Source organism: Terrabacter carboxydivorans, assembly GCF_039532035.1.
GTDB classification, from domain to species: domain Bacteria; phylum Actinomycetota; class Actinomycetes; order Actinomycetales; family Dermatophilaceae; genus Terrabacter; species Terrabacter carboxydivorans.
In genome coordinates this window covers 56,541-112,787 of sequence record NZ_BAAARE010000009.1, presented here as the reverse complement: position 1 = coordinate 112,787, position 56,247 = coordinate 56,541, and the positions used below count along the sequence as shown (strand labels likewise).

General features: G+C 71.6%; 53 protein-coding genes (2 of these 53 running past the window's edge). 23 read left to right on the top strand and 30 right to left on the bottom strand.

The genetic code is table 11. From position 1 onward, the window contains the following. Window positions 1-2,528, top strand: partial view of an aminomethyl-transferring glycine dehydrogenase gene (gene gcvP, locus ABD297_RS11420; RefSeq protein ID WP_344255053.1) — the 3' portion only. The gene continues 400 nt to the left of window position 1, outside the view; only the last 2,528 of its 2,928 coding nucleotides appear in the window; its start codon lies off the left edge, out of view; the stop codon is at window positions 2,526-2,528. A 104-nt stretch (window positions 2,529-2,632) separates the two neighbouring features. Continuing rightward, entirely contained in the window at window positions 2,633-4,120 is a 1,488-nt protein-coding gene (locus tag ABD297_RS11415) for a glutamate-cysteine ligase family protein (RefSeq protein ID WP_344255052.1), read from the top strand. A gap of 117 nt (window positions 4,121-4,237) precedes the next feature. Here the strand turns inward: ABD297_RS11415 and ABD297_RS11410 are convergent, their stop codons facing one another. Next, window positions 4,238-4,867 (bottom strand): histidine phosphatase family protein, encoded by a 630-nt coding sequence (locus tag ABD297_RS11410; protein ID WP_344255051.1) that lies wholly within the window; start codon window positions 4,865-4,867, stop codon window positions 4,238-4,240. A gap of 71 nt (window positions 4,868-4,938) precedes the next feature. On the opposite strand from ABD297_RS11410, the gene ABD297_RS11405 reads away from it, so the two are divergent. Together ABD297_RS11405 and ABD297_RS11400 are read left to right on the top strand one after the other, a co-directional pair. After that, entirely contained in the window at window positions 4,939-5,826 is an 888-nt protein-coding gene (locus ABD297_RS11405; RefSeq protein WP_344255050.1) for a PhzF family phenazine biosynthesis protein, read from the top strand. 3 nt (window positions 5,827-5,829) lie between these two features. Beyond that, entirely contained in the window at window positions 5,830-6,369 is a 540-nt protein-coding gene (locus ABD297_RS11400) for a DUF1697 domain-containing protein (RefSeq protein WP_344255049.1), read from the top strand. Between the two features lie 110 nt (window positions 6,370-6,479). On the opposite strand, the gene ABD297_RS11395 is transcribed toward ABD297_RS11400, so the two are convergent. Then, entirely contained in the window at window positions 6,480-7,241 is a 762-nt protein-coding gene (locus tag ABD297_RS11395; RefSeq protein ID WP_344255048.1) for a TrmH family RNA methyltransferase, read from the bottom strand. Between the two features lie 108 nt (window positions 7,242-7,349). On the opposite strand from ABD297_RS11395, the gene ABD297_RS11390 reads away from it, so the two are divergent. The 3 genes from ABD297_RS11390 (at window position 7,350) to ABD297_RS11380 (ending at window position 10,633) form a co-directional block, all read left to right on the top strand. Then, window positions 7,350-8,510, top strand: coding sequence for an LLM class flavin-dependent oxidoreductase (locus tag ABD297_RS11390; RefSeq protein ID WP_344255047.1), 1,161 nt, complete (start codon window positions 7,350-7,352; stop codon window positions 8,508-8,510). Beyond that, window positions 8,507-9,127: a CE1759 family FMN reductase gene (locus ABD297_RS11385; RefSeq protein WP_344255046.1), complete on the top strand. Its 621-nt coding sequence runs from the start codon at window positions 8,507-8,509 to the stop codon at window positions 9,125-9,127. Before ABD297_RS11390 ends, ABD297_RS11385 begins: the two co-directional genes overlap by 4 nt. Window positions 9,128-9,376: 249 nt before the next feature. Then, the gene (locus tag ABD297_RS11380; RefSeq protein WP_344255045.1) at window positions 9,377-10,633 is read left to right on the top strand and encodes a Tle-like phospholipase domain-containing protein; all 1,257 of its coding nucleotides are present in this window, start codon (window positions 9,377-9,379) and stop codon (window positions 10,631-10,633) included. 158 nt (window positions 10,634-10,791) lie between these two features. Here the strand turns inward: ABD297_RS11380 and ABD297_RS11375 are convergent, their stop codons facing one another. After that, on the bottom strand, window positions 10,792-11,178 hold the full coding sequence (locus tag ABD297_RS11375) for a GNAT family N-acetyltransferase (RefSeq protein ID WP_344255044.1): 387 nt from the start codon (window positions 11,176-11,178) through the stop codon (window positions 10,792-10,794). A 122-nt stretch (window positions 11,179-11,300) separates the two neighbouring features. On the opposite strand from ABD297_RS11375, the gene ABD297_RS11370 reads away from it, so the two are divergent. From ABD297_RS11370 to ABD297_RS11360, 3 genes are all read left to right on the top strand, one after another. After that, window positions 11,301-11,921, top strand: coding sequence for an L-threonylcarbamoyladenylate synthase (locus ABD297_RS11370; protein WP_344255043.1), 621 nt, complete (start codon window positions 11,301-11,303; stop codon window positions 11,919-11,921). A gap of 63 nt (window positions 11,922-11,984) precedes the next feature. Beyond that, window positions 11,985-13,946 (top strand): amylosucrase, encoded by a 1,962-nt coding sequence (locus ABD297_RS11365; protein WP_344255042.1) that lies wholly within the window; start codon window positions 11,985-11,987, stop codon window positions 13,944-13,946. Between the two features lie 55 nt (window positions 13,947-14,001). Then, window positions 14,002-15,189 carry a Fic family protein gene (locus ABD297_RS11360; RefSeq protein ID WP_344255041.1) on the top strand — a complete coding sequence of 396 codons (1,188 nt, stop codon included), beginning with the start codon at window positions 14,002-14,004 and terminating at the stop codon, window positions 15,187-15,189. 120 nt (window positions 15,190-15,309) lie between these two features. Here the strand turns inward: ABD297_RS11360 and ABD297_RS11355 are convergent, their stop codons facing one another. Then, window positions 15,310-17,004 (bottom strand): CotH kinase family protein, encoded by a 1,695-nt coding sequence (locus tag ABD297_RS11355; RefSeq protein WP_344255040.1) that lies wholly within the window; start codon window positions 17,002-17,004, stop codon window positions 15,310-15,312. Window positions 17,005-17,331: 327 nt separating this feature from the next. Further along, on the bottom strand, window positions 17,332-18,507 hold the full coding sequence (locus ABD297_RS11350) for a methyltransferase domain-containing protein (RefSeq protein WP_344255039.1): 1,176 nt from the start codon (window positions 18,505-18,507) through the stop codon (window positions 17,332-17,334). A gap of 290 nt (window positions 18,508-18,797) precedes the next feature. Between ABD297_RS11350 and helR the strand changes: the two genes are divergently transcribed. Then, entirely contained in the window at window positions 18,798-20,981 is a 2,184-nt protein-coding gene (helR, locus tag ABD297_RS11345; protein ID WP_344255038.1) for an RNA polymerase recycling motor ATPase HelR, read from the top strand. Here the strand turns inward: helR and ABD297_RS11340 are convergent. Beyond that, complete coding sequence (locus ABD297_RS11340) at window positions 20,968-21,507, bottom strand: MarR family winged helix-turn-helix transcriptional regulator (protein ID WP_344255037.1); 540 nt, start codon at window positions 21,505-21,507, stop codon at window positions 20,968-20,970. The genes helR and ABD297_RS11340 overlap by 14 nt on opposite strands. Before the next feature lie 113 nt (window positions 21,508-21,620). Between ABD297_RS11340 and ABD297_RS11335 the strand changes: the two genes are divergently transcribed. Further along, on the top strand, window positions 21,621-22,997 hold the full coding sequence (locus ABD297_RS11335) for an MFS transporter (protein ID WP_344255036.1): 1,377 nt from the start codon (window positions 21,621-21,623) through the stop codon (window positions 22,995-22,997). A 119-nt stretch (window positions 22,998-23,116) separates the two neighbouring features. Next, window positions 23,117-23,479 (top strand): RNA polymerase-binding protein RbpA, encoded by a 363-nt coding sequence (locus tag ABD297_RS11330; RefSeq protein ID WP_147066601.1) that lies wholly within the window; start codon window positions 23,117-23,119, stop codon window positions 23,477-23,479. Between the two features lie 431 nt (window positions 23,480-23,910). On the opposite strand, the gene ABD297_RS11325 is transcribed toward ABD297_RS11330, so the two are convergent. The 7 genes from ABD297_RS11325 to kdd are packed head-to-tail and all read right to left on the bottom strand — an operon-like array spanning window position 23,911 to window position 30,782. Then, window positions 23,911-24,459, bottom strand: coding sequence for an FxsA family protein (locus ABD297_RS11325; RefSeq protein ID WP_344255035.1), 549 nt, complete (start codon window positions 24,457-24,459; stop codon window positions 23,911-23,913). Continuing rightward, window positions 24,456-25,247 (bottom strand): polyprenol monophosphomannose synthase, encoded by a 792-nt coding sequence (locus tag ABD297_RS11320; protein ID WP_344255034.1) that lies wholly within the window; start codon window positions 25,245-25,247, stop codon window positions 24,456-24,458. The genes ABD297_RS11325 and ABD297_RS11320 overlap by 4 nt, the downstream gene beginning before the upstream one ends. Then, entirely contained in the window at window positions 25,228-26,832 is a 1,605-nt protein-coding gene (gene lnt, locus ABD297_RS11315) for an apolipoprotein N-acyltransferase (protein WP_344255033.1), read from the bottom strand. Before lnt ends, ABD297_RS11320 begins: the two co-directional genes overlap by 20 nt. 38 nt (window positions 26,833-26,870) lie before the next feature. After that, entirely contained in the window at window positions 26,871-27,299 is a 429-nt protein-coding gene (gene kal, locus ABD297_RS11310) for a 3-aminobutyryl-CoA ammonia lyase (RefSeq protein ID WP_344255032.1), read from the bottom strand. Continuing rightward, entirely contained in the window at window positions 27,296-28,042 is a 747-nt protein-coding gene (gene kamE / locus ABD297_RS11305; protein ID WP_344255031.1) for a lysine 5,6-aminomutase subunit beta, read from the bottom strand. Before kamE ends, kal begins: the two co-directional genes overlap by 4 nt. Further along, complete coding sequence (gene kamD, locus ABD297_RS11300) at window positions 28,039-29,673, bottom strand: lysine 5,6-aminomutase subunit alpha (protein ID WP_344255030.1); 1,635 nt, start codon at window positions 29,671-29,673, stop codon at window positions 28,039-28,041. The genes kamE and kamD overlap by 4 nt, the downstream gene beginning before the upstream one ends. Further along, window positions 29,670-30,782 carry an L-erythro-3,5-diaminohexanoate dehydrogenase gene (gene kdd / locus ABD297_RS11295; protein ID WP_344255029.1) on the bottom strand — a complete coding sequence of 371 codons (1,113 nt, stop codon included), beginning with the start codon at window positions 30,780-30,782 and terminating at the stop codon, window positions 29,670-29,672. Before kdd ends, kamD begins: the two co-directional genes overlap by 4 nt. A 91-nt stretch (window positions 30,783-30,873) precedes the next feature. On the opposite strand from kdd, the gene ABD297_RS11290 reads away from it, so the two are divergent. After that, window positions 30,874-32,319 (top strand): KamA family radical SAM protein, encoded by a 1,446-nt coding sequence (locus ABD297_RS11290; protein ID WP_344255028.1) that lies wholly within the window; start codon window positions 30,874-30,876, stop codon window positions 32,317-32,319. Window positions 32,320-32,341: 22 nt separating this feature from the next. On the opposite strand, the gene ABD297_RS11285 is transcribed toward ABD297_RS11290, so the two are convergent. Further along, on the bottom strand, window positions 32,342-32,839 hold the full coding sequence (locus ABD297_RS11285) for an SRPBCC domain-containing protein (protein ID WP_344255027.1): 498 nt from the start codon (window positions 32,837-32,839) through the stop codon (window positions 32,342-32,344). Window positions 32,840-32,862: 23 nt separating this feature from the next. Then, window positions 32,863-33,195 carry an ArsR/SmtB family transcription factor gene (locus ABD297_RS11280; RefSeq protein ID WP_344255026.1) on the bottom strand — a complete coding sequence of 111 codons (333 nt, stop codon included), beginning with the start codon at window positions 33,193-33,195 and terminating at the stop codon, window positions 32,863-32,865. A gap of 168 nt (window positions 33,196-33,363) precedes the next feature. On the opposite strand from ABD297_RS11280, the gene ABD297_RS11275 reads away from it, so the two are divergent. Genes ABD297_RS11275 through ybaK form a run of 3 tightly spaced genes read left to right on the top strand, consistent with a single transcriptional unit; the run spans window position 33,364 to window position 35,221 of the window. Continuing rightward, window positions 33,364-34,101, top strand: a complete 738-nt coding sequence (locus ABD297_RS11275; RefSeq protein ID WP_344255025.1) for a VOC family protein — start codon at window positions 33,364-33,366, stop codon at window positions 34,099-34,101. Next, a complete protein-coding gene (locus ABD297_RS11270; RefSeq protein ID WP_344255024.1) occupies window positions 34,098-34,718 on the top strand; it encodes a TetR/AcrR family transcriptional regulator in 621 nt (206 codons plus the stop codon). The genes ABD297_RS11275 and ABD297_RS11270 overlap by 4 nt, the downstream gene beginning before the upstream one ends. Further along, on the top strand, window positions 34,718-35,221 hold the full coding sequence (gene ybaK / locus ABD297_RS11265) for a Cys-tRNA(Pro) deacylase (RefSeq protein WP_344255023.1): 504 nt from the start codon (window positions 34,718-34,720) through the stop codon (window positions 35,219-35,221). Before ABD297_RS11270 ends, ybaK begins: the two co-directional genes overlap by 1 nt. Here ybaK and ABD297_RS11260 read toward each other — a convergent pair. Continuing rightward, window positions 35,214-35,672 (bottom strand): Lrp/AsnC family transcriptional regulator, encoded by a 459-nt coding sequence (locus ABD297_RS11260; RefSeq protein ID WP_344255022.1) that lies wholly within the window; start codon window positions 35,670-35,672, stop codon window positions 35,214-35,216. The genes ybaK and ABD297_RS11260 overlap by 8 nt on opposite strands. 117 nt (window positions 35,673-35,789) lie before the next feature. On the opposite strand from ABD297_RS11260, the gene ABD297_RS11255 reads away from it, so the two are divergent. Together ABD297_RS11255 and ABD297_RS11250 are read left to right on the top strand one after the other, a co-directional pair. After that, window positions 35,790-36,731, top strand: a complete 942-nt coding sequence (locus ABD297_RS11255; protein ID WP_344255021.1) for a 5'-3' exonuclease — start codon at window positions 35,790-35,792, stop codon at window positions 36,729-36,731. Window positions 36,732-36,860: 129 nt separating this feature from the next. Continuing rightward, the gene (locus ABD297_RS11250) at window positions 36,861-37,085 is read left to right on the top strand and encodes a hypothetical protein (protein ID WP_344255020.1); all 225 of its coding nucleotides are present in this window, start codon (window positions 36,861-36,863) and stop codon (window positions 37,083-37,085) included. A gap of 207 nt (window positions 37,086-37,292) precedes the next feature. On the opposite strand, the gene ABD297_RS11245 is transcribed toward ABD297_RS11250, so the two are convergent. From ABD297_RS11245 to ABD297_RS11215, 7 genes are all read right to left on the bottom strand, one after another. Then, on the bottom strand, window positions 37,293-37,493 hold the full coding sequence (locus tag ABD297_RS11245) for a cold-shock protein (RefSeq protein ID WP_020144233.1): 201 nt from the start codon (window positions 37,491-37,493) through the stop codon (window positions 37,293-37,295). A gap of 221 nt (window positions 37,494-37,714) precedes the next feature. Next, window positions 37,715-40,588 carry a DEAD/DEAH box helicase gene (locus tag ABD297_RS11240; RefSeq protein ID WP_344255019.1) on the bottom strand — a complete coding sequence of 958 codons (2,874 nt, stop codon included), beginning with the start codon at window positions 40,586-40,588 and terminating at the stop codon, window positions 37,715-37,717. Beyond that, entirely contained in the window at window positions 40,585-41,490 is a 906-nt protein-coding gene (locus ABD297_RS11235; protein ID WP_344255018.1) for a diacylglycerol kinase, read from the bottom strand. Before ABD297_RS11235 ends, ABD297_RS11240 begins: the two co-directional genes overlap by 4 nt. Before the next feature lie 9 nt (window positions 41,491-41,499). Further along, complete coding sequence (tatC, locus tag ABD297_RS11230) at window positions 41,500-42,306, bottom strand: twin-arginine translocase subunit TatC (protein ID WP_344255017.1); 807 nt, start codon at window positions 42,304-42,306, stop codon at window positions 41,500-41,502. Window positions 42,307-42,345: 39 nt separating this feature from the next. After that, complete coding sequence (gene tatA / locus ABD297_RS11225; protein WP_344255016.1) at window positions 42,346-42,735, bottom strand: Sec-independent protein translocase subunit TatA; 390 nt, start codon at window positions 42,733-42,735, stop codon at window positions 42,346-42,348. A 176-nt stretch (window positions 42,736-42,911) separates the two neighbouring features. Then, complete coding sequence (locus ABD297_RS11220; RefSeq protein WP_344255015.1) at window positions 42,912-43,931, bottom strand: helix-turn-helix transcriptional regulator; 1,020 nt, start codon at window positions 43,929-43,931, stop codon at window positions 42,912-42,914. Then, window positions 43,928-44,968 (bottom strand): helix-turn-helix transcriptional regulator, encoded by a 1,041-nt coding sequence (locus tag ABD297_RS11215; protein ID WP_344255014.1) that lies wholly within the window; start codon window positions 44,966-44,968, stop codon window positions 43,928-43,930. Before ABD297_RS11215 ends, ABD297_RS11220 begins: the two co-directional genes overlap by 4 nt. A 76-nt stretch (window positions 44,969-45,044) precedes the next feature. On the opposite strand from ABD297_RS11215, the gene ABD297_RS11210 reads away from it, so the two are divergent. Next, on the top strand, window positions 45,045-46,157 hold the full coding sequence (locus tag ABD297_RS11210) for a DUF3866 family protein (RefSeq protein WP_344255013.1): 1,113 nt from the start codon (window positions 45,045-45,047) through the stop codon (window positions 46,155-46,157). A gap of 85 nt (window positions 46,158-46,242) precedes the next feature. On the opposite strand, the gene ABD297_RS11205 is transcribed toward ABD297_RS11210, so the two are convergent. The 3 genes from ABD297_RS11205 to pafA form a co-directional block, all read right to left on the bottom strand. Next, window positions 46,243-46,629, bottom strand: coding sequence for an FKBP-type peptidyl-prolyl cis-trans isomerase (locus ABD297_RS11205; protein ID WP_344255012.1), 387 nt, complete (start codon window positions 46,627-46,629; stop codon window positions 46,243-46,245). Between the two features lie 79 nt (window positions 46,630-46,708). Then, window positions 46,709-47,704 (bottom strand): FKBP-type peptidyl-prolyl cis-trans isomerase, encoded by a 996-nt coding sequence (locus ABD297_RS11200; RefSeq protein ID WP_344255011.1) that lies wholly within the window; start codon window positions 47,702-47,704, stop codon window positions 46,709-46,711. Window positions 47,705-47,888: 184 nt separating this feature from the next. Beyond that, a complete protein-coding gene (gene pafA, locus ABD297_RS11195; protein ID WP_344255010.1) occupies window positions 47,889-49,280 on the bottom strand; it encodes a Pup--protein ligase in 1,392 nt (463 codons plus the stop codon). A gap of 182 nt (window positions 49,281-49,462) precedes the next feature. Here pafA and ABD297_RS11190 point away from each other — a divergent pair, with 182 nt between their 5' ends. Beyond that, window positions 49,463-50,704: a coiled-coil domain-containing protein gene (locus ABD297_RS11190; RefSeq protein ID WP_344255009.1), complete on the top strand. Its 1,242-nt coding sequence runs from the start codon at window positions 49,463-49,465 to the stop codon at window positions 50,702-50,704. Between the two features lie 153 nt (window positions 50,705-50,857). On the opposite strand, the gene prcA is transcribed toward ABD297_RS11190, so the two are convergent. From prcA to ABD297_RS11175, 3 genes are read right to left on the bottom strand one after another with little or no spacing between them, the layout of a single operon-like run. Then, on the bottom strand, window positions 50,858-51,658 hold the full coding sequence (gene prcA, locus ABD297_RS11185; RefSeq protein ID WP_344255008.1) for a proteasome subunit alpha: 801 nt from the start codon (window positions 51,656-51,658) through the stop codon (window positions 50,858-50,860). Further along, window positions 51,655-52,488 carry a proteasome subunit beta gene (gene prcB, locus ABD297_RS11180; RefSeq protein WP_344255007.1) on the bottom strand — a complete coding sequence of 278 codons (834 nt, stop codon included), beginning with the start codon at window positions 52,486-52,488 and terminating at the stop codon, window positions 51,655-51,657. Before prcB ends, prcA begins: the two co-directional genes overlap by 4 nt. After that, window positions 52,485-52,691: a ubiquitin-like protein Pup gene (locus ABD297_RS11175; protein ID WP_030146057.1), complete on the bottom strand. Its 207-nt coding sequence runs from the start codon at window positions 52,689-52,691 to the stop codon at window positions 52,485-52,487. Before ABD297_RS11175 ends, prcB begins: the two co-directional genes overlap by 4 nt. 308 nt (window positions 52,692-52,999) lie before the next feature. Between ABD297_RS11175 and ABD297_RS11170 the strand changes: the two genes are divergently transcribed. Together ABD297_RS11170 and ABD297_RS11165 are read left to right on the top strand one after the other, a co-directional pair. Further along, on the top strand, window positions 53,000-53,764 hold the full coding sequence (locus ABD297_RS11170; protein ID WP_344255006.1) for a hypothetical protein: 765 nt from the start codon (window positions 53,000-53,002) through the stop codon (window positions 53,762-53,764). Beyond that, entirely contained in the window at window positions 53,761-54,918 is a 1,158-nt protein-coding gene (locus tag ABD297_RS11165) for a hypothetical protein (protein ID WP_344255005.1), read from the top strand. Before ABD297_RS11170 ends, ABD297_RS11165 begins: the two co-directional genes overlap by 4 nt. Window positions 54,919-54,924: 6 nt before the next feature. On the opposite strand, the gene dop is transcribed toward ABD297_RS11165, so the two are convergent. Further along, window positions 54,925-56,247 carry the 3' portion of a depupylase/deamidase Dop gene (gene dop, locus ABD297_RS11160; RefSeq protein WP_344255004.1) on the bottom strand. 198 nt of this gene lie beyond the right edge of the window, so only the last 1,323 of its 1,521 coding nucleotides appear in the window; its start codon lies beyond the right edge, outside the window; its stop codon occupies window positions 54,925-54,927.

Here is a 56,247-nt window from a genome sequence, read left to right as displayed (position 1 = left end):
CCCTGCTCAACTTCCAGACGGTCGTCACCGACCTGACGGGGCTCGACGTCGCGGGCTCCTCGCTGCTCGACGAGTCGACCGCCGCGGCCGAGGCCATGTCGCTCATGCGCCGGGCGAGCAAGGCGGCCGCGGACGCCGTCGTCCTCGTCGACGAGCGGCTCTTCCCGCAGACGATCGCCGTCATGCGCACGCGCGCCGAGGCCCTCGGCCTTCCCCTGCTCGTCACGGACCTGCGCGGCGTGACCGACGCCGAGTCGCTGTCCGCCGCCGCGGACGGCAAGGCTGTCGTGGGCGCCATGGTGCAGTACCCCGACGCCACCGGCGAGCTCGTCGACTGGGCGCCGCTCACCGGTGCCGTGCACGAGGCCAAGGGCCTGGTCACGGCCTGCGCCGACCTGCTCGCCCTGACGCTCGCCGCGGCGCCCGGCGAGTGGGGCGCCGACATCGCCGTGGGCAGCGCCCAGCGCTTCGGTGTGCCGATGGGCTTCGGCGGTCCGCACGCCGGCTACATGGCCGTCCACCGCGGGCTCGAGCGCCAGATCCCCGGACGCCTCGTCGGGGTCTCCGTCGACGCCGAGGGACACCAGGCCTACCGCCTCGCCCTGCAGACCCGCGAGCAGCACATCCGTCGCGAGAAGGCGACCTCCAACATCTGCACCGCGCAGGTCCTCCTCGCGGTCATGGCGAGCATGTATGCCGTGTGGCACGGCCCCGCCGGCCTCGTGGCCATCGCCAGGCGCGTCGGTGCGCTCACCGCCGGCCTGCGCGGCGCGCTGGTCGACGGCGGTCTCGACGTGGAGACGACGTCGTACTTCGACACCCTGACCGTCGTGGTGCCCGGTCGCGCCGACGAGGTCGTCGCCTCCTTCTCCGACCGCGGAATCAACGTGTGGCGCGTCGACGGCGACCGCGTCTCCCTGAGCCTCGACGAGACGTCCACGCCCGCAACGGTGCTCGCGGTTCTCGACGGCTTCGGCGGCACCGCGTCAGACGACGTGGCGGCGCGTGCTGTCGAGTCGGGTGCACACGGCATACCCGAGGGTCTGCAGCGCACGACCGAGTTCCTGACGCACCCGGTCTTCCACGCGCACCACTCCGAGACGGCGATGCTGCGCTACCTGCGCCGTCTCTCCGACCGCGACTTCGCGCTCGACCGCGGCATGATCCCGCTCGGCTCGTGCACGATGAAGCTCAACGCGACGACGGAGATGGAGGCCATCACCTGGCCGGAGTTCGCCAACCTCCACCCGTTCGCCCCGGCGGAGCAGACCGAGGGCATCCGCGCCCTCATCGACGACCTGTCGGGGTGGCTGTGCGAGATCACCGGCTACGACGCCGTGTCGCTCCAGCCCAACGCCGGCTCCCAGGGCGAGTTCGCCGGCCTGCTCGCGATCCACGCGTACCACCAGGCGCGCGGCGAGGGCCACCGACGCGTCTGCCTCATCCCCGCCAGCGCCCACGGCACCAACGCCGCCTCGGCCGTCATGGCCGGTCTCAAGGTCGTCGTCGTCAAGACGGCCGCGGGCGGCACCGTCGACATGGACGACCTCCGCGCCAAGGTCGAGGCCCACCGCGACGACCTCGCCGCGATCATGGTGACCTACCCCTCGACGCACGGCGTCTACGAGGACACCATCACCGAGCTGTGCGAGCTCGTCCACGAGGCGGGCGGCCAGGTCTACGTCGACGGGGCCAACCTCAACGCTCTCGTCGGTCTCGCCCAGCCGGGCAAGTTCGGCGCCGACGTCAGCCACCTCAACCTGCACAAGACCTTCTGCATCCCGCACGGCGGCGGTGGTCCCGGTGTCGGCCCGGTGGCGGTCCGGTCGCACCTCGCGCCGCACCTGCCCAACCACCCGCTCGCCGCGGAGGCCGGCCCCGACACCGGGGTCGGGCCCGTGTCGGCGGCTCCCTACGGCTCCGCGAGCATCCTGCCGATCTCGTGGGCCTACGTGCGCCTCATGGGCGGCGAGGGCCTGCGCCACGCCACCCAGATGGCCGTCCTGGGCGCCAACTACATCGCGGCGCGGCTGCGCGAGCACTACCCGGTGCTCTACTCGGGCCACGACGGACTCGTCGCCCACGAGTGCATCCTCGACGTCCGTCAGATCACGGCCGAGACGGGTGTCACGGTCGACGACATCGCCAAGCGCCTCGTCGACTACGGCTTCCACGCGCCGACGATGAGCTTCCCGGTCGCCGGCACGCTCATGGTCGAGCCGACCGAGTCCGAGAACCTCTACGAGCTCGACCGGTTCTGCGACGCGATGATCGCGATCCGCGGCGAGATCGAGGCGATCCGCGGCGGCGAGGTCGCCGTCGGGGACAGCATGCTGCGGCACGCGCCCCACACGGCGCTCAACATCGCGGGGGAGTGGGACCACCCCTACGACCGCACCGCCGCCGCCTTCCCGGTCGGCGTCCACGCCGCCGACAAGTACTGGCCGCCGGTCAGCCGCATCGACGGCGCCTACGGCGACCGCAACCTCGTCTGCTCCTGCCCGCCGCCGGAGGCCTTCGAGGGCTGAGCCGCCACATCGGAGCGGTCACCGCGTGGGGCGAGAACGACCCGCGGGTGACCGCTTCGCGTGCGCCCCTCGCGCCGGGACCCCGAGTGTGGTTGTCTCCTCACGTGGGAGCCGACGTCGAGCAGGCCAGATACACCCGCGAGCAGCGGCAGCAGTACCGCGAGAAGGTGCGCCGCGACCTCGACGTGTTCGAGCGCATGCTCGGCAAGAGCGAGTTCGAGTTCGACCGCCCCATGACGGGTCTCGAGATCGAGCTCAACCTCGTCAACGAGGACCTCGGTCCCAAGCTCGACAACAAGAGCGTGCTCGAGCAGATCGCCGACGAGGACTACCAGACCGAGCTCGCGCGCTACAACATCGAGCTCAACGTCCACCCGCGCCCGCTGCCGGGTGACTCCGCCATCGAGCTCGAGCAGCTGCTGCGCGAGTCGCTGAACCGGGCCTCGGCCAAGGCCGCCGAGGCCCATGCCGGCATCGTGGCCATCGGCATCCTGCCGACCGTCATGCCCGAGCACTTCGAGGGCGACTGGATCAGCGAGAACATCCGCTACGCCGCCCTCAACAACGCCGTCCTCGACGCCCGTGGCGAGGACGTCTGGCTCGAGCTCGAGGGCCCGACGGGGGAGCGCATCGCGCGCTACTCCGACAGCCTCGCCCCCGAGTCGGCGTGCACCTCGATCCAGCTGCACCTGCAGGTGCAGCCCGAGCGCTTCGCCGACCACTGGAACGCCGCCCAGGTGCTCGCCGGCCCCCAGCTCGCGCTCGGCGCCAACTCTCCCTTCTTCCTCGGGCAGCGCCTGTGGGCCGAGACGCGCATCCCGCTGTTCACCCAGGCCACCGACACGCGCTCGGTCGAGCTGAAGAACCAGGGCGTGCGTCCTCGGGTCTGGTTCGGCGAGCGGTGGATCACCTCGATCTTCGACCTCTTCGAGGAGAACGTCCGCTACTTCCCGGCCCTGCTGCCCGAGCTCTACGACGAGGAGCCGGAGGAGGTCTTCGAGCGGGGCGAGGTCCCGGAGCTCAAGGAGCTGCGGCTGCACAACGGCACCGTCTACCGCTGGAACCGCCCCATCTACGACATCGTCGGCGGTCGCCCGCACCTGCGCGTCGAGAACCGTGTGCTCCCGGCGGGCCCGAGCATCGCCGACGTCATGGCCAACGCCGCCTTCTACTACGGCACGATGCGCGTGCTCGCCGAGGAGGACCGTCCGGTGTGGACCCGGATGAGCTTCTCGGCCGCCGAGGCCAACTTCGAGGAGGGCGCGCGTCTGGGCATCGACGCCCGCACCTACTGGCCCGGCTTCGGCGACGTGCCGGCCGCCGAGCTCGTGCTGCGGCGCCTGCTGCCCATGGCCCACGAGGGTCTCGAGCGGTGGGGCGTCTCCGCGGCGGTCCGCGACCGCTTCCTGACGATCATCGAGCAGCGGTGCCTGCTCGGGGTCAACGGTGCGTCGTGGCAGACCGAGTGCGTGGCCCGGCTCGAGGCCCGGGGCCTGCCGCGCGACAAGGCCCTTCGAGAGATGCTGCGCCACTACATCGACGGCATGATGGCCAACGAGCCGGTGCACACCTGGGAGCTTCCCCGCGACTGACGGCTCGGTCCGGGAGCGGACGACGCCCCTGACGGGGCGTGGGCAGGCCTGAGCCACGGACCAGCCCGCGTATGCCGTGAGCCCTGGCACCCGGCATACGCGAACGCCCCGTCGTGGTCAGTCCTCGGAGAGCAGGCGCCAGGGCGAGAGGTTGTACATCCCGAGGCAGCGGGTCGAGCGGTGGTGGGTCAGGACGCTCATCGAGCCGGCATCGAGGACGAGCTGCTGGCCGAAGCGCGGGTCCACCCCGAGGAAGGTGGCGGTCAGCACGCGCAGGGCATGGCCGTGGCCGAAGAGGGCGACGTCGCCGTGCTCGAGGTCGGGCCAGACCTTGTCGATGACCTGCTGGGCGCGGGCCGACACCTCCTCGATGGTCTCGCCCGGGGTGACGCCGGGCTGCACGCCGTCGACGAACACCTCCCACGGGTGGCCGATCTCGGCACTGATCTGCTTCGTCGTGACGCCCTCGTAGGCGCCGTAGTCCCACTCGCGCAGGAGCGGCTCGACCTCGAAGTCGCCGAGACCCGCCAGCTCGGCCGTGCGCTTGGCACGCTGCAGCGGGGAGACGAGCACGCGCTCGAACCGGTGCTTGCGCAGCACGTCGGCGAGCTCGCGGGCCGCGGCCTCACCCTCGGGCAGGAGCGGGAGGTCGGTGGTGCCGGTGTGCTGCCCGCTCAGCGACCACTCCGTCTCGCCGTGCCGGAAGAGGTAGATGTTGCCGGGAACGACGCCGTCAGGGGTGGCCATGACCGCCACAGTATCGGCGTGCGTGTCCTCCGGCCCCCGCCGACCACCGACGCTCCGGCAGACTCGGTCCCATGGACCTCGCCTTCGAGCTGCTCAACGTCTTCTCCATCGCCGGCCGGCCCTTCTCGGGCAACCCGCTGTGCGTCTTCCCGGAGTCGGGGGGCCTCACCGACGAGGAGATGCTGGCCTGGGCGCGGCAGTTCAACCTCAGCGAGTCGACCTTCGTCACCTCGTCGGGACAGGGCGCGCCGGGAGAGGCGGACGTGCGCATCTTCACGCCGCAGCACGAGATGCCGTTCGCGGGCCACCCGACGCTCGGCACGGCGGAGGTCGTCGCCGGCCTGGGCGTCACCGGTGGGACCGGCAGCCGCACCGACACCGTGCACCTGTCGATGCCGGCCGGCCGGATCCCCGTCGTCCGGACCGACGCCGGGTGGCGGCTGACCGCACGACCGGCACGGCTTCGGGAGGTGGCCCCGACCGGAGCGGAGCTCGCCCAAGCGCTGGGGGTCGCCCCGGCGGCGCTCGTGCGCTCCGACGCGAGCTGGGTCGACACGGGTGTCGAACAGCTCGTCGTGCGGCTCGACGACGTCGACAGCGTCCGCGCCTGCGACCCTGACGCGCACCTGATGGCGGAGCACATGACCTCGCCGGGTCGGCCACCCCACGTCTACGCGTGGGCCTGGAGCGGGCCCCGGAGCATCGAGGCCCGCCTCTTCTACACGCAGGGGCAGGCCGTCCTCGAGGACCCGGCCACCGGGTCGGCGTGCGCCAACCTCGGCGGCTGGCTCGTCGCACAGGGCACTCGCGAGGTGTCGCTCGAGGTGAGCCAGGGCGCCGCGGTGGGTCGGCCGTCGAGGCTGCTGCTCGAGATCGCCGCACAGGGTGGCATCCACGTCGGAGGGCGTGTCGACCGCGTCGGCCGGGGCACTGTCTCCCTCACCCCCGAGGGGGTCTGAGCCGTGGCCACCTACATCTGCTTCCTCCGGGCCGTCAACGTCGGCCAGCGCTGGGTGAAGATGGAGCGGCTGCGAGCGCACCTGTCCGACAACGGGTTCGGCGACGTGGTCACCCACATCCAGAGCGGCAACGTCCGGGTGAGCTCGTCGATGCGCAGCGGCGCAAAGGTCGAGGCAGCCCTGCGCAGCCTCGTCAGCGACGAGTTCGGGTTCGACGTGCCCGTGGTGGTCCGGACGCCCGCCGAGCTGCGACGCACGGCGGCCGTTGCCGACGCTGCCGACTCACCGCTGGGCGCGGACGCGAGGCGCTACGTCACCTTCACCACCGGTGGCATCGACGCCGAGGGGCGGCGGGCACTCGAGTCGTGGGAGGAGCCCGGAGAGCGCGTCGTCGTCCTCGGCGACGACGTGCTCCTCTTCCTCACCAAGCCCGCCCACCAGGCGAAGCTGACCAACGCGAGGCTCGAGCGCCTCGCGGGAGTGACCGGGACCGCCCGCGACATCAAGGTCGTGCGGGCCCTCGCCGAGAAGTGGGCCGGCTGACCCGGCGACCAGCCGACCGGGTGCGACCCGCGGGGACGGCCGCGTCCAGCGCGTCCGGAAGGGACCACACGGCATACCCGACGGCGGTCGGGCGGGGAGTCCGAACCGCGTCAGAGGCGGGAGCGGCGGACGAGCTCGAAGCAGACGACCGCTGCGGCCGCGGAGACGTTGAGCGACTCGACCCCGGCCGCCATGGGGATCGACACCCACGTGTCGACGAGGTCGGCGACCTCGGGGGTGAGCCCGGCGGTCTCGCTGCCGAGGACGAACGCGACCGGCTCGGGCAGGTGGGCGGCGAAGAGGTCGTCGTCGCCGCCGGCGTCGAGCCCGACGACGTGGAAGCCCTGCCGCTTGAGGGATCCGACAGCCTCCGCGGCCGTGAAGGCCTTGAGGATCGGCGCCCGGAAGGCGACCCCGGCCGACGCCTTGACCACGAGCGGGTCGAGCGACGCGACTCCCTTGCGCGGCACGACGATGCCGTCGACCCCCGCGGCGGTGGCGGAGCGCAGGATCATCCCGACGTTGGCCGGGGTGGTCACCCCGTCGAGCACGAGGACGGCTCGAAGCGACGCCAGGTCCTGCTCGAGCGCGACGTCGAGGGGCCGCATGCGGGGGGCCACGACGTCGGCGAAGACACCTTGGTCCTGGCGGCCGTTGCCCGCGAGCTTCTTGACCCGCTCGGCGCTGGCGTGCTGCACCTCGACGCCCCGTCGGCGGGCGGCCTGCTGGATCTCGCGCAGGCCGCTGCCCCGCGCCCCGTCGGCGATGACGACCTTGTCGACGTGGACCGAGTCGTCGAGGAGGACCTCGTGCACGGGGTTGCGCCCGTAGACCGTGATGAAGCGGTCCTTGGGGGAGATCTCTGCGCTCACCGCGACAGGATGCCACAGGGCCCGACGGGCGGTGCGCCGCGCGGGAATGGGCGAGGGGCGTGCGACGTTCGGTATGATTGAATCGTCAATCAAAAGGAGCTGGGACACATGCAGTTCGGGATCTTCACCGTCGGCGACGTCACGACCGACCCGACGACGGGGCGCACGCCGACCGAGCACGAGCGCATCAAGGCCACCGTCGCCATCGCCCGCAAGGCGGAGGAGGTCGGTCTCGACGTGTTCGCGACGGGGGAGCACCACAACCCGCCGTTCGCCGCTCCGGCCAACCCGCCCGTGCTGCTCTCCGCGGTCGCGGCACAGACCGAGCGCCTCGTGCTGTCCACCTCGACGACCCTCATCACGACCAACGACCCCGTCCGGATCGCCCAGGACTACGCCTACCTCCAGCACCTCAGCGACGGCCGCATGGACCTCATGCTCGGGCGCGGGAACACCGGCCCGGTCTACCCGTGGTTCGGCAAGGACATCCGCGACGGCATCCCGCTCGCGATCGAGAACTACGCGCTGCTGCACCGCCTGTGGCGCGAGGACGTCGTGGACTGGCAGGGGAAGTACCGCACGCCCCTGCAGGGCTTCACCTCCACGCCGCGCCCGCTCGACGGCATGCCGCCGTTCGTGTGGCACGGCTCGATCCGCAGCCCCGAGATCGCCGAGCAGGCCGCCTACTACGGCGACGGCTTCTTCTCCAACCACATCTTCTGGCCGGCCAGCCACACCAAGCAGATGGTCCAGCTCTACCGTCGCCGCTTCGAGCACTACGGTCACGGCAGTGCCGACCAGGCCATCGTCGGCCTCGGCGGCCAGGTCTTCATGCGCAAGAACAGCCAGGACGCCGTCCGCGAGTTCCGTCCCTACTTCGACAACGCGCCCGTCTACGGGCACGGCCCGTCGCTGGAGGAGTTCACCAGCCAGACGCCGCTGACCGTCGGCAGCCCGCAGGAGGTCATCGAGCGCACCCTGTCCTTCCGTGACTACGCCGGCGACTACCAGCGCCAGCTGTGGCTCGTCGACCACGCCGGGCTCCCGCTCAAGACCGTCCTCGAGCAGCTCGACATCCTCGGCGAGGAGGTCGTGCCGGTGCTCCGCAAGGAGTTCGCAGCCCTCAAGCCCGCGCACGTGCCGGACGCCCCGACCCACGCCGCCCGGGTCGCCGCCGCCGGTGGCGGCCACGACACCACCGTCTACGCCGCCGGCGACGACGTCACCGGCGCCTCGCCCGAGCCGACCACCCTGGAGGTGACCAAGTGACCACGCAGACCCCCTTCCACCTCGCCGTCGTCACGGCCGGCGTGACCCAGCCGTCCTCGACGCGGCTGCTCGCCGACCGCCTCACCGAGGCGACGGTCCGTGCCCTCGCACCCAGCGAGGTCGTCGTCGAGGTCGTCGACGTGCGCGACGTGGCCCACGACCTGACCAACAACGTGCTCACGGGCTTCGCCTCGCCCGACCTGCAGGTGCGCCTCGACGCCATCGTCGAGGCCGACGCCGTCGTCGTCGCTACCCCCGTGTATGCCGCGTCGTACAGCGGGCTGTTCAAGATGCTCGTCGACGTGTTGCCGAAGGACGCGCTGCGCGACACCCCGGTGCTGCTCGGCGCGACCGGAGGCACGGCCCGCCACTCGCTCGCCATCGACCACGCGCTGCGGCCGCTCTTCGCCCACCTCGGAGCGCTCGTCGCGCCGGTCGCGGTGTTCGCGGCCAGCGAGGACTGGGGCAGTGTCGACGCAGGCCGTCTCGGGGAGCGCATCGAGCGGTCGGGCGCGGCCTTCGCCGCGCTCGTGCAGGGCTCGCCGCGCGCCGCCCGCGTCGACCCCTTCGCCCAGGTGACGCCCTTCGAGTCGATGCTGACCGACCTGCGGCGCTGATCCTCGGCCCTGGCGTTCGGCGCCTGGCGGCCCCGGTCGGACCACGTGGTCCGACCGGGGCCGTCCGGCTGTCCATGTCGCTGGTCGGCGGGCTCGCACGCGGGGTGGGGGAGTGCGGGCGGCCAGCGGCGGACTCGCCCCGTGAGCTCGCCGTCGCCCGGACGCGGTGCGACACGCGGGGAGTCCTCCCCATGGACCCGCCCGGCGGGGCCACCTACCGTGGGGCCCACCATCGACAGGAGGCCAGACGTGCTCTACCGCAAGGGTGCCGATCCCGAGTCCCTCGAGCGCACCGCGCGTGAGCTCACCGCGTGCGCCGCCGAGGTCGACGGCATCCGGTCGACCGGGACGCGGGCGCTCGCCGTCATCGGTCGCTCGTGGGGCGGCGACGACGCCCAGTCGGCGCAGGACCGTTGGCGCACCACCTCGGCCTCGCTCGGTGCCCTCGGCTCCACGCTCGACGCCATGTCACGCCGGCTGACCGACAACGCCCGGGCGCAGCGCGGGACGAGCCAGTCAGCCGGCGGGTCCGTCAGCCCCCTCGGCCCCCTCGGTCCGCTCGGGCCGCTCGGTCCGCTCGGGCCGCTCGGCTCGTCCGGTCCGTCCGGACCCTTTCCGGGGCTGTTCCCGGGCCTCGGGGGGAGCGCCACCGTCGGCGCGGCGGCGTGGCCGACGTCCTTCGCCGACCAGGCACGCGGCACGTCGCCCCAGCCCATCGACCTGAAACTGGCCGACATCGCCGACAACGTCTACGCGCCCCGCCCCGTCGACGGCTGGACGCCGCTCGACGGCGACGCGCTGCGCCGGCTCGGGATCGATCCGGCCGGACTGCACACCTCGGGCGGGTTCGACGCCGCCGTCTACCGCAACGACGCCGGCCAGTACGTCCTGGCCTACGCCGGCACCACCTCGATGAGCGACTGGGGCACCAACCTCCAGCAGGGCATCGGCCTTCAGAGTGCCCCGCACGAGCAGGCCATCCGCCTGGCACAGACGCTCGAGCGGTCCGTCGGCAGCGAGAACATGGTCCTCACCGGCCACTCCCTCGGCGGCGGCCTGGCGAGCACCGCCTCGGTGGCGACCGAGATCCCGGCGGTCACCTTCAACGCCGCCGGAGTCCACCCCAACACGGTAGAGACCGCGATGCACATGGGTGCGGGGGAGTCGGGCTACTCACCGGACCAGATCCGCAACTACCACGTGCGTGGGGAGATCCTGACGACCCTGCAGAACCCGCTCGGCTCGTTCGTCGACCACGCGCCGCCGGTCGGTGACACCCCGCTCCCCAACGCGCTCGGCACGCAGATCGCCATCAACCCGGCCCACGGTCCCGAGGTCAAGATCTCGAAGTGGTCCGCGATGGTCTCGGCCGCGGTCCCCACCATCGCCCCAGCGGTCATCGGTGCCGACGCGGGTCTCGACCTGCTCGGCTGGTCCACGAACGCCCACGGCGGGCAGTCCGTCGTCGACGCCATGCAGGCGAGCGCCTACTTCGGCAAGCAGTGACCCCGGACTGACCCCGGAGTGACCCACGACCGGCCCACGACCGGCCCACGACTGACCCACGTCAGGCAGGAGAGATGCACGACTGGTCACTCCTGCCTGACCGGGAGGGACAAGCTCGGTCAGCACCCCCCGGAACCTGGCGGGACGGCCCTGGCGCCTCAGCCCGCCACGCGGGAGGCCCGGTCGGCCGCCTCGAGGTCGGCCGGCGTCGGCGCGAGGACGTGGCCGGCATACGGCTCGGGGTGACGGCCCAGGTAGGCCTTGACGTAGGGACACAGCGCGACGATCGACCGCCCGGAGGCCACCGTCGCGTCGAGGGCCGTCGAGGCGAGGCGCGCAGCCAGCCCCTGACCCTCGTGGTCGGGGCGCACCTCGGTGTGGAAGAACACGACGCGGTCCGCACCGTCGGAGGCGTCGCCCGCGACGACCGCGTAGCTCGCGATGCCGATGACCTCACCCCGCTCACGCAGCTCGAACCGACCGTGCCCGCCGTCGACGGGGTGGTCGACGACCTCGATGCCGTCGGCTCCGTCGACAGTGCTCACGCCGCTCCCGTCCGTCCCGCCGGTCCTGTCCGGGGACGTGCCCGCCGTCCCCGGTGCGTCCGACACGACCCGGTCCTCACCCGCATGCTCAGTCATGCCGGCCAGCATGGCAGGCTGGGCCCATGGCGAAGTACTTCGACGTCCACCCGGTGGACCCGCAGCCCCGGGCCATCGGCCAGGCGGTCGAGATCCTGCGGTCGGGCGGCCTCATCGCCTACCCCACCGACTCCTGCTTCGCCCTCGGGTGCTCCCTCGACAACCCCGAGGGCAAGGAACGCATCCTGCGCATCCGACACCTGGACGACAAGCACCACTTCACGCTCGTCTGTGCGGACTTCGCCCAGCTGGGCCAGTTCGTCCACCTCGACAACTCGGTGTTCCGCGCCATCAAGGCGGTGACACCGGGTCCCTACACCTTCATCCTCCCGGCGACGAAGGAGGTGCCGCGACGACTCCTGCACGCCAAGAAGAAGACGGTGGGCGTGCGCATCCCCGAGCACCCCGTCGTGCGCGAGCTGCTCCGCGAGCTGGGCGAGCCCATCCTGTCGAGCACGCTCCTGCTCCCGGGCGACGACGAGCCGATGACCGAGGGCTGGGAGATCAAGGACCGGCTCGACCACGTCATCGACGCCGTCATCGACTCGGGGGAGTGCGGTCTCGAGCCGACGACCGTCGTCGACTACTCCGACGGCCACCCGGTCGTGACCCGGGTCGGGGCAGGGGACCCCAGCCCCTTCGAGTGACACGCGGCGCGTGACGGCGGTCGGCACCTGTCGCCGGAGCGCGTAGTGCTGTTCAATCGGGCCATGAGCGAAGGCGCCCAGGGCGTGGGACCGACCACCGAGTCCGTCACCTCCGTGCTGGAGGGCCTCGACGAGGCCGACCGCGAGACGATCACGCTGCGTCTGGAGCGTTGGTCCGACGACCTCGTGGCGGCGCTCGCGGTGCTCTACCCCGACCGGGACGTCTCGGCCCTCGCCGTGCGACTCATCGAGAGCGCGGTCGCGGCCTACAGTGACCGGTCCCCGGAGCTCCGTCGTCTCGACCAGCGACGCCTGCTCCGTCCCGACTGGCTCCAGCAGCCGAGCATGTTCGGCTACGCGTGCTACACCGACCGCTTCGCCGGCGACCTCGAGGGGCTGCGCGGTCGCATCGACTACCTGCGTGACCTCGGGGTCAGCTACCTGCACCTCATGCCGCTGCTCCAGCCGCGTGAGGGCGACAACGACGGCGGCTACGCGGTGCAGGACTACCGCAGTGTCAGGGCCGACCTCGGAGACATCGACGACCTGAAGCGCCTCGCGAGCGACCTTCGGGGACAGGGCATCTCGCTTGTGCTCGACCTCGTGCTCAACCACGTGGCGCGCGAGCACGAGTGGGCTCGACGGGCCAGGGCGGGGGAGTCGCACTACCGCGACTACTTCCACGTCTACCCGGACCGCGTGATGCCGGACGCCTACGAGCGGACCCTCCCGGAGGTCTTCCCCGACTTCGCGCCGGGCAACTTCACGTGGGACGACGCGCTCGAGGGGTGGGTCTGGACGACGTTCAACGAGTGGCAGTGGGACGTCAACTGGGCCAATCCCGACGTGCTCGTCGAGTACGCCGACATCGTGCTCCACCTCGCCAACCTCGGGGTCGAGGTGCTGCGCCTCGATGCCATCGCCTTCACCTGGAAGCGGCTCGGGACCAACTGCCAGAACCAGCCCGAGGTCCATGCCGTCACCCAGGCCCTGCGCACAGTGGCCCGAATCGCCTGCCCCGCGCTCGCGTTCAAGGCCGAGGCGATCGTGGGACCCCGCGACCTCGTGCAGTATCTCGGCCAGGGCGAGCACGCCGGCCGGGTCAGCGACCTCGCCTACCACAACAGCCTCATGGTCCAGGTGTGGTCGATGCTGGCCACCGGCAGCACGGGCCTGACGAAGCAGGCCCTGTCGGCCCTGCCGACGACGCCGCCCAGCGGTACCTGGATCTGCTACGTGAGCTGCCACGACGACATCGGGTGGGCGATCGACGACGGCGATGCGGCGGCTGCCGGCCTCGACGGCCATGCCCACCGTCGGTTCCTGTCGAACTGGTATGCCGGTGAGCATCCCGGCACGTGGGCCGACGGCCTCGTCTTCCAGCACAACCCGGCCACCGGGGACAAGCGCATCAGCGGGACGGCCGCCTCGCTCACCGGGCTCGCCGCGGCCGAGGCGCGTGGTGACGCGTCGGCCACCGGGCTCGCCCTGGCGCGGCTCTTCCTGGCCCATGCGGTCGTGGCGGGGTGGGGTGGCATCCCGGTCGTCTGGAGCGGGGACGAGCTCGGCATGCCGAACGACCCGTTCTGGGCCCTCGAGCGCGGCCACGAGGACGACAACCGCTGGGCCCACCGGGGCCGGCTGGACTGGGGTCTGGCCGCTCGCCGGCACGACCTCGAGACCGTGCCGGCCAAGGTCTTCCTCGGCCTGCGTCACCTGGCCGCGGTGCGGGCGGGCCTGCCGCAGCTGCATGCTGCCGGGCCCACCCGTGTCCTGCTCGACACCGACGACGGCGTCCTGGCGGTGGTCCGCACGCACCCCAGCGGACCGATGGTGTGCGTCTACAACGTGACCGACACGTGGCGGACCGTCGACCTGCGTCACTTCACCGACGCCGGGATCACGGCTCCCTTCGACGCGCTCGGGGGCTACCCGGTGTTCGGTGGTGCGGACGGGCGGGCGTCGTTGAGCCCGTATGCCGCGTGGTGGGTCGTCGACGCGCCGGCAGAGGTGCCCCACGCCTGAGACCTCGCTTGGTAAAGGTTATGATGTAACCCTTACCAAGGGAGGCGTCAACTATATGGGTACACCTTGGCCGGCGCTCGGCCGCGCCACCGTGCCGTGGCAGCCCGTCGAGGGCCTCCTGGAGGTGTCCCGGCGGTCCCGCCGGTCCATCCCGACCTCGTTCGAGGCCGCGACCGTTCCTCTCATCGCCAACGCCCCGCTCCAGCTCTCCGGCGACCTCGCGGCCGACCTGGACGAGGCCACGCGACTGCTCGCCGCCTTCGACGCCGGGGGAGCGGGGGAGATCGCACCGTTCGCCTCGGTCCTCCTGCGCTCCGAGAGTGCGGCGAGCTCGCAGATCGAGAACCTCACGTCGTCCTCCCGCGCCCTGGCCGAGGCCGAGATCGGTGAGGGCAACCGCGCGAACGCCGGGGTGATCCTGGCCAACGTGCGCACCATGCAGGCGGCCCTCGACCTGGCCGGCCGGCTCGACGAGGAGGCCGTGCTCGCCATGCACCGCGCGCTGATGTCCCAGCAGGTGCTCCACGCGCCCGGTCGGTGGCGCGACCAGCAGGTGTGGGTCGGCGGCTCGGCCCTGCACCCCGGTGACGCCGACTACGTGCCACCGGTCGCGCCCGACGTCCCGCCCCTCATGGCCGACCTCGTGACCTTCATGGACCGTGACGACCTTCCCCCGCTCGCCCTCGCCGCGCTCGCCCACGCCCAGTTCGAGACCATCCACCCGTTCACCGACGGCAACGGGCGCACGGGGCGCGCCCTGCTGCACTCGGTGCTGCTCCACACTGGCGCCATCCACCGGGTGACGGTGCCGATCTCCGCCGGCCTGCTCGCCATCCGCGACGACTACTTCAGCGCCCTCACCGCCTACCGGACCGGGGAGGCCGAGCCCATCCTCCGGTGCGTCGCCGAGGCTGCGCGCAACGGGACCCGCATCGGTGAGCGCCTCGTCGGGACCCTGCGCTCGGTGCACGTGGGATGGGCCGGCGTCGTCACGGCCCGGGCCGGATCGGCGCCGTGGGCGATCCTCGACCTGCTGGTCCGCCAGCCGGTCGTCACGGCGCGCGTGGTCATCCGAGAGCTGGGGGTCTCCGCCCCCACCGCACAGGCCGCGCTGGCCCGTCTCGTGGACGACGGAGTGTTGCTGGAGTCGACCGGTCACCGTCGCAACCGCGTCTACCGTGCTCCCGCGGTCCTCCGAGCACTCGACGAGTATGCCGCCGCACTGGGACGTCGGGTAGGGTAGCGAAACCCCTTGTGCCACAACATTATTCGCCGTTAATCGACATTATGAAACTGCCGCCCGAGACGGCAAGCGGCACCCCGAGGACGAGGCCCCGGGGTGCCGATGTCGTGGCGCCGTCGACTACGGCGTCTTGTCGAGCAGGCGGATCTGGATCGCCTCGATGCGAAGCGAGCGCCCGGTCGTGCCCGCGGTCGCCCCGTTCTTGACCCACGGCATCCAACCGATGTTCTGCACGTGCACCCGGTAGGAGAGGTCGAAGTTCGTGGCCAGGGCACCGGTGAGCCTCAGCTGCACCGCCTCGAGCCGGAGCGAGCGGCCCGTCGTGCCGACGACGGCGTTCGTGGCGCCGTAACCGCGCCACCCCAGGCTCTGCACGTACGCGTTGCCCTGCACGCCACCGGTCAGGGTCGTGTTGACGATCTGGAAGCGGAGCGCCTCCATGCGCCTCGACTCGCCCATGGTCCCGGAGATCATCCCTCCGGACACCGCCGGCTGCCACCCGATCGAGGCGAGGTGGGAGGCGAACCTGAAGGTCGGAAGGCTCGATCCGTACGCCTGCGCCAGGTAGCCCGCACGGGCCGTCGCCCACGTCTTGAGGGCGGCCACGCCATTGGTGAACGTCGTGGGACCGTAGCCACGCGAGCCGGCCCAGATCTGGTAGTTGTGCGTGGCCGAGTCGGCCAGCTGGGTCTTCAGCGTGTCGATCTGCGCCTTCAGTGCGCTCACCTTGGGCCGCACCGTGGACGTGTAGAGCGCGTTCGCGCGGGCGACGAACTGCGGGTTGCGCATGAGCTGCTCGAACCAGTTGTGGGTGTTGCTCCGCAGGAAGGTCGTCGTCTTGGCGTAGTCGGACGTCGGCGCTCCGCCCCACCCCTGGGCCGTGAAGTTGCCGAGCGAGAGGTCGAAGTCCCACACCGGGCCGGCGTGCAGCTTGTCACCGGGGCCGTTCTTGTAGAAGTACATGCTCGAACGGTTGAAGTCCCAGTTCTCTGCGACCTCGTGCACGAAGTAGTACTTGACGAACGAGTCGACGTCGATCATCGAGCTGATCCTCGTCCAGTCGGGGGTGGGCGCGTACAGCGCCGACTCGAAGCTGTTGAGGTAGGACTTCGTGCTCGCCCAACCGGCGGCCTGGTCTGGCGTCAGCGTGGCGTTGACGCCGCCGGGTGCGTCCTTGAGCGTGAAGATGCGCTTGCTCGTCGTCGTCGTGAAGTAGAAGGGCTCCGCCGTGCCGTAGAGCTGGTCCAGCTCGACGAGGTTGGCCTGCGGGTCGGTGAGGTTGACCCGGGTCGGACCGACCTCGGTCTTCTCCGTCAGCAGGTAGTTGCCCAGCAGGTGCTCGCCGTCGACGTCGGTGATCTTCACGTCGACGAAGCGGGACTCGGGTGAGTAGGCGAGGCCGACCCCGCGCGCGAGGTCATAGCTCAGCTTGTTGCGCATCAGGGACGGGTCCGTGTGGTCGGCCAGCAGGACCCAGGTACGGGCCGACTCCATGCCCAGCGGCCCGGCAGCCGTCTTGAACTTGATCTGGTACGGCTTCTTGGCCAAGGTCCAGGTCGCATTGCCACGCCCCTTGATCGTGGCCGCCGCGTCGACGATCGCTGCAGCGGGATCCGAGGGGTCCGCGAGGTTGACCGTGGCCCCGACGGAGTTGTCCTTCGAGGCGTTGAGGTAGGCGAGCGAGTTCTTGGTCGTGTCGGCGTCGGTGAGGTCGATCGCGACGATCGGCAGGTTCGTGATGGGCACGGGCGCGGCCGCCACCGCTGCCGGCAGTCCCGCGGACGTCGCGGTCGTGGTCGCTGCGGCCTGTGCCACCGCTGCAGAGCCGGGTACGAGTAGTGCGAGAGTTGCCAGGGACGCATAGAGCCCCCGTCGGCGAGTTGTCATGCTGTGTCCTCCCCAAATCACCCAAACCGGGTGGAATGCGCACATAGCCGGATTTGACTGTGCGACAAGGGAATTCGCTCCCACGAACCCCTGGACGCAGGCTACGACCGGCACGCGAGGTTCGCGGGGGGTTGCCAGATCTGTGGCAGACGGAACAACCGGGGGCGGGTGGTGGGACGCACCGGGGGAGACCCGAGGACCTCGCCCTCGTCACGTCCCGCTCGTCGGCGAGGGCGGCCCGAGGGGCCACGAGGGCTAGGCCGCGGAGGGCCTCGACAGGCGTTCGAGCCGGACGATGACCTCGTGGTGGGAGGTCTGCGGGAACATGTCGAAGAGCCGGGCCTCGCGGGCCACGTAGGACGGGAGCCTCGCGAGGTCGACCGCGAGGCTGTCGACGTTGCAGCTGGAGTAGACGAGGCTGTCGGCGCCCGACCGCTCGACCCAGGCCGCGAGATCGGGGCCGATGCCGCGACGGGGCGGGTTGACGAGCACCATCGAGGAGGTCTCGCTCAGCAGCCGCCGGTCGAGGGTCTGCACGTCGGTGGCGTCACCGACTCGGAACTCGAGGTGGCCCGTCCCGGGATGGTCGGCCCGCAGCCGCTCGGCGCTCGTCTTGGCACTGCGGACCGCCTCCGCAGAGACCTCGACACCCAGGACTCGGCCGACACCGGCCAGCGCACCGTTGAGGGCGAATCCGCCCACGCCGCAGTAGAGGTCGAGCAGGACGTCGGGTGCCACCCGGCGCGCCCACTGCTGCGCCTGGAGGTAGAGCGCCGACGCGACAGCCGTGTTGGTCTGGAAGAAGCTGTTGGGCCGCAGGAACAGGGTGATCTCGCCGAGGGGCATGGCCAGCTCGCCCTGGCGCGTCAGGAGGAGCTCGGTGTCGCCCTCGAGGACGGCCTTGTGCTCGGGTTGCAGGTTGACCGAGACGACGGCGACCTCGGGCAGCTTGGCCTGCACCAGAGGCAGTCGCGACTCCAGCAGTGCCAGGTGCCGGCGTGACCTCAGCACGAAGCGGAGCATGACCTCGCCGGAGGGGGAGAGGGTGAGGATGAGGTGCTTGAGCTCGCCGCGGCGCGCCCGGACGTCATAGGGCTCGAGCCCGATCTCGTCGACGACGTCGGCCAGCCGGGGGATCAGGTCCTGGAGCGGCTGCTCGTGCAGCCCGCAGGCCCGCAGGTCGACGCCGCGGGCGTCGGCGTCGAGGATGCCGACGGTGACGGCACCGGCGTGGCCACCGACGACGAGCTTGGCCTTGTTGCGAAACGCGGACTGGGCGCTGGGGACCGGTTCGAGCCAGGTGAGGTCCGGAGCGACGTCGGCGAGCACCGAGCGACAGCGCGCGTCCTTGTCGGCGAGCTGCACGGCATACGGCACGCCCATCAGGGCACAGGAGCGGCAGCGGCCGGCGTCGAAGTAGTCGCACTGCATCACCGCACAGGTTACGGCTCAGCAGGGCTGACTGCGGACCGCGGGTGCCAGCCCTGAGGGGAGGGTTCTTCCACCGTAAAGTGACATAATGTCGATTATCGGCGTTATGAGGTGAACGGCAGGCCCGGCCCGACAGCTCCGGCACCCGAGCTCCGCACACGAAAAAAGGAAGGACGCGCATCGCGTCCTTCCACTTCCAACGTATAGCGGACCCCGGGTCTTGCAGCAAGACCCCTGAGGTGGCGCACAATCGCTGGCTCGACACCAGAACTCGGGACGGAGCTCAGCCCGTGAACCATCCGACGACCAGCGCCTTCGACCTTCCTGACACCCTGATCTCCAAGTCCGACCCGGCGCTCATCGGCCACGACGACGCCCACTTCGCCGCCATCGCCGAGACGATGGCACGAGACGTCGCCGAGCTGTCCGACCGCCTCGACGCCGTCCGACGCGCACCCGCTCGCACCGGCCAGGCCGCCCTCGACCGCGACCAGGAGGTCCATCGCCTCACGGCCCGCCTGCGCACCCTGCGCCGCTTCGGGCTCGACCTCTGTCTCGGCCACATGCTGTTTGAGAATGATTCCCATCCCATCTACGTCGGACGCCTCGGGCTCACCGACGCCGCCGGAGAGCGCCTGCTCGTGGACTGGCGCTCTCCGGCGGCCGAGCCGTTCTTCGGCGCCACGCACGGCTACCCGATGGGTCTGACGAGCCGGCGCCGCTACCGCTGGACGCGCGACCGGGTCAGCGACTACTGGGACGAGGTGTTCACGCCCGAGGGCCTCGAGGGGCGCGCCGCCCTCGATGACGAGTCGGCCTTCATCGCCTCCCTCGGCGCCAGCCGCTCCCCGCGGATGCGCGACGTCCTCGCCACCATCCAGGCCGACCAGGACGCCATCATCCGCGCCGGGTCCCGTGGCGCGCTCGTCGTGGACGGTGGTCCCGGCACGGGAAAGACGGTCGTGGCACTGCACCGGACGGCATACCTGCTCTACTCCGACCCCCGGCTCGGGCACCGGCGCGGCGGGGTGCTCTTCGTGGGACCGCACGAGCCGTACCTCAGCTACGTCTCCGACGTCCTGCCGAGCCTCGGCGAGGAGGGCGTTCAGACGTGCACCCTGCGCGACCTCGTGCCCGAGGGCTCGACAGCGACGACAGAGCACGAGCCGGAGGTCGCCCGTCTCAAGGCCTCCACGGCGCTCGTCGACGCGATCGAGCCGGCCGTCGGGCTCTACGAGGAGCCTCCGACCCGCGGGACGGAGGTGGTCACCCCGTGGGCGCAGGTGTGGCTCTCCCCCGCCGACTGGCAGGAGGCCTTCGCCGCCGGCGCGCACCTGCCCCACAACGAGGCCCGTGACGACGTGTGGGAGGCGCTCGTCGCCATCGTCCTCGAGCGGCATGACCTCGAGGTGCGTCTCGACGACGACGGGCAGGACGTCGAGCTCGAGGCGACCCCCTCCATGGTTCGCCGGGCCATCGAGCAGGACCGCGACCTCCGCACCCTGTTCGAGCGGTCCTGGCCCCTCCTCGAGGCCGAGGACCTCGTCGGTGACCTGTGGACCGTGCCCGCCTACCTGCGCCGGTGCGCACCCTCGCTGGAGCTCGACGAGGTCCGCCGGCTCCAGCGTGCCGAGCCCGACGCGTGGACCGTATCTGACCTCCCGCTGCTCGACGCGGCCCGACGCCGGCTCGGCGACCCGGAGGCCGCGCGGCGGCGGCGACGCCACGACAGCCAGCTCGCCGCGGAGCGCGAGGAGCGCGCCAAGGTCGTCGAGCACCTCATCGCCTCCGACGACTCCGACATGCACGTGATGTCGATGCTGCGCGGCGACGACCTGCGAGGCGCGCTCGACGACGGCACGGAGGATCTCGGGAGGTCACCGGACCGCTTGGCCGGGCCCTTCGCCCACGTCGTCGTGGACGAGGCCCAAGAGCTCACCGACGCCGAGTGGCGCATGTTGCTCAGCCGGTGCCCGTCACGCAGCCTCACCGTCGTCGGCGACCGGGCGCAGGCTCGCCACGGCTTCACCGAGTCGTGGCACGAGCGCCTCGCCCGCGTCGGTCTCGACCGGGTCACCATCGCCACGTTGGGCGTCAACTACCGCACCCCGGCCGAGGTCATGGCCGAGGCCGAGCCCGTCATCCGGGCGGCGCTCCCGGACGCGAACGTCCCGGTCTCCGTCCGCGAGAGCGGCGTCCCCGTCGAGCACGGCATGACGGCAGAGATCGACGCGGTGCTGGCGACGTGGCTCGCTGCCCATGACGACGGAACCGCCTGTGTCATCGGCGATCCCACGTTCGTGGAGACGCCGCGCGTCCGGTCCCTGACGCCGGTGCTGGCCAAGGGGCTCGAGTTCGACCTCGTCGTGCTCGTCGACCCCGAGCGCTTCGGCGACGGCATCGAGGGCGCCGTCGACCGCTACGTCGCGATGACGCGTGCCACCCGGAAGCTCGTCGTCCTCACGGACCGCTGACGGCGCCCGGGCGTAGCGAGGGGCCACTGTCCTCGAGGCCGTCCAGCCACACGCGGAGCAGGTCCTCCAGGGCCGTGCGCTGAGGTTGTGAGAGTCCCGCGAGAAGCGCCTCGTCACCGGCCATGACCTCGGCGAACACCCCGTCGAGGCGGGCCAGCCCCTGCGGCGTGAGCTGCACGTGCACCGTGCGCCGGTCGGGCTCCTCACGGACCCGCTCGACCCACCCGAGGGTCTCCATCGCCTGGACGCGCTGCGTCGTCGCCCCCGCCGTGACGCGACAGCGCCGGGACAGCTCGCCCGCCGTGAGGCGGTAGGGCTCGCCGCTGCGACGCAGCGTCGCGAGCACGTCGAGGTGGCTCTGCTCGAGCCCGAGCGCCACCAGCACCCGGGCACGGTGGTCCATGACGATCGCGCCGAGGCGCCACACCGGGGTGATGATCCCGATGGACGACACGTCGACGTCGGGCCGCTCCCGCTGCCACGCCTGCATGATCCGTCCGACCTGGTCCCCCGCTGGGCTGCTCACCATCGATACTTTAGGACTAAACCACGCCTGGTCGGGGCGACGGCCGGCGTCGGCGCGGCGTGTTGGCCCCACTCCCCCTGCCCGGCCGCCCGGCCGTGTGGGACAGTCCTCGCATGTCGCACGTCGTCGTGAACGCCGCCCGGCCGGAGACCAGGGAACAGCGCGCCTGGTACTGGTACGACTGGGCCAACTCGGCCTACGTCACGACCACCGCCACGGTGCTCATGAGCCCCTACCTCACGACGGTCGCCGAGCAGGCCGCCTGTCCGGGACTGCCCAGCGGGCAGGACTGCACGACGGACCTCTCGGTGCTCGGCATCCCCGTCGCTCCCGGGTCGCTGTGGTTCTTCACCGTGACCTTCACGACCATCCTCTCCGCGATCGTCCTCATCTTCATCGGCGCCATCGCGGACCGAAGCCCCCGACCGACGCGCCTCTTCGCGACCTTCGCGTGGGTCGGGGCGTTCGCGGCCAGCCTGATGTTCTTCGTCGCCGGCACCAACTGGCAGCTGGGCGCTGCCCTCGTCGTCGTCGCCGGCATCTGCCTCGGTGCCTCGCTCGTCATCTACGACTCGATCCTGTGCCGCATCGCCAACGAGAACGAGCGCGACCGGGTCTCCTCCAAGGGCTGGGCCTTCGGCTACCTCGGGGGCGGCGTCCTGCTGACCCTCAACTTCGCCCTCGACTTCTTCCACGAGAACCTCGGCCTCGACCGCGCCATGAGCACGCGCATCAGCATCCTGTCCGCGGGCCTGTGGTGGGCGGGGTTCACGATCATCCCCTACCTCGGCCTGCGGCACCTGACCGGCACGGTCGAGACCCCGGTCGAGCGCTCGGCCGGCGTCGTGCGCGGCAGCATCGTCCAGCTGCGCAGCACGTTCCGCGACCTCGCCAACTACCCGCAGACCAAGATGTTCCTGCTCGCCTACCTCTTCTTCAACGACGGCATCCAGACCGTCATCGGCAGCTCGAGCGTCTACGGCTCCAAGGAGCTCGGCTTCTCCGAGACGACGGTGCTCGGCGTCTTTCTCTTCGTGCAGTTCGTCGCGTTCTTCGGCGCCCGCCTCTTCGGCCGGGTGGCCGCGACCATCGGCGCGTGGCGCACCGTGCTCTACGGGATCGGCCTCTGGACCGTCGTCGTCGTCTTCGCCTTCCTCGTCCCGTCGAAGTCCCTCGTCATCTTCCTGGCGCTCGCACTGCTCATCGGCATCGTCCTCGGCGGCACCCAGGCCCTGTCGCGCTCGCTCTACAGCCAGCTCATCCCCCGGGGCCGCGAGGCGGAGTACTTCAGCCTCTACCAGGCGATGGAGCGAGGGACGAGCTGGTTCGGCACGCTCATCTTCGGTCTCGTCTACCAGTTCACCCTCAGCTACCGGTGGGCGATCATCGCCCTCATCGTCTTCTTCGCCGTCGGCGGCGTGCTGCTGTCGCGGGTGCGCATGCGCGAAGGCATCGAACAGGCCGGCAACCCGGTCCCCTCCGTCATCTGAGACCGGCCTACAATTCGCGGCCACCCGGGGAACAAGTCAACTGTTTCGCTCGTTCAAGCGTCTGTGAGGGTAAGACACCAGCGAGGTGTCACAAGGGCAGAAGTCTTGGAGGGGTCCACATGGCCGATCGAGCACTACGCGGTTCCAACCTCGGCGCGAGGAGCATGGAATCTGACGAGAACGTCGTCCCGAGTGAGCGTCAGCTCACCGCCTACGTGTGCCCGGAGGGCCACCGTACGGAGCTCCCCTTCTCGATCGAGGCCGACGTGCCGCCGACCTGGGAGTGCCGCTGCGGTCTCGACGCCAAGCTGCAGGGCGGCGGCGCCGAACCCGAGGCCAAGCCGGTCAAGCACCAGCGCACGCACTGGGACATGCTCCTGGAGCGTCGCTCCATCCCCGAGCTCGAGGAGCTCCTCGAGGAGCGCCTGACGCTGCTGCGCGAGTCCCGTGGTGAGAAGCCTCGCCGCAAGAAGACCGCCTGACCCCACCCGACTGCACCACCGGGAAGCCCGCCCCGTTCGTGGGGGCGGGCTTCTCGCACGCCGGCGGGCCCTGAGCCCGACCATCATCTTCGTGGGGGCGGGCTTCTCGCATGCCGGCGGGCCCTGAGCCCGACCACCATCTTCGTGGGGGCGGGCTTCTCGCATGCCGGCGGGCCCTGAGCCCGACCACCATCTTCGTGGGGGCGGGCTTCTCGCATGCCGGCGGGCCCTGAGCCCGACCACCATCCTCGTGGGGGCGGGCTTCTCGCATGCCGGCGGGCCCTGAGCCCGACCACCATCCTCGTGGGGGCGGGCTTCCCGCACGTCAGGTGGCGTATGCCGGGTGCTTCGGTTCGAGGTGATCGTGGCGGTCGGGGGTGTGCCGAGATCACCTCCACCAAGGCCGAACAGGTGAGCCGGGACGAGCCGGCTCAGTCCTCGTCGTCGATGATCTCGCCCTCGACGACCTCGTCGCTCGAGGTCGAGCGCTGGCGGCCCTGGGGAGTCGTCGGCTGCTCCCAGCCGGATCCGTCGGGGGCTCCCGTGACAGCAGGGCCGCCGAAGCGCTCGGTCTGCGCGAGCAGCCGTCGGGAGATCACGGCAGCGAGCAGGCTCCGGGCGACGGGCCTGGTGAATGGCAGCACGAGCACGAGGCCGAGCAGGTCGGTGACGAAGCCGGGCAGGAGCAGCAGGCTCCCACCGACGAGCACGACGACGCCGTCGGCGATCTCGCGTGCCGGCATGCGTCCGTCACGGACGGCCTGCTGCAGCGCGCGCCACGCACGTCCGCCCTCGCGTCGGATGAGCCAGGCGCCCAGGAGCGAGGTGGCGACGAGCAGCAGGAAGGTGGGCCAGCCGCCGATCCACGACCCGACGGCGACGATGACGACGATCTCGATGACGGGCAGGAGCAGCAGCCCGACGACGGCGAGTCGCGTCAGTCGCAGCCGGCGGGCCCGCGACGGCTGGGCGGAGGTCACGAGCGGTCTCCGGCAGGCTCCCGGCCCCGCACGCGGCCGGCGGCGCTGCGCAGCTGTCCCACCCGGTGCTCGATGCCCCAGCGGGTGACGCTCGTCAGGGCCTCGCGCACGATGTCCTGGCCCATCTTGGACACACCCACCTCGCGCTCCACGAACGTGATCGGCACCTCGACGACCGTCAGTCCGGCACGCACGGCACGCAGCGTCAGGTCGATCTGGAAGCAGTAGCCCTGGGACTCGACGCCCTGCAGGCCCATGGTCCGCAGCGCCGTGGAGCGGTAGACGCGGTAGCCGGCCGTCGCGTCGTTGACCGACATGCCGAGCAGCACCTTGGTGTAGATGTTCGCGCCGACCGAGAGCACCTTGCGGCGGCCCGGCCAGTTGCGCACCTCGCCGCCCTTGACCCAGCGGGCCCCGATGACGACGTCGGCCTCGCCGAGCGCGGCGAGCAGCGACGGCAGCTGCTCGGGCAGGTGCGAGCCGTCGGCGTCCATCTCGACGGCGGCGTCGTAGCCGCGGTCGAGGACGATGGCGAAGCCGGCGAGGTAGGCCTTGCCCAGGCCCTCCTTGCCTGCCCGGTGCACGACGTTGACCTGCGGGTCGGACGCCGCGATCTCATCGGCGATCTGCCCGGTGCCGTCGGGCGACCCGTCGTCGAGCACGAAGACGTCGGCGGCGGGCACGCTCGCGCGCACCCGCGCGACGATGCCCGGCAGGTTGTCCCGCTCGTTGTACGTCGGGATGAGCACGGCGACTCGGGTCACCGGCTCACGCTGCATCGTCGTCATCCTCGTCCTTCGTCGTGTCCGGCACTTCCGGACCTCCACCTCGAGCGCCCCGACCGCCGCGGAGGCCCAGGGCGAGCATCGTCAGCAGTGCGGCGGCGGCGACCCACTCGGGGGCCTCGCCCACGCGCGTCGCCAGCGTCGTGGCGTCACGCAAGGGTAGTGCCCCTCGGACCACTGCCTGCGTGAACAACGAGGTGACCTGGTGCGCGGTTCCGTCGGGCGTGATGAGGGCGCTCTGGCCGACCGTCGAGACGTGCACGACGGAGCGTCCGAACTCCATGGCGCGAAGCCGGCTGATGGCCAGCTGCTGGGGCGACTCGGCGGTGTAGCCGAAGGTCGCGTTGTTCGTCTGGACGACGAGCACGTTGGCGCCGGTCTGCACGGCGTCGCGCATGATGTCGTCGTAGGCCACCTCGAAGCAGATCGCGAGGCCTGCCCGGACCTGCTGCCCCGAGGCCGTCGTCACCGTGAACACGCCCGGTCGGGGGCCGGGCACGAAGTCGCGGCGCACGAGGTCGACCTCGGCGCTGAAGTTGCGCCAGAAGGCCCGGTCGGGGATGTACTCGGCGAAGGGGACGGGGTGCCGCTTCACGTAACGGTCGGTGTTGCCCTTGCCGGGCTCGAAGAGCAGGGACACGTTGGAGACGAAGCCCACGGGCTCCTCGAGCAGCCCGCCGACGATGAGCGGCCGCTGCAGGGCCTGGACGGTCGCGAGGATCTCCGCCTTGGCGTCGGCGTTGCGCAAGGGGTCGATGTCCGAGGCGTTCTCGGGCCAGACGACCAGGTCCGGCGCCGGCGCCCGCCCGGCGTCGACGTCCGTCTGGGCCTTGAGCGTTGCTGCGACGTGGTTGTCGAGGACGGCGCGGCGCTCGGAGTTGAAGTCGAGACCGGGGTGGGGCACGTTGCCCTGCACGCCGAGGAACTGCGCCGTGGGGCCGTCTGTCGGCAGCGGCACGGCGAGCCCGGCCAGGCCGAGCACGAGCGCTCCCGCCACGGGCAGCGCCACCCGGCGTGACGGCATACGCGAGGCGGGCGACCCACCTGGCGCTGTCCCCCGCCGCACTGCGACGGCGGCGACGGCGTGCTGGGCGCCGAGGGCGAGCAGGGCGCCGCTCAGGGTGAGGACGAACCCCACGAACGGCGCTCCGCCGAGGGCGACGAGACGTCCGAACGGTGAGTCCGCCTGGCCGAAGGCGAGCTTGAGCCACGGGAAGCCGCCGTACGGCGCGCGTGCCCGGAAGCCCTCGGCCACGACCCACACGAGCGCGAAGGCCAGCGGTCGCACGCTCCCCCGGCGGCTCAGCCAGCCGTAGAGCGCGCCGGCCAGCCCGAGGAAGAGCGCCTCCAGGGTCGCGAGGGCGAGCCAGGGCAGGGAGCCGACGTAGATGCCGGACCAGCTGAGCGAGGGCACGAAGAAGGCCAGTCCGCCGACGAGCCCGGAGAGGAAGCCGCGGCGTGGCCCGACCCCGGTCCACGCCCAGGCCCAGAGGGCGAGGGCGAGCGGGGCCGCCACCCAGACGTCGAACGTCGGGAACGCGAGGCACAACAGCCCGCCGGCGATCAGGGACAGGAGGAGGCGCCGCACGGGGTTCACCGTATGCCGTGCCGCCGGGAGGTCGTCGCTCAGGGCACGACGACGACGCCTCGCGCGGTCGTCGCGACGATCGCCGGGTCGAGAGGGGCGGCCGCCGAGGCCCCGCGCGCCGCGTGGCCACGCGCCACGACGCGCACCTCGAAGTCCATCTCGCGCGAGCGCGTGCCCACCCTGACGATCTCGGCCGAGATCTCGATGACGTCGCCGGCGCGGACCGGAGCCCTGAACTGCACGTCGCTGTAGGACGCGAAGAGACCCTCGTCGCCGTCGGTGACGATGCACATCTCGGTGGCGACGTCGCCGAACGCGGCGAGCGAGTAGGCACCGTCGACGAGGTTGCCGGCGTAGTGGGCATGGCTGTAGGGCACGTAGCGGCGGTGGGTGACCCGCCGGCCGACGCTCGCCGCGGTTGTGCGCCCGGTGGGCTCTGCGGGCTCGACCTGGGTGGGCTCGGTCATGGTCTCGCCTTTCGTCGGGTCATCTCGTGGACGAGGTGGCTCGCGACCTCGCCGGGTGTCGTGCCGCGACCGAAGATGCGGTCCACGCCGAGGGTCGCCTCGGACCCCTCCTCGAAGCGTGGCCCTCCCACGACGAGGATGGGCACCTGCCCGGCCGGGTAGGCCTCGCGGAAGGCCGCCGACATCTGGGTCGTGTTGTGGATGTGCGCGTCCTTCTGGGTGACGACCTGGCTGACGAGGACGGCGTCGGCCTTCTCGGCGCGGGCCCGGGCGACGAGGTCGGGCACGAGCACCTGCGCCCCGAGGTTGACGACCGTGATCTCGCGGTAGTACTCCAGGCCCTTCTCGCCGGCGAAGCCCTTGATGTTGAGGATGGCGTCGATGCCGACGGTGTGGGCGTCGGTGCCGATGCACGCGCCGACGACGACCAGTCGGCGCCGGAGCAGCCTCTTGATCGCCGTGTTGGCGTCCTTGGCCGACAGCAGGGGGTACTCCCGCTCGACGACGTGCACGTCCTCGAGGTCGACCAGGTGCGTCGTGCTGCCGTAGACGACGAAGAAGGTGAAGTCGGGTCCCATCGGCTTGGCGTGCACGAGCAGGGCCGGGTCGAGTCCCATCTTGCGGGCGAGCTGGAGCGCCGCGCCCTCGGCCCGCTTGTCGTGCGGCAGCGGCAGGGTGAACGACATCTGCACCATGCCGTCTCCGGTCGTGTCCCCGTAGGGCCGGACGATGGGGCCGCTCATCGCGTGGGCCTCTCCGTGGAGGTGTGCCGCTGGGTCGCGGGCGGGGTCCACGCGTCGAGGGCGGTGGTCGCCGGGTTGTCGTAGTCGTCGGCGCGCTCGCTGACACCGTCGAGGCCCTTGCCGCCGGTGGCGGGGCGCTTCATGAGGCCGAAGGTCCCGTCGGCGATCGCTGCGAGCAGCGGTGCGTCGCCCGCTGCGTCGGCGTCGTGCACGATCCGGTCGAGCAGGTCGACCGCCTCGGAGAGCACCTGACGGGCGCGGGTCTGGATGAAGCCGTCCCTCGGCGGGTGGAAGTCCTCGGCGAGGCCGCTCGCCGCGTTCATGACGTAGCGGACGTTCTGCAGCGCCAGGTCGCGGTCGGACAGGAACGGGGTGACGACGGCCTCGGTCATCATCCCGACGAGCAGGATGCCCTGGCCCGTCATCGCGCCGACGAGGTTGAAGAAGCCGTCGAGGAGGTAGCCACGGAAGATGTCGCCCGTCATGTGCTTCGTCGGCGGCATCCACTTCAGCGGGGCGTGCGGGAAGAGCTGTCGGGCCAGGAGGGCGTGGGCCAGCTCCATCCGGAAGCTGTCCGGGACCTCGGGGTTGATCTCGAAGGCGTGCCCGAGGCCGAGCTGCCAGTCCTGGAGGCCGGCCTCCTTGGCGAAGCGCTCGTTGAGCAGCTGGCTGACCGTGACGGTGTGGGCTGCCTCGACCGCGTCGGCCGTGGTGAGGTAGTTGTCCTCTCCGGTGTTGATGATGATGCCGGCCCGGGCGTGCACCTGGCGCGAGAAGCGCTGGTCGACGAAGGTCCGGATCGGGTTGATGTCGCGGAAGAGGATGCCGTACATCGAGTCGTTGAGCATCATGTCGAGACGCTCCATGCCGGCGAGCGCCGCGATCTCGGGCATGCAGAGGCCGGAGGCGTAGTTGGTCAGGCGGACGTAGCGCCCGAGCTCCTTGCTGACGTCGTCGAGGGCCGCGCGCATGAGGCGGAAGTTCTCCTGCGTGGCGTAGGTGCCGGCGAAGCCCTCGCGCGTCGCCCCCTCCGGGACGTAGTCGAGCAGCGACTGCCCCGTAGAGCGGATGACGGCGATGATGTCGGCGCCCTCGCGCGCCGCCGCCTGGGCCTGCGGGATGTCCTCGTAGATGTCGCCGGTCGCGACGATGAGGTAGATCCACGGCGTCGTCCTCGGGTCGCCGTGGCGCTTCACCAGGCGTTCACGGGTGGCGCGCGAGCGGTCGATCGTCCGCAGTCCGGCTCCGACGCCCTTGGCTGCAGCACGCCGTGCAGCGGTCGCCTCGCGTCCGGTCGGCAGCCGGAACGAGACGTTGCCGCTCGCTGCCTTCTGCGCGAGGGTCGTCAGGTCCGGCGCCTCGCCCCGCAGCAGGGCGTCGTAGACCGGCGTCGTGACACCGTGCTCGAGGCCCACCTCGTCACGCACCGCCGTCACGAGGTGGTTCACCCACGGCACGCGCTCGTGGTCGGCGCCAGAGAGACCGGCGAGGCGCAGCGTCGCCCGCTCCACCGAGACGGTCGTGTGGGTCCGTGCGATCTTCACGACGGGCTCGGCAGCCTTCTTCGCGAGCGCCCGGGCACGCCGGACGACGGCGGGGTCGAGCTCGAGAAGGGCGTGGGTGCGGCTCATGCCTCAGATCCTGCCGTCTCGGCGGCCAGCCGGCCCTCGAAGAGCGCGCGGACGGCCGGCACCTCGCGCACGAGCCGCAGGGCCTCCTCGGCATGACCGGGGACGTAGCCGTTGCCGACGAGCATCCGCACGTCCGCCGCGAGGCCCTCGGCGCCGAGCGCGGCCGCGGCGAAGCTCGTCGCCATGCTGAAGAAGATGATCGTGCCGCCCTGCGCCGTCGCGAGGATCGCCGGCTGCTCGCAGCCCGGCACGTCGACGCAGACCACCGTGACGTCCGCAGGCCCGCCGGCCGACTCGACGGCCGCGGCGAGTCCCAGGGGTGACCGCGCGTCGGCGAGCACGACCGCGTCGGCGAGGCCGCTCGCCTCGAGCACGGCGCGCTCCCTCTCGACCGGGACGACCCCGATGGTGCGGCCGGCACCGGCCGCACGGGCGGCGGCCAGCGACAGCGAGCCCGACTTGCCGGCCCCGCCGAGGACGGCCACGGTCGGCGCGAGGCCGCGGGCGGCATACTCCCCCACGACCCTCTCGACGAGGGCCGGCGCGCCGCAGACGTCCATCACCATGAGCGCGAGGTGCGGGTCGAGGTCGTCGGGCAGGGTGGCCGCGATGCTGCGCCCGAAGAGGATCGCGTGGCCGGACGCGGGCACCTGCTCGGAGAGGCCGTCCCAGCGCTCGAGGCCGTCGCTGATGGCGAGCGGGGTCAGCGACAGCGACACGAGGGTCGCGACCTTCTCACCGACGACGAGCCCCAGCCGACTGTCCGGACCGACCTCCTCGACGGTGCCGATGAGCATGCCGCCCGAGCCGGTGACGGGGTTCTGCATCTTGCCGCGGGTCGCGACGATGTCGAGCACCTCGGCGCGCACCGCCTCCCCGTCGACCGCTCCCCCGCGCGTGTGCTTTTCGGCCAGCTGCCGGTAGGAGGCGGCGTCGAGGTTGAGGGTCTCGACGGCGATCCGCACCTCGTCGGGCCACAGCTCCGGTCGGGCGTCGAGGCCCTGCGCGGCCTGCGGCAGGGTGACCGCCTCCCCCGTGGGCTCGAGGACGCGATGGAGGCCGACGGGCGAGGACGGGCGCCCCTCGCCGGAGGGAGACGGTGGAGTCACGGAGCAGATCCTTCTGTCGCAGCGGACACGAACGACAAATCCTTTCGCATCATAGGAGGTCAGGCCCCGACCCTTCGGCTATCGTCGGCTCATGACACTGGTGTCACAGCCGTATGTGTACGCCCGTCGCCCGCTCGTCGAGCCGGACTGGACGAGGTTGCCGGGCTGGGCCCACGTCACCCAGGCCGACTGGGACAGCGCCCAGTGGCAGCGCGTCAACTGTGTCAGGAACATCAAGCAGCTGCGCGCCCTCATGGGCGACCTGCTCGACGACCGCTTCTACGACGACCTCGCCCGGGACCAGGCCGAGCGGGCCACCATGTCGATGCTCGTCCCGCCGCAGATGCTCAACACGATGGTGCCCGCCACCGAGTCCGCGATGCCGTCGGCCGGCCACGACTTCACCGAAGCCTTCTATGCCGACCCGGTACGCCACTACATGCTCCCGGTCTTCTCCGACCGACGCACGGACTGGCCGTCGCACCCGCACGCCTCCCGGGACTCCCTGCACGAGCACGACATGTGGGTCGCGGAGGGGCTGACCCACCGCTACCCCACCAAGGTGCTGGCCGAGCTGCTCCCCACCTGCCCGCAGTACTGCGGGCACTGCACGCGGATGGACCTCGTCGGCAACTCGACCCCGCAGGTCGCCAAGCTGAAGTTCGACCTCAAGCCCGTCGAGCGGTATGCCGCCATGCTCGAGTACCTGCGCGCCACGCCCGTCGTGCGCGACGTCGTCGTCTCCGGCGGCGACGTGGCCAACATGCCGTGGAAGAACCTCGAGTCGTTCGTCGACCAGCTCCTCGACATCGACAACATCCGTGACATCCGGCTCGCGACCAAGGCCCTCATGGCGCTGCCCCAGCACTGGTTCGCCGACGACGTCGTCGAGGGGGTGGCCCGGGTGTCGGCCAAGGCCCGCGCCCGCGGCGTCTCGCTCGCGATCCACACGCACGTCAACAACGCCCAGTCGGTGACGCCGTCCGTCGCCCGGGCCTCGGGGGCGATGCTCGAGGCCGGTGTGCGCGACGTCCGCAACCAGGGCGTGCTCATGCGGGGGGTCAACGACTCCACCGAGCAGCTGCTCGACCTCTGCTTCGCGCTCGCCGACGGCGCCTCGATCACGCCGTACTACTTCTACATGTGCGACATGATCCCCTTCGCCGAGCACTGGCGGCTCTCGCTCGCCGAGGCCCAGCACCTGCAGCACTCGATGATGGGCTACCTCCCCGGCTTCTCCACGCCGCGCATCGTCTGCGACGTGCCCTTCGTCGGCAAGCGCTGGGTGCACCAGGTGGAGGAGTACGACACGGTCCGGGGGATCTCCTACTGGCGCAAGAACTACCGCACCTCGATCGAGGGCGACGACACCGAGGCGCTGTCGCGCGAGTACGTCTACTACGACCCGATCTACACCCTCCCCGAGGAGGGTCAGCAGTGGTGGCACGGGTCCGTCGACCACGAGACCGTCATGGTCGAGGCGACGCACCGGGCCGCGACGAGCCGGGCCGCGGCCGAGTCGCAGCTCGTCCCGTGAGCGGGCACGAGCCGGGCGGCCCTCAGCGGGCCGCAGCCTCCTCGTAGACGGGCGTGAGCTCGGTCCAGCGGTCCTTCCACGCCGCGGCGGGCTCCTGCTCGGACCAGCCGTCGGTGTGCGCCGGGGCGTCGTCGGCGAGCGACCGCCCCAGGTCCTCCAGGTGGACCTGCCAGCCCGCGCCGTAGAAGTGCAGCTGGCCGACCGGGAGACCACGCTCCTCGACGACGAGACGCGTGCGCTCCCCCTCCGAGGTGAGCCAGGCCTCGAGCTGGGTCTCATCGTCCGTGCCCGGCTCGTTGGTGACGAGCAGGTGGTGCGGGGCGTCGCACGCCTCGATGCGCACGGCCCCGGACCACGTGCTGGTGAAGACGGCCCGGACGGTGGCGCCCACGCTGAGGTCCCCGGACACCTGGGCGATCCAGCGCGCCAGCCGGTCGGGCGTCGTGCACGCCTGCCAGAGGTCCTCGATGTCGGCGTCATAGATGTCCTCCACCCGAACCAGTCCGTGGGTGTCGTCCATCGCTCGCATCGTGCCGTTGATCTTCACTGTCCTGCCTTCTCTCCTCGTGCGATCTTGCCTCGGGCGATCTCGGTGTGCAGCGCGTCGAGCCGGTTCTGCCAGAGGGCGCGGTAGCCCTCGAGCCACTCGTCGACCTCGACGAGCGGCTCCGGTCGCAGGCTGTAGATCCGGCGCTGCGCCTCGGCCCGGACGTGGACGAGCCCGGCCTCGCGCAGGACGCGCAGGTGACGGGACACGCCGGGTCGGGCGATCGGGAGCGCGTCGGCCAGCTCGCCTGCCGTCGCCGGGTGGTCCCGGAGGATCTCGAGCACCGTGCGCCGGCTCGGGTCGGCCAACGCCTGCAGCACCATGTCCATGCGTCGAACATACCCATCTTGTTACGTACCCGCAAGGGTACTAACGAAGGGTGGGCTGCAAGGGAGCGACGCGCCCTTCCTCATGTCAGCTATCCCTTTGTCCTCGCAGACCGCACGGCCCTAGCGTGTGGAGCCTCCCGGACGACGACGATCGGAGGAGGCCCCACCATGACGAGCCGGCTGCTCGAGCTCTGCCACGACGCCCGCGACCCCGACCGGCTCGCCCACTTCTGGGGCCGCCTGCTCCGGCAGGAGACCGACAGCGACGGCGTCACGCTGTTGCCGCGCAAGGACACCGACATCGCGATCCGCTTCGTCCGCACGCTGGAGCCGAGGTCCACGCCGAACCAGATGCACCTGCACCTGACGAGCAGCTCCGCCGAAGAGCAGCAGTCCACCGTGAACCGCGCCCTCGAGCTCGGCGGCCGACACCTCGACGTGGGCCAGACGCCCGAGGAGGGGCACGTCGTGCTCGCCGACCCCGAGGGCAACGAGTTCTGCGTCATCGAGCCGGGCAACTCCTTCCTCGCCGACACCGCCTTCCTCGGGGAGCTCGCCTGCGACGGCACTCGCGACGTCGGCATCTTCTGGAGCGCAGCCCTCGGCTGGCCGCTCGTGTGGGACCACGACGAGGAGACCGCGATCCAGTCGCCGCGCGGGGGCGCGAAGATCGCCTGGGGCGGCCCTCCCGTGCGACCGAGGTCGCACCGCAGCGTCATGCACTTCCACGTGGGCCCACCGGCGCCCGACGCCCTGGACGCCGAGGTAGAGCGCCTCCTCTCCCTCGGGGCCAGGCGGCTCGACCGGTCCCTCGGAGCGGGGTGCGGGATCGCCCTCGCCGACCCGGACGGCAACGAGTTCTGCGTCCAGGGCCCTCGCCCGGGCCGCCGTAGACTGCGGCGGTGACCTCCCGCTCCCCCGGCACCCGCACCCGCATGCCCCGCGCCGAGCGTGAGGCGCAGATGCTCGCCGTTGCCGAGCAGGTCTTCTCGGCCCGCGGCATCCAGGCCACGACGATGGACGAGATCGCCGAGCTCGTCGGCGTCACCAAGCCGCTCATCTACGACTACTTCGGCTCGAAGGAGGGCCTGCTCGCCGCGACGATCGAGCGCGCTCGCGGCCAGCTGCTGGCAGCCCTCATCGACTCGTGGGTGGCCCAGCCGAGCGCCGCGGCCCGCGTGCGGGTGCGCGGCGTCGTGCACGCGTTCTTCGCCTTCATCGACGAGCACGAGCAGGCGTTCGCGCTGCTGCGCACCGAGGGCGCCCTCATCGGAGAGGCGTCGGCCTCGGTCGAGCGCATCCGCCAGCAGACGGCCAAGGCCTTCGCAGAAGGCCTGCGCACCCTGCCGGCGTTCGAGGCCCTGGAGCCGCGCCGCGTCACCGTCATGGCCGAGATCCTCATCGGCGGCTGCGAGCGGCTCGCCGTCTGGCGCAGCACCCACCCGGGAACCACCGCAGAGGAGGCCACCGAGCTCGTGGTGACGACGATCTGGGACGGCCTGGCGTCGGTCGCGGGGGCCTGATGGCGAGGCAGCGCCCCACCGACGGGCCGTCGACGCCGGCCACCGTGGCCCTCGACCGAGCCGGCATCGGCTACACCCGACACCCCTACGAGCACGCCGCGTCGGCGCAGCGCTACGGACTCGAGGCCGCCGCAGCGCTCGGTGTCGACCCGGCGCACGTCTTCAAGACCCTCCTCGTCGACACGGGCACGGGGCTGGGCGTCGGCGTCGTGCCGGTCGACGGGCAGCTCGACCTCAAGGCGATGGCGTCGGCGCTCGGGGTCAAGGCGGTCACGATGGCCGACCCGGCCGCCGCCGAGCGCAGCACCGGCTACGTCGTGGGCGGGATCTCCCCGCTGGGGCAGAAGCGGGCGCTCCCCACGGTGCTCGACGACACGGCATACACCCTCGAGCGCGTCTACGTCTCGGGCGGACGGCGTGGCTTCGACGTCGGCCTGTCGCCGGTCGACCTGGCCCGCCTCACCCGTGCCGTCCGGGCGCCCATCGGCCGCCGGGTCAGCTGAGGTCGCGGGGAGCCGCGGAGGCGCTGCGTCCCTCCCACGGCGTCGACAGCACCACCGTGGTGTGGGTCGAGACGTTGGCGGCGGAGCGGATCCGGGCGAGCAGGTCCTCGAGGTCACCCGGCGTGCCAACCCTCACCTTGAGGACGTAGCTCTCCTCCCCCGCCACCGAGTGGCAGTCCTCGATCTCCGTGATGTGGCGCAGGCGCTCCGGCACGTCGTCGGGGGCGCTCGGGTCGAACGGCGTCACCGAGATGAGAGCCGTCAACGGCAGTCCGAGTGCGTCCGGGGAGACCTGCGCCGTGTAGCCGGTGACGACCCCGCGCTCCTCCAGCCGTCGGACGCGCTGGTGCACGGCGGACGTCGACAGGCCCGTGGCCTTGCCGAGGTCCGTGTAGCTCATCCGGCCGTCCGCGAGCAGCAGTCCGACGAGTCGACGGTCGAGATCTTCCATGGGCGAAGGCTAGTGCAGCGGTCGTGCGCGGGGTGGCCGGTTCTCAGCGCGTCCGTGCGACCGAGGGCGCGCCGCGCGGGCGCCGACCGACCGGGATCGCCCGGTACCCTCTCGCGTATGCCGTCCGCCGCCCCCAGGATGCTCCTGCTCGACTCCGCGTCGCTGTACTTCCGCGCCTTCTTCGGCGTGCCCGAGGTGATCGGCCCGAGCGGGGTCCCGACCAACGCCGTGCGCGGGCTGCTCGACATGATCGCGTCCCTCGTCGACCGCGGCCGCCCCACGCACCTCGTGGCCTGCTGGGACAACGACTGGCGCCCGGCCTTCCGCGTCGAGGCCATCCCCTCGTACAAGGCCCACCGAGTGGCCGAGCCCGGACCCGACGAGCTCGCGGGCGAGCAGGTCCCCGAGGCCCTCGGCGTCCAGGTGCCCATCATCATCGACGCCCTCACCGCCCTCGGGATCGCGCGGGTCGGCGTCGACGGCTACGAGGCCGACGACGTCATCGGGACCCTCGCGACCCGGTTCAGCGGGCGTATGCCGGTCGACATCGTCACGGGCGACCGTGACCTCTTCCAGCTCGTGGACGACGCGAACCAGGTGCGCGTCGTCTACACGGCCCGAGGGGGCGTGCGCTCGCCAGACCTCGTCGACGAGGCCTTCCTCGCCCAGAAGTACGGCGTCGGCACCGGACCCGCCTACGCCGACATGGCGGTGCTGCGCGGCGACACCAGCGACGGGCTGCCCGGGGTCGCGGGCATCGGCGAGAAGACCGCTGCCAAGCTCATCACGACCTACGGCACCCTCGAGGCCGTGCGCGCCGCCATCGTCGAGGGCGACCCGGCGCTCAAGGGGGCCCAGCGCGCCCGGCTCGAGGCCGCGACCGACTACCTCGACGCTGCGCCACGCGTCGTCGCGGTCGCCAAGGACGCCGCCGTGCCCGACGTCGAGCTCGCCGCGCCGAGCGCCGTGGCCGACCCGGCGCTCATGTCGAGGCTGGCCGTCGAGCACGGCCTGACGTCGTCCTTCGACCGGGTGATCTCGGCGCTCGGCATCGACTGACGACGGGTGTCCACCGGGCGCGACGGGCCGGTCACGGTACGGTCACGTCTCGCGCTCCGTCGTGCGGGCAGACCCCGAGGCCGGCCCTTCGCGGTCACCACCCCCTCACGAAAAGGCGCATACTGAAGGGTGCCCAACCACGGAACTCCAGACCGCCGTCGACACCTCTCCAGCAGCCCGTTCAGCCCGGCTCCTGCCCGGGACATCGAGCAGTTCTCGGTGGGAGACCGGGTCTCGCACCTGCGCCACGGTCTCGGCGTCGTCGTCGCCTGCAACGAGTCCACGGTGACGTTGCGCTTCGAGTCGGGTGTGGTCCGGGTCAACAGCCCGTTCGACCGCCTGACGCGCCTCTGAGCCTTCCCCGGCGAGCACGCCGCGGCGCCTGCGCGCCGCCGTCCTGCTGACCCCACGGCCCGGCCGGGGGTGGGTGAGCGGACCACGGAGCGGCTGCGCAGCGGCTTGGGCCGCAGCAGCACAGGACACGACGAAAGGCCGGTCCCCCTCGAGGGGGACCGGCCTTCGTTCGTGCGGACTGTGTGGTCCGCCGAGATCAGCGAGTGATCAGAGAGCGCGGACGCGCATCGCCTGCGGACCCTTGGGGCCCTGCTCGACGTCGAACTCGACGGCCTGGTTCTCCTCGAGGCTGCGGTAGCCGTTGCCCGTGATCTCCGAGTAGTGGACGAAGACGTCGGGACCCTCGGTCGGGGCGATGAAGCCGAAACCCTTCTCCGAGTTGAACCACTTGACGGTTCCCTGTGCCATGTTTTTCTCCTTTGGGTGGAAGTGAGCCGTTGCTTGTCAGCGACCCCCGGTCGGCAGAGACGCGACCACTTTCCAGAAACCCTGAAGAAACAGTTGCGCTCGCAATGGCGTTCCTTGCGAGCGTGTGAAGACACGAGCACCAAAAACGTCGACCGGTGACCCAACCATAGCCGACCGGTCACCTCGGGCGACAATCGCCGCGGCAGCCGCCGGCGGCCACCTCAGTCGAGCCGGTCCGCCGCCACGACGCCACGCAGCACACCGTCGCTCGCCCGCCGCGCCGTCGTCGCCAGGTCGGGGTCGGCGGCATCGGTGAGCTGCCCCAGAAGGTCGATGACCTGCTTGCAGCGGCGGACGAAGTCGCCGGCGGCGAGGTCGGTCCCGCGCAGCACGTCCTCGAGCCGCTGCCCGCTCGCCCACCGGTGCATGGCCCACGCGAGACCGCCGTCCGGCATGCCGGTGCGGGGCAGCGCGAGAGCGCCCTCGGCGTCCTCGAGGTCGGACCAGATGCGGATCATCCGGTCGTAGGCCTCGCGCACGTCGTCGGTGGGCCACCGGGGCGTGAGGCCGCCCTCCTCGCGCCGTGGCTCGTGCACGAGGGTCGAGACGATTGCGGCGAGCGACGGCGGGTCCAGGCGGCGCCACACGCCCTCGCGGAGACACTCGGCCGCCAGGAGGTCCTTCTCGGTGTAGAGCTGCCGGAGCCGGTCCCCCTCGGCAGTGATCGTCTGACCGCCGTCCCCGAGGTAGCCCATCTCGACGAGCAGCTCGCAGATCCGGTCGAAGGTCTTGGCCACGGAGTTCGTCCGGCCGTCGATCTTGCGCTGGATCCCGTCCGTCTCGCGCCGCAGCCGCCACCAGCGCTCGGCCCACCGCGCGTGGCTCTCACGGTCGGGACAGCGGTGGCAGGGGTGGGCCTTGAGCCTGCGGCGCAGCTCGTCGACGCGGTCCTCCGACGGGTCGGCCTCGCTCTGGCGCCGACGCGGGGGCGGGTCGTGCGGCATCGTCGCCCGCAGGGTGGCGGCCAGGTCGCGACGCGCCTTGGGGTTGCGCGCGTTGAACTGCTTCGGCACACGCATCGAACCGAGGGGCTCGAGCGGTGTCGGGACGTCGTGCAGGGTCAGGCGACGCAGCTGGTGGTCCTCGGTGACGACGGCCGGGGAGGCCGACTCGCCCTTGCCGCCGCGGTTGGGCATGACCACCACGGCCAGGCCGCTGTGCCGCCCGGCCGGGATGCGCACGATGTCGCCGATCTTGAGCGACTCGAGCGAGATCGCCGCCGCAGCACGCAGCGACGCGGACCGGGCTCGGGCACCTTCCTTCTCGACGTCGCGGATCTCGTTGCGGATCGCGGCGTACTCGGTGAAGTCACCGAGGTGGCACGTCATCTGCTCCGCGTAGCCGGCGAGGGCCTCCTCGTTGCGACGGACCGTGCGGACGAACCCGACGACGGCGCGGTCGGCCTGGAACTGCGCGAACGAGGTCTCGAGGATCTCGCGGGCACTCTCGCGCCCGAACTGCCGCACGAGGTTGACCGCCATGTTGTAGGTGGGCCGGAAGCTCGAGCGCAGCGGGTAGGTGCGCGTCGACGCGAGGCCTGCGACACCCGCCGGGTCGAGCCCGCGGTTCCACAGCACGACGGCGTGCCCCTCGATGTCGATGCCGCGACGGCCGGCACGGCCGGTGAGCTGGGTGTACTCGGCCGGGGAGATGTCGACGTGGCTCTCGCCGTTGAACTTCACCAGTTTCTCCAGCACCACGGTGCGGGCCGGCATGTTGATGCCGAGCGCCAGCGTCTCGGTGGCGAAGACGGCACGCACCCGCCCGGCAGTGAAGAGCTCCTCGACGATCTCGCGGAACGTCGGCAGCATCCCGGCGTGGTGCGCGGCGAACCCGCGCGAGATGCCGTCGACGAAGTCCCAGTAGCCGAGCACCGAGAGGTCCTCCTCGGCCAGGCCCTGGATGCGCGTCTCGACGAGCCGGCGGTTGGCCTCACCCTCGGACTCGGGGATGAGGCGCATGCCGCTCGAGAGCAGCTGGCCCACGGCTCCGTCGCACCCGGCACGGCTGAAGATGAAGGTGATCGCCGGCAGCAGGCCCTCGCGCTCGAGGCGCTCGATGACCTCGGCGCGCGTCGCACCGCCTCCGGGGCGACCGCCCCGCGAGAAGCCGCGTCCGCCGTCACCGCCGCCGGGACCGCGGCCACCGCCGGAGTCGTTGCCCCGCCGCCCGCGCCCGGACCAGTCGTCGCGCCCGTTGTTGCCCGAGCCGCCACGTCCGCCGTTCTTGCCGCGGGGACGACCCTTGTCACGGCCCCCGCGAGAGCTGACCCAGTGCGAGTCCCACGCCCCCCGTCCCTCGGTGCCGCGGATGGCATGCACGAGGTCGGGGTTGACGCTGACCGAGTAGCGACCGGGCGCGGCATCGAAGTGCTCGTCGTCCTGACGCGCGTCGCGCTCCTCGACGAAGAGGTCGAAGAGCGTCTGACCCACCATCATGTGCTGCCAGAGAGGCACTGGACGGTGCTCGGAGACGATGACCTCGGTGTCGCCGCGCACCTCGCCGAGCCACGCACCGAACTCCTCGGCGTTGCTCACGGTCGCCGACAGCGACACGACGCTCACGTCGGGCGGCAGGTGGATGATGACCTCCTCCCACACGGCACCGCGGAACCGGTCGGCGAGGTAGTGGACCTCGTCCATGACGACCCAGCCGAGCCCGCGCAGGGTGCTCGACCCGGCATACATCATGTTGCGCAGCACCTCGGTCGTCATGACGACGACAGGGGCCTCGCCGTTGATCGAGGCGTCACCGGTCAGCAGGCCCACGTTGTCGGCGCCGTGCACGCGGACGAGGTCGGTGTACTTCTGGTTCGACAGCGCCTTGATGGGCGTCGTGTAGAACGCCTTGCGGCCGGTGGCCAGGGCCATGTGGACGGCGAACTCGCCGACGATGGTCTTGCCCGCTCCCGTCGGGGCGGCCACGAGGACACCGCGCCCCTCCTCGACGGCACGGCAGGCCTCCGTCTGGAAGTCGTCGAGCGGGAACTCGAGCTGCGCGGCGAACTCCGCGAGCCGCGGCCAGGTGGCGATCACGCGGACACCCCCGACGGGGTGACGACACGGAGGGCGCCGGGGACGACCTCGGCGTCGATGGGTAGGTCGGCGAACGTCTCGCCATCGGCCTGTGAGTGGATACCGCTCGCCTCCAAGCGAACTCGCCGGGCGCGATGGATCTCGACGGCCGGGTGGGTGATGTGGGTGCCGGAGTAGACCTTGGGGAAGACCCGGAGGAACGCGGGGATCGAGAGGGCGTGGACGATCATGACGTCGAAGAGCCCGTCGGCGACGTCGGCGTCGGGACACACGCGCATGCCTCCGCCGAAGGAGGTGGTGTTGGCCACCGCGACCAACATGGCGCGCGTCTCGAGGCGGCGTCCGTCGAGCTCGACGGCATACGGGATGGGCCGGAAGACGGGCAGCTCACGCAGGACGGCGAGGTTGTAGCGCATCTGCCCGCGCGGCCACGTCATGCGCTGGGCACGGGCGTTGACGACGGCGTCGAAACCAGCACCGAGGACCCCTCCGAACCACCGCTCCCCCGCCACCGCGTCGCGGACCCGGCCGAGGTCGACCCGGCGGGTGTGCCCCTCGGTCAGCAGCCCCACCGACGCACGGGCGTCCCGCACCGGCAGGCCGAGGTTGCGGGCGAAGTCGTTGCCCGTCCCGGCGGCCACGACGGCCAGGCGCGTCGGGGTCCCGGCGCACAGGTTCACCCCCAGGTGGACCATCCCGTCGCCGCCCACGACCGCGAGCGTGTCGACACCCTCGGCGACCACCGAACGGGCGCGCTCGCGGGCCTGGGCGTAGTCCGAGCCCGAGACCTCGACGACGTCATGGCCGGCCTCGCGCAGCAGGCGCCGGGTCTGCTCCCCCAGCTGCCGCCCGACGCCCTTCCCTGCGGTGGGGTTGACGATCAAGGCGACGCGCTGGGACACACCCGCACGCTACAGGGCGGACGCCTGGTCGTCGGGGACGTCCAACCAGTCGGGCTTGTGCTCCTCCTTGCGCCGGTCGAGGAGGAACGCCACCCCGACGGAGGCGAAGTAGAGCGCCACCATGGGCGCCGCGAGGAAGAGCATCGTGTAGGCGTCCGGCGTCGGCGTCATGACGGCCGCGAAGACGAGGATGATCATGACCGCGGGGCGCCAGCCCTTGAGCATCGTGCGCGCCGGCAGGATGCCGACCAGGTTGAACGCCACGAGGAAGACCGGCAGCAGGAACGCGCACCCGAAGGCGACGATGAACTTCAGGACGAAGTTGAGGTACTGCGAGCCGTCCTGGAGGTTGTAGGCCCCCGAGGGCGTGAACCCGAGCAGCACGGCGACGGCCTTGGGCACCATGATGAACGCGAAGAAGCACCCGGCGAGGAAGAGCGGGACCGCGGCGACGACGAACAGCCGCGCGATGAGCTTCTCCTTCTTCGTCAGGCCGGGGACGATGAAGCCCCAGATCTGGAAGAGCCAGACGGGCGAGGCGATGATGAGCCCGACGAACAGCGACGTCGTCAGCTGGAGCGCGAAGGCGTCGGTCATCCCTGCGAAGTTGATGTTGACGACACCGCCGCGGCCGGCCTGGAGGTCCTTGAGGGGCTTGGTCAGGGCATCGATGACCTGGTTGTAGTAGATCCAGCCCACCACGCCACCGATGATGATGGCGATGGCGCTGATGGTGATGCGGTTGCGCAGCTCACGAAGGTGGTCGCCGAGGGACATCCGCCCCTCGGGGTCGCGCTGGCGTCGCAGAGACGGCATTCAGGTCAGTCCGTGTGCAGGATCCGGGTGCCGAACCACTCAGAACGTCGTGTCGCGGCGGAGGTCGTCCGTGCTGCTCGCCGACGTCCCGGCAGGGCTCGTCGGTGCGACCGGGTTGGTGGGGGTGCTGGCGGCGCGGAGGCGGTCGGCCTCGGCGCGGGCCTCGGCGGCGCGACGCTCGGCGTCGGCCAGACGGGCCTCGGCGGCGCGGCGCTCGGCGTCGCCGTCGACGACGTCACCCGGCACCGTGGATCTCGCGGCGTCGCTGGGGGCGGGCTTGCCGTCCTTCTTCAGCTCGTCGACCTCGGACTTGAACACCCGGGCGGAGCGGCCGAGGCTGCGAGCCATGTCGGGGAGCTTCTTCCAGCCGAACAGGGCGATGAGAACGACCGCGATGATGATGAGTTCGGGGGCACCCAGGTTGGGCATGGTTACGTCTCCTCGTCGAAAGCCGGTCCGGATCGGAACCGTCATGGCGCAGCCTCGGTGCTGCAGGTGACCAGCATACGTGCGGCTGGTGGACGTGACCCCTGCGGCGCCCGACAGACCGGCAACTGACCACCATCCGGGCAGCCGAGACCACGATCCGGACGGCTAGGCCGGGCTCAGGACCCGTCGGCGTAGGCGGCCAGGGCGGAGCGCGTCTCGTCGGCGACCGCGGCGACGAGCTCGGGCGGCTCGACGACGCGGGCCTCGCCCCCGAGGCGGAGCACGAGCCGTCGCACGAGCGCGGGGTCGGCCACCTTGAGGGTGACGCGCAGCGACCCGTCGGGTCCGCGCTCGACGCCCTCGTTGGGGTAGTAGTCGGCGATCCACGCCGCCCACCGGCTCGCCTCGATGACGACGGTCAGGTCGTTCTCCCCCGGCACGAAGACGTCGTCGAGGTCACGCGGGCGCGCCCCTGCCGGCGGGGTGCCGTCGACATCGAGCGCCGATGCATCCTCGATGCGGTCGAGCCGGAAGAGGCGCACGTCCGCGGCGCGGTGGCAGTAGCCCTCGACGTACCACTGCGAGTCGAGGTTGAGGATGCGCATGATGTCGACGTCGCGCTCGGTCGACTCGTCGCGCGTCGCGACGTAGTAGCGCAGGTGCACGCGCCGGCCGCGCGCGAAGGCGTCCTTGAGCGTGGCCATGGCGGGATGCTGGCTGCCGTCGTCGAGGTCCAGGTCGATGCGACCGGCGGGCTCACCGGCCCCCGCGGCCGCGGCGACCCGGATCTTCTCCAGGGTGCGCTCGGCGACGTCGGACCCGACCAGCGTCGAGCCCAGGGCCTGCAGGCCGGCCGTCAGTGTCACGGCCTCGTCGCGCGTCAGGCGCATCGGGGCCGCGATGTCGTCGGCATTGTCGAGGTAGATGTGGCCGCTGTCCCACTGGGCGTCGATGAGCTCGGAGTGCCCGTAGCCCGGTGTGCCGCAGACGAAGAGCAGCTCGAGGTCCTCGACGACCTGTGCCTCGTCGACCCCGAACTCACGGGCCGCGTCGGCGATCGGGACGCCGCGGTGCTGGAGCAGCCACGGCACCATGTCGAGCAGGCGGCCGAGGCGCTGGGTCGCCGTCTCTGGAGGGCGCCGGGCGGCGCTGCGGCCCGTCGTGCTCGCCCCGGTCGTGCCGCTCGACCCGGTCATGCCGGAGCCCCCGATCGCGTCGATCCCTGCACGGTCGATCCCGAACCTGCCTCGTGCCCTTCGTGCGCCTGGTGCGCCTCGGCCACGGCGAGCAGCGCAGCGCGCACCCCGTCGACGAGCTCGGGCGGCGAGACGGCGACCGCGTGCGTGCCGAGGGCGACGATGTCGCGCTCGGTCGTGCCCCGGCGGTAGGGCACTTCGATCTCGGCCCACCGCTCGTCCACCTCGATCGTGCGCACGGCGTGGCGGCGCAGCGTGTGTCCGCGCCCGTGCCGCACCCGCACGACCGCCGTCCCCTCGGGCTCCGGCAGCTGGGCCTCGAGGGCCACCTCGGGCACGTGGTCGGTCGGGACGGCATACGACCCCGCCCTGCCCTTGCGACGCACGGCGCCCTCGAAGCGGCTGAGCCGGAAGGCGCGCTCGTCGGCGCGGTCGACGTCGAAGCCGGTGAGGTACCAGCGGCCGTGCCAGTTCTTCAGCGCCCACGGCTGCACGTGACGGGTCGTCAGCTCGCCGTCGTTCTTGCGGTAGCCGAAGGTGATCGGCTGCAGGGCGGACACGGCCGCGTGCACGGCCTCGAAGGCCGGCTCCTTGGTGCGGATGCGCGGCTCGGCACCGGCCGCCACCGACTCGTCGATCTCGACCCCCGACAGGCGCAGCTTGCGCAGGCCGGCGGAGGCGGCACCCGAGATGCTCGCCGTCGACCAGGCGCGCGCCGCCAGGGCGAGGGCGGCGACCTCGTCGGGCTCAAAGCTGATCGCGGGCAGGGTCGTCTCGCTCGCGTCGATGCGGTAGCCGACCTCGTCGTCGAAGAGGACGTCGAGCACCGTCGTCGAGATGGGGATGCCCATCTCGCGCAGCTCGTCCTTGTCGCGCTCGAACATCCGGTCGAAGGCCTCGTCGGAGCTGGCCTGCGCATAGGCCGGCAGGGACTCGCGGATCTTCTGCTTCGAGACGGGCCGCCGCGCGGACTTCAGCGCGAGGATGAGGTTGAGCAGCCGTTCGGTCTTGTCGGCCGAGGCAGACGCAGGGCTCATCGAGACCTTCCTGAAGGGGCGGCGGCGGGTGGGCAGTCCGACGCTACCCGAACATGCGATCGAATAGGGTCACCCCATGATCCAGTGGCGCCGGGGTGTCGTGGTCGAGATCCGCTCGCGCTGGGCGGGAGCGGTCGAGTATGCCGTCCGCCTCGCCTCCGGGGAGACCGTGCGTGCGCTCGGGTACGTCGAGGTCGTCGGAGACCTGGGCCCAGGGACCGCGGTGCTGCTCAACACGACGGCCCTCGAGCGCGGGCTCGGCACCGGCGGTCTCGCCGTTGTCGTCGCGGCGCCCGACGCGCTCCCCCGCCCCGTGGACGACGTCACCGCCGTGCACGGGCACGTCGTCAAGGCGCGCTACACGCCGTCGCAGACGATGGTGCTCGGCGTCGACGAGCAGGACAGCGAGCACCATGCAGTCCTCGCGGACGCCGACGACCTCGGCGGGCTGCCGGTCGTCGTCGCGGACCTCCACTCGGCGCTGCCGGCTGTGCTGGCAGGTCTGCGCGAGGCGGCCCCGTCGCTGCGGGTCGCCTACGTCATGACCGACGGCGGGGCCCTGCCCATCGACTTCTCGCGCACCGTCGCCGGGCTGCGCGAGGCCGGCTGGCTCGAGGCGTCGATCACCGTCGGTCAGGCCTTCGGCGGCGACCTCGAGGCCGTCAACGTCCACACCGGGCTGCTCGCCGCGCACCACGTCGTCGGCGCCGACGTCGTCGTCGTGTCGCAGGGGCCCGGCAACCTCGGCACCGGCACCCGGTGGGGCTTCTCCGGCACGTCCGCCGGCGAGGCGGTCAACGCCGCCGGGACGCTGCGCGGCCGACCGGTCTGCTCCCTGCGGATCTCGGAGGCCGACCCCCGCGAACGGCACCGTGGCGTCTCGCACCACAGCCTCACGGCATACGGCCGCGTCTCACTCGTCCCGGCGGACGTGCCGGTGCCACGCCTGCCCGGGGAGGTCGGACGGCGCGTCCTCGAGCAGGCGCGCGAGCTCTGCGACGCCAGCGGCGACAGGCTGCGCCTGCACGAGGTGGGCGTCGACGGGCTCGACGCGGCGCTGCGCGACACCCCGGCCCCGCTGCGCACGATGGGCCGCGGATACGACGACGACCGCGCCGGATTCCTCGGCGCGGCCGTCGCGGGGCGGTATGCCGCTGGGCTGGTTCGGCGCGCGTCACGCCTGGACTGACGAGCGAAGCGAGCGCAGCGAGCCAGTCGAGGAGGGAAGGCGTGACGTCAGGCGCGCCGAACCCGGCGAGCGGAGCGAGCCAGTGTTATCTGACGTCGTCGAGGTCGACGACGAAGATGAGCGTCTCTCCCGGCTTGATGGCGCCGCCGGCGCCGCGATCACCGTAGGCGAGGTGCGCCGGGATCGTCAGCTTGCGCCGACCGCCGACCTTCATGCCCTCGATGCCCTTGTCCCAGCCCGGGATGACCATGCCGACGCCCAGACGGAAGTCGAGCGCGCTGCCGCGGTTCCAGGACGAGTCGAACTCCTCACCGGTGGAGTGCGCGACGCCGACGTAGTGGGCGCTGACGGTGTCGCCCGCCTTCGCCTCGCGGCCGTCGCCCTCGATGAGGTCCTCGACGACGAGGTCGGCAGGCGCGTCGCCCTCGGGGAAGTCGATCTCGGGCTTCGTGCGGTTCGGGTCGAGTGCCATGCTGCGTGTCCCTCTCGTTGGTGACTCAGGTGACTGTGAATTTCTCGGTTGGCGAGCGGTTCGCCGGCCGAGGTGCTGCTCAGTAGGCGTCGAGGATGTCGACGACGAAGACCAGGGTGTCGGTGCCGGAGATCTTGGGCGGGCTGCCGGCCTTGCCGTAGCCGTCGGCCGGCGGGATGACGAGCAGCACGCGGCTACCGACCTTCTTGCCCACGAGCGTCTTGTCCCAACCGGGGATGACGCCGCCCACACCGATCGGGAAGTCGGCGGCCGCACCGCGCTGCCACGAGGAGTCGAAGACGCTGCCGTCCTTCCAGAGGACGCCGTGGTACTGCGCGCTGATGGTCTGGCCCTTCTGAACCGTCGCGCCGGTGCCCTGGACCAGGGTCGCCTGCTGGATCGTCGTCGGCGCGGCCGACTTGGGCACGGTGACGGTCGGCTCCTTGGTGGGGCCGTTCTTGAACTCCACGGTCGGCAGGCCGGCCGGAGCGGGCGTCTGGGCGCCGTCGACCTGCGTCAGGGGCGTGTGCACGTCGGCGATGTCGGCGACGACGACGATCGTGTCGGTGCCCTTGACGCCGAGCTGCTCGTTGCCGGCCGAGCCGAAGCCCTTGTCCGGCGGGATGGTGAAGGCGATGCGGCCACCCTTGGTGGCACCGACGAGGCCCTCGGTGAACCCGGCGACGATGTCGGTGCGCCCGAGGCGGTAGCCCTCCTCCTGGCGCCCGGCGGCGTAGCCGTCGTCGATGAGCTTGCCGCTCGTGCCGTTGTAGATCTGGGCGCGCAGGCGGACCGTGTCGGCCTTGGTCGCGGCCTTGCCGGTGCCGGGCGTCAGCACCTTGTGCTCGACGACCTTCGAGCTGATCGGCGTGGCGCCGAGGGTCACCTTGGGGGCCGTCTTGAGGTCGACGGCGCCGGTGGCCGTGACGCCCTTGAGGGCGGCTGAGGCCGAGACGGACGTGGTCGCGGTGCCGTTGGAGCCGGAGGAGCTCGACCCGCACGCGGCGAGGGTCGTGAGCCCGAGGGCAGCGATCAGGGCGACGGCCGTGCGAGCGGCCGGACGGTTGGGGCGCACAGGTGAGACTTTCGGTCGGGGCGGGCGGGCGTGGAGGTCCCGCTGGGCAAATCCCAGCCACTGTAACGCCCACCCTTGTGCAGGTTGCACAGCCCACTGACAGGTCGGGATGGCACGCAGGGACGGTCCGGCCGCCGATCGCGGAGCGGCGCAGGCGCTGCCGGGGAGCCGACGGTTGGGACCCTCAGAGCGGGCGCTGGACCGTCGGCGAACGGTCGATCGTCTCCATGAGACGTTCGACCCTCTCGTCCACCGACCGGAACGGGTCCTTGCAGAGGACCGTGCGCTGCGCCTGGTCGTTGAGCTTGAGGTGCACCCAGTCCACCGTGAAGTCGCGTCCGTGGGCCTGGGCGGCGCGGATGAAGTCGCCGCGCAGCTTGGCCCGGGTCGTCTGGGGCGGTCGCACCTTGGCCTGGAAGACCTCGACGTCGGAGGCGACCCGCGCCGTGCGACCGTGCCGCTGGAGCAGGTAGAAGAGCCCGCGACGACGGTTGATGTCGTGGTAGGCGAGGTCGATCTGCTGGATGCGCGCGTCGGTCAGGGCCAGGCCGTGCTTGGCCCGGTAGCGCTCGATGAGGCGGTACTTGATGACCCAGTCGATCTCCGTGTCGATCGCGTCGAGGTCGCCCGAGCCGATCGCGTCGAGGGCGCGGCCCCACAGGTCGATGACCTGCTTCGTGTCGGGGCTGTCCATGCCCTCGCGGTCGACGAACTCGACGGCCTTGTCGAGGTACTCGCGCTGCATGTCGAGGGCCGACAGCTCGCGTCCGTTGGCGAGGCGCACGGTGGCCCGACCGCTCGGGTCGTGGCTCATGGTGCGGATGGCGCGGATGGGGTTCTCCATCGACAGGTCGCGCATGACGACGCCCGCCTCGATCATCCGCAGCACCAGGTCGGCGCTGCCGACCTTGAGCAGGTTGGTGGTCTCGGACATGTTGGAGTCGCCGACGATGACGTGCAGGCGGCGGTACTTCTCCGCGTCGGCGTGCGGCTCGTCGCGGGTGTTGATGATGGGCCGGCTGCGGGTGGTCGCCGACGAGACGCCCTCCCAGATGTGGTCGGCGCGCTGGCTCACGGCGAAGCTCGCGCCGTGGGCGGTCGCGACGACCTTGCCGGCGCCGCAGACGATCTGCCGGCTGATCAGGAAGGGGATGAACATGTCGGAGACGCGCTGGAAGTCGCCGCCTCGGCCGTAGAGGTAGTTCTCGTGGCAGCCGTAGGAGTTGCCCGCCGAGTCGGTGTTGTTCTTGAAGACGAAGATCTCGCCCTCCACGCCGTCGTCGCGCAGGCGGCCCTGGGCATCCTCGACCAGCCCTTCGAGGATCCGCTCCCCCGCCTTGTCCTGGATGACGAGCTCACGCACGGAGTCGCACTCGGCCGTGGCGTACTCCGGGTGGGAGCCCACGTCGAGGTAGAGACGGGCTCCGTTGCCGAGGAAGACGTTGCTCGACCGGCCCCACGCGACGACCCTACGGAAGAGGTAGCGGGCGACCTCGTCCGGAGTGAGGCGCCGCTGGCCCTGCGTGGTGCAGGTCACGCCGTACTCGTTCTCGATCCCGAAGATCCGCCGCTCCATGGAGCAACTCTAGGCGGCGGCCGGACCGGACGCCGGGAACGCCCACGGGACGGTGGGGTGGCACGGGCCCGGGTGTGCCGTCCGACATGCCGACGACCCCGTGCCAGTCGCGGTGGAGGCTGACACAATGGCCGTCGTCCCCGCATGCCGTACCCCTCCACCATCCCCTGCATTGGACGGAAATGATCGACAGACCACACTTCAAGTTCTCCCGTCGCGGCTACGAGCCCGAAGAGGTCGACTCGTTCATCGAGTCGCAGAACCGCACCCTGCAGGCCGCCAAGAAGGACGCCGCAGAGCGCAGCGTCGAGCTGACCAAGCTCAACGCCGCCCTGACCGACCTCAGGGGACAGCTCGGTCAGCAGTCGCGCGTCATGGCCGACCTGAAGAAGAACAGCTCGCCCTCGCCCTCGCAGACCTTCTCCGACCTCGGGGAGCGCATCGCGCAGATCCTGTCCCTCGCCGACCAGGAGGCCGGCGAGATGCGCTCCCGTGCCACCTCCGAGGCCGACGAGATCCGCGAGCGCGCCAACCGCTCGGCCGCCGAGCTCAAGGCCACCACGGCCACGTATGCCGAGCAGGCACGGGCCCGGGCCGACGAGGAGGCCGTGCGCATCATCGCCCAGGCCAACCGCGAGGCCCAAGCCGTCGTCGCCGAGGCACAGAGCGTCACCGCGGCCCAGCGTCAGGAGGCTGCCGCCGAGTTCGAGGCGCACCGGCTCAAGGCGTCCACGGCTTCGGCCGAGCTCGAGGTCAAGCTCGCGGCCCGCCGTGAGTCGGCCGACGCGGAGTTCGAGGCCCGTCGCCAGCAGCAGGAGGCCGCCCTCAGCGAGAGCGAGTCGCGGCTGCGCCAGCTCACCGAGCGCGCCGAGCACGACGCCCACGAGATGCGTGCCCGCGCCGAGCGCCTGCTCGAGAACGCCCAGACCCAGGCCGACCAGATCGTCTCCGAGGCGCGCGACCACGCGTCGCGGCTGCGCGAGGAGTCCGACCGCGAGCTCGCTGCGGCGACGGCCCAGCGCGACAGCATCACCGCGCAGCTCGGCAACGTCCGCCAGATGCTCGCCACCCTCGGTGGCGGCGCACTGATGGACTCGCTCGGCGCCCCGGACAAGCCGGCACAGCCCGCCCAGGTCGCCGACGCCCAGCAGCCCGTCCCGGTCCCGGCCCAGCCGGCCACCGACACGGCTGAGCAGGCCGACGTCGACGCGTCCGACGACGCCCCGTCCGAGGACGCGGAGGCGTCCGAGACACCGTCGACGGTCTCGTCGGCTGACGCCTCCGACGATGCGTCCGACGACGAGCAGGACGACGAGCAGGACGACGAGGGCTCGCAGTCCGGCAGCTCCTCCTACGGCTCGGACCAGTCGTCGTACTACCAGCGCAGCGCCAACGGCGCTACGGTCGGCGCGAACCGCCGCTGAGTCGGCCACCTCTCCCCCCGGGCCCGGGCCCGGGCGGTGAGGCGGAGCAGGACCCGCGCGACGCGCACGACGAAGGCCGCCCACCATTACGGTGGGCGGCCTTCGTCGATGCGGAAGCGCTCCGTGGCGCCTCAGGCGGGGAGACGTCGGGCGTCAGGGAGCCTCGGGAGAGCCGGGAGACGGGCTGCCGCCGCTCGAATCCGGCTCCGGCGCAGTGGATTCCGCGCCGAGCAACCCCGCCGGCGCATCGGTCGTCTCGCGGGGCTCGCCGAGCAGCCGGGTCAACAGCGGTCCGACGATGCGCCGGAAGGACCGGCGCGGGCGGTCGCGGTCGAGCACGGCCACCTCGAGCTGGGCCTCGTCGAGGTCGCGGCGCTCTCCGTTCTCACCGGCGCCCAGCACGTCGACGGCCAAGCGCAGCACCTCGCTGAGCGTCATGCCCGGTCGCCAACCGGTGCCCAGTCGCTCCTCCGCCGCGTCGCTGGCTCCACCCATCGCGACGAAGCCGCGCTCGTCGGCCACGGAGCCGTCGTAGGTCAGCCTGAAGATCTGGTCGCTGTCGCTGTCCGCGCCGACCTCGGCCACGACGATCTCGATCTCGAACGGCTTGGACTCCTGGGTGAACACCGCCCCGAGGGTCTGGGCGTAGGTGTTGGCCAGCGCCCGAGCCGTCACGTCGGTCCGGTCGTAGGAGTAGCCGCGCAGGTCGGCGTAGCGGATGCCCGCGACCCGGAGGCTCTCGAACTCGTTGTAGCGGCCGACGGCGGCGAAGGCGATGCGGTCGTAGATCTCCGACACCTTGTGCAGGGCCCGCGACGGGTTCTCCGCGACGAAGGCGATGCCGCGGTCGTAGCCCACCACGACGACCGAGCGTCCGCGCGCGATTCCCTTGCGCGCGAAGTCGGCCCGGTCCTTCATGACCTGCTCGGGCGGGACGTAGAAGGGCATGCTCATCGGGCACCTCCCGGGTTGTCGCGACGGGAGGCGACGACGCGCTCGACGTGCTGCCCCAGCACGTCCTGCGCGACGAACCGGGCGCCGGAGTGGTCCACGACCGCCACGGTCGGCCAGATCTGCCTGCCGAGGTCCGGGCCTCCGGTTGCCGAGTCGTCGTCGGCCGCGTCGTAGAGGGCCTCGATCGCGACGGACACGGCCTGCTGCTCCTCGAGACCGGGACGCCACAGCTTCTTCAGGGATCCTCGGGCGAAGACGGACCCGGAACCGGTCGAGTGGTGGCCACCCTCGACGTAGCAGCCGCCCGTGACGTCGTAGGAGTAGATGCGCCCCGTCGCGGAGTCGAGGTCGAAGCCGGCATACGTCGGCACGACCGTCAGGCCCTGCATCGCGAGCGCGAGGTTGCCGCGGATCATCGAGGCGAGGCGGTTGGCCTTGCCCTCGAGCGACATGATGGCGCCCTCGATCTTCTCGTAGTGCTCGAGCTCGACCTGGTAGAGCCGGACGAGCTCGATGGCGATCCCGGCTGTGCCGGCGATGCCGACGACGCTGTAGTCGTCCGCCGCGAAGACCTTCTCCATGTCGCGGTTCGCGATGACGTTGCCCATCGTGGCGCGACGGTCACCCGCCATGACGACGCCGCCGTCGAAGAGCAGCGAGACGATGGTCGTGCCGTGCGGTGCCTCGATGCTCGCCCCGGAGGGCAGGCGGCGTCCCGTGGGCAGCAGCTCCGGGCGGTAGGCGGTGACGAACTCGGTGAAGGACGACGACCCCGCGCTGAGGAAGGCGTCGTCGAGCCGCCGCGACCGTCCCGGAAAGGACTGGGTCACTGGCCGCCCTTCTGCACGAAGCCCCGGACGAACTCCTCCGCGTTGGACTCGAGGACACCGTCGATCTCGTCGAGGACGCTGTCGATGTCGTCGGACAGCCCCTCCTTGACGGCAGCGCCGGCGGGCGCGGTCGGGGGCGCTTCGGGTGTCTCCGGCGGCTCCTCGTCACGACGCTGCGGCTTGGCGTGCTCCTGACCCGGCATGGCTACCTCCCAGACGTTTGGACCTCGTGCCCCGACCCTAACCCGTGCGGCCCTCCCATTCCGAGCACCCCGGACCGGCCGCATGCACGCCGCGGGACCGCTGATGCTCGTGACCCGCCGCCGAGTCGTCGCCGAGCCTCCGCCGACGCTCTCGCGGCGCGCTCCCAGCGCCACGCCGGGACACAGCAGGACAACCCGGACACCTTGCGCGCCAAGCGTTCCCAGCCGGGTGTGTCGCTGTTACGTTGACGCCCGACGCCGTCGACGACGGCGTCAACACACAACTGCATCTACTCGGGGGAGTAACCATGAACGCTGCTCAGCAGCAGGCGACCGCGCCTTCTCGCGGCCAGTCACGACGCGCCGTGGTCAGGGGGGCGGCCTGGGCCGTGCCGGTCCTGGCGATGGGCGCACCGGCGGCCCACGCCGGCATCAGCCGGTGCACGGTGACCGGCTCGATCCAGATGGGTCCCAACGTCTTCACCGACGTCGACGCCGTGTGCCAGGCCAACTCGCAGAGTCCTGACCTCGGCGTGCCCCGCATCCGCTCGGGCTACGGGCGCGCCTGGCTGCCCGTCTACGTCGAGATCTGCAACTGCACCGTCGACTCGGCCTGGTACCGCTTCCGCGAGGTCGACACCCTCAGCAACTTCCAGATCGAGGTCGCTGGTCGGCACAACGACCAGAACGGCTCGGGTGCGGGCTACCGTCCCGGCTTCAAGCTGAGCCCCGTCGGCGAGTCCGGTGGCTGCCAGCGCTTCCCGCTGACGTACCGGACGTCGCAGAGCCGCCCCTTCTCCACGAGCATCAGCGGCGTCCCCGGGAACGCGACCGGCGTCTCGATGACGGTGACGCTGCAGCGCAACGCCAGCACCTCGGGAAACGTCCCGTCGCAGAACGACCCCGGCTGGACGACGATCTCGAGCTTCACGGTGTCCGGTTCGGTCTGGCGCACGGTCCGCGTCGGGGCCGGCAACAGCTCCGACCCGGTCGACTTCCGGTCGTGCGGGGTCCAGTCCGGCGCCGCCGCTTCGGTGGTGCAGTCGGAGTCGCGCGTGGCCGGCCTCGATTGAGGCGCTCGACGCGGCAGGGCGTCGTCCGGGACGACGACGGCCTGCTGTTCCTCCGCGTCCTCGGTGAGCTCGTCGCGGTCCGCTTCGCCGGCCCCGCTGCGCGCGAGCAGGTGCGCCAGACCTGGTCCCGGTGCGTCGTCCCACCGCCCGTGGACGCCGCGGGCACCGTCCCGACCATCCGGTCCACGGAGTCCGACCTGCCGTTGACCCGAGCCCTCGCGCACCGCCTGACGCACGACCTCACGGATCTCGGCATCGACCTGCTGGCCGGCCGCGCCGTGCTGCTGCACGCCGCGGGTCTCAGCCGCCCCGGCGGTGAGGTCGTGGCCCTCGTCGCCTCGTCGGGCACGGGCAAGACGACAGCGGCCGCGGCGCTGGCCGCCGCAGGCTTCGGCTACGTCACCGACGAGACGGTGGCCGTGCTCGAGGACGGCACGGTCCCGCCGTTCCCGAAGCCCCTGTCGGTCCGTGTCCCCAAGGACGGCCCTCTCCCCCGGGAGAACCCCGAGGACCCCGACGAGAAGGTCCACGTCGGGCCTGACGCGCTGGGGCTGCAACGGTGCTCGGATGAGCTGCGCCTGACGGGCGTGCTGCTGCTCGACCGGGACCCGGCGCTCGTCGGTCGGCCATGGCTCGAGCGCCTCGACCCGCTCAAGGCCGCCACGGCCCTCGTCGGTCACACGAGCGCCCTGACCCGCCTGCCACGCCCCCTGCACCGGCTGGCCGCGCTGGCGACCTGCGGCGCAGGAGTGCACCGGGCGCACTACGCCGAGGCGAGGGACCTCGAGCCGCTCCTCCACGCGTTGCTCGACGCACCCTCGGCCTCCCCTCCCCCTGCCCTCGACCTCTGGTCCTGCGACGCAGCACGTATGCCGTCCGGTGGCCTCGGGAGCCACCGCGAGGGGGGTCTGGTGCGCGCTCAGGTCGCGGACGGCATACGCACCCGGGACGGCGCGGTGCTGCTCGTGGGGACCGACCCGGTGACGTTGAGCCCGCTGGGGCTGACGCTGTGGGACGCGGCTCGCGCGCCGACGGACCTCGCGGCCCTCGTCGCCGCGGCGGTGGCCGAGCACGGCCCCCACCCGTCGGCGCGTGAGCTCGTCGCAGCGGCGGTCGAGACCCTGCTCGACGCGGGGGTGCTCGTGCGCGCCTAGGGCCGACTACTCCGGGGTTGCCAGGCCGCGGAGCAGCTCCCCCACGTCGGCGCTCTGCTCGAGCAGCGCGCCGACCTGGGCGCGGGTGCCGCGCTCCGGCTCGAGGAGCGGCACCCGTTGCAGGCTCGCGCGGCCCGGGACGTCGAAGACGACGGAGTCCCAGCTCGCCGAGAACACCTGCGCGGTGAAGCGACGTACGCATTCGCCGCGGAACCAGGCGCGAGTGTCCTCGGGGGGCGTGGTCTGCGCGCCCTTGACCGCCTCTGGCGTCACGAGGTCTCGAAGCATGCCGCGGTCGCGCAGCCGGTGCACGAGGCCCTTCTCGGGGCGCACGTCGGCCCACTGGATGTCGATGGCGGCGAGGCGGTGGTCGTCCCACGACAGCCCGTCGCGGGCGCGGTAGCCCTCGAGCAGCTTGAGCTTGGCGACCCAGTCGAGCATCGAGGCGCACGACATGACGTCGCGGCCGAGCCCGGAGAGGACCTCCTCCCACAGGGTCATGACCTCGGCGGTGGCCGCCGGCTCGGGGTCGTCGCCGCGCGCGTCCAGCCAGGAGCGCGCCGCCTCGAGGTACATCCACTGGAGGTCGAGCGCGGTCACGGTGCGGCCGTCGACGAGCTCGACCGTCGCGGTGAGCGACGGGTCGTGCGAGACCGTCTGCAGCGCCGCCACCGGACGCCGCACCGACCAGTCCTGCGTGAGGTGGCCGTCCTCGATCATGCCGAGCACCAGCGAGGTGGTCCCGGTCTTGAGCAGCGTGGCGACGTCGAGGTGGTTGGCGTCGCCGATGATGACGTGCAGGCGTCGGTAGCGGTCGGCGACGGCGTGAGGTTCGTCGCGGGTGTTGATGATGGGCCGCTTCAGGGTCGTCTCGAGGCCGACCTCGGTCTCGAAGAAGTCGGCGCGCTGGGAGATCTGGTAGCCCGCTCCCCTGCTGTCCACCCCGAGGCCGACGCGTCCGGCGCCGCAGACCACCTGGCGCGTCACGAAGAACGGGATGAGGTGGCGCACGATGTCGGGGAAGGCGGTGCGCCTCGGCATGAGGTAGTTCTCGTGCGTGCCGTAGGACTGGCCCTTGCCGTCGGCGTTGTTCTTGTAGAGGTTGACCGGCGGCTGCCCGGGGCGCGCGGCGAGCAGGCGCACCGACTCGAGCGCGATGGCGTCGCCGGCCCGGTCCCACGTCACGGCGTCGCGCGGCAGGGTCACCTCGGGCGAGCTGTACTCCGGGTGGGCGTGGTCGACGTAGTAGCGGGCGCCGTTGGTGAGCACGACGTTGGCGAGCGTCGGGTCCTCGACGTCGGTGAGCTGGCTGGGGTCGGCGGTCTGCCG

Coding starts and splice junctions, on each gene's coding strand:
- ABD297_RS11410 (WP_344255051.1), bottom strand. CDS start 4,867: ATGGCCACCCCTGACGGCGTCGTTCCCGGCAACATCTACCTCTTCCGG.
- ABD297_RS11405 (WP_344255050.1), top strand. CDS start 4,939: ATGGACCTCGCCTTCGAGCTGCTCAACGTCTTCTCCATCGCCGGCCGG.
- ABD297_RS11390 (WP_344255047.1), top strand. CDS start 7,350: ATGCAGTTCGGGATCTTCACCGTCGGCGACGTCACGACCGACCCGACG.
- ABD297_RS11370 (WP_344255043.1), top strand. CDS start 11,301: ATGGCGAAGTACTTCGACGTCCACCCGGTGGACCCGCAGCCCCGGGCC.
- ABD297_RS11365 (WP_344255042.1), top strand. CDS start 11,985: ATGAGCGAAGGCGCCCAGGGCGTGGGACCGACCACCGAGTCCGTCACC.
- ABD297_RS11360 (WP_344255041.1), top strand. CDS start 14,002: ATGGGTACACCTTGGCCGGCGCTCGGCCGCGCCACCGTGCCGTGGCAG.
- ABD297_RS11350 (WP_344255039.1), bottom strand. CDS start 18,507: ATGCAGTGCGACTACTTCGACGCCGGCCGCTGCCGCTCCTGTGCCCTG.
- ABD297_RS11335 (WP_344255036.1), top strand. CDS start 21,621: ATGTCGCACGTCGTCGTGAACGCCGCCCGGCCGGAGACCAGGGAACAG.
- ABD297_RS11330 (WP_147066601.1), top strand. CDS start 23,117: ATGGCCGATCGAGCACTACGCGGTTCCAACCTCGGCGCGAGGAGCATG.
- ABD297_RS11320 (WP_344255034.1), bottom strand. CDS start 25,247: ATGACGACGATGCAGCGTGAGCCGGTGACCCGAGTCGCCGTGCTCATC.
- kal (WP_344255032.1), bottom strand. CDS start 27,299: ATGACCGAGCCCACCCAGGTCGAGCCCGCAGAGCCCACCGGGCGCACA.
- kamE (WP_344255031.1), bottom strand. CDS start 28,042: ATGAGCGGCCCCATCGTCCGGCCCTACGGGGACACGACCGGAGACGGC.
- kamD (WP_344255030.1), bottom strand. CDS start 29,673: ATGAGCCGCACCCACGCCCTTCTCGAGCTCGACCCCGCCGTCGTCCGG.
- ABD297_RS11290 (WP_344255028.1), top strand. CDS start 30,874: ATGACACTGGTGTCACAGCCGTATGTGTACGCCCGTCGCCCGCTCGTC.
- ABD297_RS11285 (WP_344255027.1), bottom strand. CDS start 32,839: ATGGACGACACCCACGGACTGGTTCGGGTGGAGGACATCTATGACGCC.
- ABD297_RS11280 (WP_344255026.1), bottom strand. CDS start 33,195: ATGGACATGGTGCTGCAGGCGTTGGCCGACCCGAGCCGGCGCACGGTG.
- ABD297_RS11275 (WP_344255025.1), top strand. CDS start 33,364: ATGACGAGCCGGCTGCTCGAGCTCTGCCACGACGCCCGCGACCCCGAC.
- ybaK (WP_344255023.1), top strand. CDS start 34,718: ATGGCGAGGCAGCGCCCCACCGACGGGCCGTCGACGCCGGCCACCGTG.
- ABD297_RS11260 (WP_344255022.1), bottom strand. CDS start 35,672: ATGGAAGATCTCGACCGTCGACTCGTCGGACTGCTGCTCGCGGACGGC.
- ABD297_RS11255 (WP_344255021.1), top strand. CDS start 35,790: ATGCCGTCCGCCGCCCCCAGGATGCTCCTGCTCGACTCCGCGTCGCTG.
- ABD297_RS11245 (WP_020144233.1), bottom strand. CDS start 37,493: ATGGCACAGGGAACCGTCAAGTGGTTCAACTCGGAGAAGGGTTTCGGC.
- tatC (WP_344255017.1), bottom strand. CDS start 42,306: ATGCCGTCTCTGCGACGCCAGCGCGACCCCGAGGGGCGGATGTCCCTC.
- tatA (WP_344255016.1), bottom strand. CDS start 42,735: ATGCCCAACCTGGGTGCCCCCGAACTCATCATCATCGCGGTCGTTCTC.
- ABD297_RS11220 (WP_344255015.1), bottom strand. CDS start 43,931: ATGACCGGGTCGAGCGGCACGACCGGGGCGAGCACGACGGGCCGCAGC.
- ABD297_RS11215 (WP_344255014.1), bottom strand. CDS start 44,968: ATGAGCCCTGCGTCTGCCTCGGCCGACAAGACCGAACGGCTGCTCAAC.
- ABD297_RS11210 (WP_344255013.1), top strand. CDS start 45,045: ATGATCCAGTGGCGCCGGGGTGTCGTGGTCGAGATCCGCTCGCGCTGG.
- ABD297_RS11205 (WP_344255012.1), bottom strand. CDS start 46,629: ATGGCACTCGACCCGAACCGCACGAAGCCCGAGATCGACTTCCCCGAG.
- pafA (WP_344255010.1), bottom strand. CDS start 49,280: ATGGAGCGGCGGATCTTCGGGATCGAGAACGAGTACGGCGTGACCTGC.
- ABD297_RS11190 (WP_344255009.1), top strand. CDS start 49,463: ATGATCGACAGACCACACTTCAAGTTCTCCCGTCGCGGCTACGAGCCC.
- prcA (WP_344255008.1), bottom strand. CDS start 51,658: ATGAGCATGCCCTTCTACGTCCCGCCCGAGCAGGTCATGAAGGACCGG.
- ABD297_RS11175 (WP_030146057.1), bottom strand. CDS start 52,691: ATGCCGGGTCAGGAGCACGCCAAGCCGCAGCGTCGTGACGAGGAGCCG.
- ABD297_RS11170 (WP_344255006.1), top strand. CDS start 53,000: ATGAACGCTGCTCAGCAGCAGGCGACCGCGCCTTCTCGCGGCCAGTCA.